This is a genomic window from Lactiplantibacillus paraxiangfangensis, from assembly GCF_036246185.1.
Classification (GTDB): domain Bacteria; phylum Bacillota; class Bacilli; order Lactobacillales; family Lactobacillaceae; genus Lactiplantibacillus; species Lactiplantibacillus paraxiangfangensis.
Genome location: NZ_BTPW01000026.1, coordinates 1 through 41,498, shown reverse-complemented (window position 1 = coordinate 41,498; position 41,498 = coordinate 1). Strand labels below are relative to the sequence as shown.

35 protein-coding genes are annotated in these 41,498 nt (G+C 44.5%); 29 read left to right on the top strand and 6 right to left on the bottom strand.

The genetic code is table 11. The features are described from left to right. Nucleotides 1-181: 181 nt before the first annotated feature. The 4 genes from AAA939_RS12680 (at nucleotide 182) to AAA939_RS12665 (ending at nucleotide 4,645) form a co-directional block, all read left to right on the top strand. Entirely contained in the window at nucleotides 182-568 is a 387-nt protein-coding gene (locus AAA939_RS12680) for a helix-turn-helix domain-containing protein (RefSeq protein WP_338210047.1), read from the top strand. 172 nt (nucleotides 569-740) lie between these two features. Further along, nucleotides 741-935: a type II toxin-antitoxin system Phd/YefM family antitoxin gene (locus AAA939_RS12675; protein ID WP_057705306.1), complete on the top strand. Its 195-nt coding sequence runs from the start codon at nucleotides 741-743 to the stop codon at nucleotides 933-935. Nucleotides 936-1,155: 220 nt separating this feature from the next. Continuing rightward, on the top strand, nucleotides 1,156-2,910 hold the full coding sequence (locus AAA939_RS12670) for a 6-pyruvoyl-tetrahydropterin synthase-related protein (protein ID WP_338210046.1): 1,755 nt from the start codon (nucleotides 1,156-1,158) through the stop codon (nucleotides 2,908-2,910). 130 nt (nucleotides 2,911-3,040) lie between these two features. Then, a complete protein-coding gene (locus AAA939_RS12665) occupies nucleotides 3,041-4,645 on the top strand; it encodes a hypothetical protein (protein ID WP_338210045.1) in 1,605 nt (534 codons plus the stop codon). An 86-nt stretch (nucleotides 4,646-4,731) separates the two neighbouring features. On the opposite strand, the gene AAA939_RS12660 is transcribed toward AAA939_RS12665, so the two are convergent. Further along, the gene (locus AAA939_RS12660) at nucleotides 4,732-5,862 is read right to left on the bottom strand and encodes a serine hydrolase domain-containing protein (protein ID WP_338230909.1); all 1,131 of its coding nucleotides are present in this window, start codon (nucleotides 5,860-5,862) and stop codon (nucleotides 4,732-4,734) included. A 177-nt stretch (nucleotides 5,863-6,039) separates the two neighbouring features. Further along, entirely contained in the window at nucleotides 6,040-6,966 is a 927-nt protein-coding gene (locus AAA939_RS12655) for an L-lactate dehydrogenase (protein ID WP_338210042.1), read from the bottom strand. A 162-nt stretch (nucleotides 6,967-7,128) separates the two neighbouring features. Here AAA939_RS12655 and AAA939_RS12650 point away from each other — a divergent pair, with 162 nt between their 5' ends. Next, a complete protein-coding gene (locus tag AAA939_RS12650; protein ID WP_338210041.1) occupies nucleotides 7,129-8,319 on the top strand; it encodes an AI-2E family transporter in 1,191 nt (396 codons plus the stop codon). A gap of 193 nt (nucleotides 8,320-8,512) precedes the next feature. Here the strand turns inward: AAA939_RS12650 and gnd are convergent, their stop codons facing one another. Next, entirely contained in the window at nucleotides 8,513-9,409 is an 897-nt protein-coding gene (gene gnd, locus AAA939_RS12645; protein ID WP_338210040.1) for a phosphogluconate dehydrogenase (NAD(+)-dependent, decarboxylating), read from the bottom strand. Between the two features lie 237 nt (nucleotides 9,410-9,646). Between gnd and AAA939_RS12640 the strand changes: the two genes are divergently transcribed. The 3 genes from AAA939_RS12640 to AAA939_RS12630 all read left to right on the top strand — a co-directional run bounded on the left by AAA939_RS12640 (nucleotide 9,647) and on the right by AAA939_RS12630 (nucleotide 13,823). After that, entirely contained in the window at nucleotides 9,647-11,224 is a 1,578-nt protein-coding gene (locus AAA939_RS12640) for a peptide chain release factor 3 (protein ID WP_338210039.1), read from the top strand. A gap of 179 nt (nucleotides 11,225-11,403) precedes the next feature. Continuing rightward, a complete protein-coding gene (locus AAA939_RS12635; RefSeq protein WP_338210038.1) occupies nucleotides 11,404-12,261 on the top strand; it encodes a GRP family sugar transporter in 858 nt (285 codons plus the stop codon). Between the two features lie 179 nt (nucleotides 12,262-12,440). Continuing rightward, nucleotides 12,441-13,823 (top strand): hypothetical protein, encoded by a 1,383-nt coding sequence (locus tag AAA939_RS12630; protein WP_338210037.1) that lies wholly within the window; start codon nucleotides 12,441-12,443, stop codon nucleotides 13,821-13,823. A gap of 90 nt (nucleotides 13,824-13,913) precedes the next feature. On the opposite strand, the gene AAA939_RS12625 is transcribed toward AAA939_RS12630, so the two are convergent. Continuing rightward, nucleotides 13,914-14,936: a MucBP domain-containing protein gene (locus AAA939_RS12625; protein ID WP_338210036.1), complete on the bottom strand. Its 1,023-nt coding sequence runs from the start codon at nucleotides 14,934-14,936 to the stop codon at nucleotides 13,914-13,916. A gap of 136 nt (nucleotides 14,937-15,072) precedes the next feature. Between AAA939_RS12625 and AAA939_RS12620 the strand changes: the two genes are divergently transcribed. The 12 genes from AAA939_RS12620 (at nucleotide 15,073) to AAA939_RS12565 (ending at nucleotide 26,115) form a co-directional block, all read left to right on the top strand. Beyond that, on the top strand, nucleotides 15,073-15,954 hold the full coding sequence (locus tag AAA939_RS12620) for a LysR family transcriptional regulator (protein WP_338210034.1): 882 nt from the start codon (nucleotides 15,073-15,075) through the stop codon (nucleotides 15,952-15,954). Between the two features lie 228 nt (nucleotides 15,955-16,182). Continuing rightward, complete coding sequence (locus AAA939_RS12615; protein ID WP_338210032.1) at nucleotides 16,183-17,028, top strand: sulfite exporter TauE/SafE family protein; 846 nt, start codon at nucleotides 16,183-16,185, stop codon at nucleotides 17,026-17,028. Continuing rightward, on the top strand, nucleotides 17,028-17,405 hold the full coding sequence (locus tag AAA939_RS12610; RefSeq protein WP_338210030.1) for a DUF1634 domain-containing protein: 378 nt from the start codon (nucleotides 17,028-17,030) through the stop codon (nucleotides 17,403-17,405). The genes AAA939_RS12615 and AAA939_RS12610 overlap by 1 nt, the downstream gene beginning before the upstream one ends. A 401-nt stretch (nucleotides 17,406-17,806) precedes the next feature. Further along, the gene (locus AAA939_RS12605) at nucleotides 17,807-19,453 is read left to right on the top strand and encodes a peptide ABC transporter substrate-binding protein (protein WP_338210028.1); all 1,647 of its coding nucleotides are present in this window, start codon (nucleotides 17,807-17,809) and stop codon (nucleotides 19,451-19,453) included. 143 nt (nucleotides 19,454-19,596) lie between these two features. Then, entirely contained in the window at nucleotides 19,597-20,526 is a 930-nt protein-coding gene (gene opp3b / locus AAA939_RS12600) for an oligopeptide ABC transporter permease (protein WP_057705291.1), read from the top strand. 3 nt (nucleotides 20,527-20,529) lie between these two features. Then, nucleotides 20,530-21,564 (top strand): ABC transporter permease, encoded by a 1,035-nt coding sequence (locus AAA939_RS12595; protein WP_338210027.1) that lies wholly within the window; start codon nucleotides 20,530-20,532, stop codon nucleotides 21,562-21,564. Nucleotides 21,565-21,578: 14 nt separating this feature from the next. Beyond that, entirely contained in the window at nucleotides 21,579-22,658 is a 1,080-nt protein-coding gene (locus AAA939_RS12590) for an ABC transporter ATP-binding protein (protein WP_338210025.1), read from the top strand. Nucleotides 22,659-22,664: 6 nt separating this feature from the next. After that, nucleotides 22,665-23,630 carry an ABC transporter ATP-binding protein gene (locus AAA939_RS12585; RefSeq protein ID WP_057705288.1) on the top strand — a complete coding sequence of 322 codons (966 nt, stop codon included), beginning with the start codon at nucleotides 22,665-22,667 and terminating at the stop codon, nucleotides 23,628-23,630. Nucleotides 23,631-23,976: 346 nt separating this feature from the next. After that, on the top strand, nucleotides 23,977-24,366 hold the full coding sequence (locus tag AAA939_RS12580; RefSeq protein WP_338210024.1) for a MarR family winged helix-turn-helix transcriptional regulator: 390 nt from the start codon (nucleotides 23,977-23,979) through the stop codon (nucleotides 24,364-24,366). Nucleotides 24,367-24,692: 326 nt separating this feature from the next. Next, nucleotides 24,693-25,109 (top strand): hypothetical protein, encoded by a 417-nt coding sequence (locus AAA939_RS12575; RefSeq protein WP_338210023.1) that lies wholly within the window; start codon nucleotides 24,693-24,695, stop codon nucleotides 25,107-25,109. A gap of 23 nt (nucleotides 25,110-25,132) precedes the next feature. Beyond that, nucleotides 25,133-25,708: a hypothetical protein gene (locus AAA939_RS12570; RefSeq protein WP_338210021.1), complete on the top strand. Its 576-nt coding sequence runs from the start codon at nucleotides 25,133-25,135 to the stop codon at nucleotides 25,706-25,708. Then, nucleotides 25,708-26,115, top strand: coding sequence for a protein-export chaperone SecB (locus AAA939_RS12565; protein ID WP_338210019.1), 408 nt, complete (start codon nucleotides 25,708-25,710; stop codon nucleotides 26,113-26,115). The genes AAA939_RS12570 and AAA939_RS12565 overlap by 1 nt, the downstream gene beginning before the upstream one ends. Nucleotides 26,116-26,345: 230 nt before the next feature. Here AAA939_RS12565 and AAA939_RS12560 read toward each other — a convergent pair whose 3' ends face one another. After that, on the bottom strand, nucleotides 26,346-28,574 hold the full coding sequence (locus tag AAA939_RS12560) for an ATP-dependent Clp protease ATP-binding subunit (protein ID WP_338230908.1): 2,229 nt from the start codon (nucleotides 28,572-28,574) through the stop codon (nucleotides 26,346-26,348). 459 nt (nucleotides 28,575-29,033) lie between these two features. Between AAA939_RS12560 and AAA939_RS12555 the strand changes: the two genes are divergently transcribed. From AAA939_RS12555 to AAA939_RS12525, 7 genes are all read left to right on the top strand, one after another. Then, the gene (locus AAA939_RS12555) at nucleotides 29,034-29,231 is read left to right on the top strand and encodes a hypothetical protein (protein WP_057705284.1); all 198 of its coding nucleotides are present in this window, start codon (nucleotides 29,034-29,036) and stop codon (nucleotides 29,229-29,231) included. 148 nt (nucleotides 29,232-29,379) lie between these two features. After that, complete coding sequence (locus tag AAA939_RS12550) at nucleotides 29,380-29,646, top strand: phosphocarrier protein HPr (protein WP_057705283.1); 267 nt, start codon at nucleotides 29,380-29,382, stop codon at nucleotides 29,644-29,646. Next, the gene (gene ptsP, locus AAA939_RS12545) at nucleotides 29,646-31,376 is read left to right on the top strand and encodes a phosphoenolpyruvate--protein phosphotransferase (RefSeq protein WP_338210013.1); all 1,731 of its coding nucleotides are present in this window, start codon (nucleotides 29,646-29,648) and stop codon (nucleotides 31,374-31,376) included. Before AAA939_RS12550 ends, ptsP begins: the two co-directional genes overlap by 1 nt. Nucleotides 31,377-32,250: 874 nt before the next feature. Beyond that, a complete protein-coding gene (locus AAA939_RS12540; protein WP_338210011.1) occupies nucleotides 32,251-33,429 on the top strand; it encodes a glycosyltransferase family 4 protein in 1,179 nt (392 codons plus the stop codon). Nucleotides 33,430-33,440: 11 nt separating this feature from the next. Beyond that, a complete protein-coding gene (locus tag AAA939_RS12535; protein ID WP_338210010.1) occupies nucleotides 33,441-34,463 on the top strand; it encodes a glycosyltransferase family 4 protein in 1,023 nt (340 codons plus the stop codon). 2 nt (nucleotides 34,464-34,465) lie between these two features. Continuing rightward, on the top strand, nucleotides 34,466-35,512 hold the full coding sequence (locus AAA939_RS12530) for a lysylphosphatidylglycerol synthase transmembrane domain-containing protein (RefSeq protein ID WP_338210008.1): 1,047 nt from the start codon (nucleotides 34,466-34,468) through the stop codon (nucleotides 35,510-35,512). A gap of 156 nt (nucleotides 35,513-35,668) precedes the next feature. Beyond that, a complete protein-coding gene (locus tag AAA939_RS12525; RefSeq protein ID WP_338210007.1) occupies nucleotides 35,669-36,847 on the top strand; it encodes a D-alanyl-D-alanine carboxypeptidase family protein in 1,179 nt (392 codons plus the stop codon). 114 nt (nucleotides 36,848-36,961) lie between these two features. Here AAA939_RS12525 and AAA939_RS12520 read toward each other — a convergent pair whose 3' ends face one another. Further along, nucleotides 36,962-38,149, bottom strand: a complete 1,188-nt coding sequence (locus AAA939_RS12520) for a pyridoxal phosphate-dependent aminotransferase (protein WP_338210006.1) — start codon at nucleotides 38,147-38,149, stop codon at nucleotides 36,962-36,964. 190 nt (nucleotides 38,150-38,339) lie between these two features. Here AAA939_RS12520 and AAA939_RS12515 point away from each other — a divergent pair, with 190 nt between their 5' ends. After that, on the top strand, nucleotides 38,340-38,576 hold the full coding sequence (locus tag AAA939_RS12515; protein WP_057705276.1) for a YkuJ family protein: 237 nt from the start codon (nucleotides 38,340-38,342) through the stop codon (nucleotides 38,574-38,576). A 153-nt stretch (nucleotides 38,577-38,729) separates the two neighbouring features. Continuing rightward, a complete protein-coding gene (locus AAA939_RS12510) occupies nucleotides 38,730-40,838 on the top strand; it encodes an LTA synthase family protein (RefSeq protein WP_338210005.1) in 2,109 nt (702 codons plus the stop codon). Nucleotides 40,839-41,498: the final 660 nt, after the last annotated feature.

Genomic DNA, 41,498 nt, shown 5'->3' with positions numbered 1-41,498 from the left:
GGTTGATGATGTTTTGTTTGAATTCTTTGTCGTAACGAGTTGGCATGTAAAAATTCCTTCCTTTTGAGAGACGATTTATTCATTATACCCTCTCTTAAAAGTTGTCTCAGGAATCAGCTTACATCCAGTGTTATATTCTAGTATAAATTATGGTATTAAAAGAGATTAGGAGGTGGGCATGATGGCTTTTATGAAGCTAGACAACGGTGAGTTGTTGAAAAACATTCGCCAGTTTGCTAAAAAAAATGGGTTAACGCTAGCGGAAGTGGCAACCTTAGCGGGGTTGAGCGCTAGTGCGATTTATAGTTGGAAGAAACACACGCCCTCAGTGGGAACGCTCAAGGAAGTGGCGCAGGTCTTAGGGACCAGTTATACCAAACTGGTTGGTAAAGATAATAAAGATAAGGTCAAGACGGAACGAGTGTCCGCCTCGTCTGCGGTTGATTTGAAAAAAATTGTTGAGAATAATAAGAACCAGTTTGAATATGACGGGCAGCCAATCACGCCCGAACAGTTAAAAATCATTCGTAATGTGCTGAAATCGATGTTCAAAACGCCCCGGCTTTAGTTTTACTTAAGGCGTGGTCATAATAAGTGCAACTCGTTGTGAGCTAGTGTAAAATACTGGTCAGTAATTCAAGTGAGCTTATGTAAAAAAAGACTAACAGAAACGCTTGACGGGTCGGCTCGCTTGGCGGACAATAACTTCAATGTTGAACGAATTGGGAGATGGGTATTATATGAAGAAAGTTACTACTGCATTGGCAAAGAAAAATATTAACCAGTTGCTAACAATCGTTAATCAAGGCCACGATACAATTGAGGTGGAAAATCCCAATACCCAGGATTCGGCTGTCATGGTCAGCATGAAAGACTGGTTGCAGATCGTTGCCCAGTTAGCCAAGACGAACCATCACGATATGGAATTTAGTTAATAATTGAAATTAGGCTTGGAGTATAAAATTACTTCAAGTCTTTTTATTTTGCCTTTTATATTGCCCCGATAACTAAAGAAGTTTGGCATCTTTTTGTTGAAAAATTGCTGTTAGTACTAAATAGTCTTTGGTATGATTAGTGCTTATGGAGTGGTGAAGTGAGGTTTAGCTTGACCAAATAATGACAATTAATAGTCAAATGCTGTTGGGGGAACTTATTTTGGATGTTTATTTTAGTAAGGTGGCCAAGTCACGGTTAATTAGAGTCCTGGGGGTAACGGGGATATTTGCCATTCTAGCGTTGATGACGATAACACAACTGCGGCATCATCAGATGCTTGTGGATACTGATTTTATTTACCATATGAGTCGGATAGAGGCATTTTCGGAATCTGTTCAGGCACATCAATGGTTCGATTTTAGAAATTTTGTAACCTTCAATCAGATTGGTGTTGCAAATAATTATTTTTATCCGTACGTGTATTTTTGGCTATGGAGCTTGATTTATGTTTTTGTTGGTAATCCAATCTGGTCGTACTATATTGGGCTGTTTTTGATCATGTTAGTGGGTCTGATTATCACATACGTCAGTGTCTATTACTTTTCTAAGTCACGGTTTACTGGGTACCTTGTAGCAATCTTTTATATGACGACGCCGTATCATGTCTTTTTATTGAACGGGCAGTCGGTGTTAGGGGAAGTGTTAGCAGCTACTTTTATTCCGTTGTATGTTTTGGGAGTGCGGGAATTACTGCGTGGATCGTTTAAACACTGGTGGGTAATCTCAGTGGTATTGGCGCTGACTGCTTATGCCCATTTGCTAACTTTGGCGATTGAGGTAGGGTTGCTTCTAATTTTGTACCCACTATCTATATACGGAGAAAAGCAGCGCTTACGCCGTTTTATAAATTGTTTAAAGGCGGCCAGTCTATTTCTGGCGTTGACGATCTTTTTCTGGGTGCCATTTGTGCAGATGCTTTTGCGGACGCCAATTCAAGCGACCATTAAGCTTACTAGTGTTGCATGGTTAAATGATTTTGGAACAATGATCAATATGATGCTGACAAACGGTTCGATTAATGGGATTACGGCGAATCCAGGGATTGCTGCACTAATTGCGGTAGGGCTAATTATTGGATTCTGGCGACGCTTATCAGAAGATTATCGGATTGTGGCCATCGCTGGGATTGTTTTCTTAGTTGGGTCAACGTCACTTTTTCCATGGGGGATTGTTCCAGGTCAGATTCAAAATATCATACAGTTTCCTTATCGGCTATATAGTTTAACGAGCTTTTGCTTGCTTCTAACGGGGGCTCGGATTGTTGAGCAGTTGATCACTAAAAGTGAAAACGTAGGTCAAGTTAATTATTTCAAAAAATGTACAACACTGATATTGACTGGCTTGTGCATACTTTTATATATGAGTTTGTTAAATATGAATTACCGAGTAAAAGCCAATAATACGCCGTATACGTCAGCAGTTGCACCTAAGTTGAAGGATGCATTCAACGTCCGCTTTAGACTAGATCAGCATAATTATACGACTTTATTTAAGTCGCCCCGTATCTTTTTTGGGACAATCGACTATGCGCCCAAAGCCACATGGCAAGAGGGTTATCAGGAGTCACTGATTGCTCACAGAGTCTTGATGGGGCATAAAACCATTCGTAGTACCCATCAGCAAAATGTTCAACAAATCACCTACCGATTTAAACTCAAACGTGCTAGTCAAGTGGACGTGCCTGTTTTGCATTATGGCAGTGAAGTCGTCGTCGTTAATGGCCAACGTGCCAGTGCGAAATCCAGCAAACGTGGTAGTACACTAATTTCTGCCAGAGCGGGGAATAACACAGTAACGGTTAGTGAGCCGCGACCAATGTCATTTGTCATATTATTAGGATTAAGTATTGTAACTTGGATTGGACTACTGGGGATAATCTTCAAAAAGTGGTGGTTAAGGGACTTCAAACACTGAATGGTTAATTGCAAATAACAGTCAAGTTTGATCAAAAAATTAAAAATACTAGGAGTGTTTGTTATTGGATCAACGAGTTAATGGGCAACGACTATCATTGTGGAGGAGATTGCCGATACAAGATAGCTTAATGTTAGTTTTTATTGTAATCATTGCCGGATTAATGACTATTCCTATTTTTGCGGGTGGCTACTTTTCGATTTCTTGGGATGGTCGGATTCACTTAGCCCGTTTTCAGCAAATCGTGTGGGCGCTAAAAGCCCATCACTTACCATCACTAGTTTCATTTGTGGGTTTTGGCCAACAATTGTCTACGCTTAACGGAATGTATCCGTGGTTAACGTCAGGGGCTTTCTTTTGGCCAAGTCTGTTCACGGATAATCCACTGCGTGCCATAAAGTTGGGTTTCCTTGTGGTCAACATTCTAACGGGGGTAGCGGCATTCGTATTAATGCGAACAGTGACAAAGAATCGTTACTACCAGTCCTTAGGGGTTTCGTTGTACATGTTAAATACATACCACTTAACCTTACTGTATGCGAGGGTCGATCTGGGTGAGATTCTCGCCTACGTCTTCTTACCGTTCGTCATGTTAGGGTGTTTACGAATCTGGCAATCACCAGGCTTACGCTCAAGGGGATGGTGTTGGTTAGCAACGGGGATGATTGGTGTCGCTAATAGTCACGTTTTGTCGTTGCTAATTGTGACTAGTTTACTAGTAGTAATGGAAATAAGTCGGCTAGTTTTACGGCGCCCGACTCGTCAGGAAATTGTGTCATTAGTAGTGGCGGGAGGCGTTTCAATCTTGGGTTCCTGCTACTCTTTGGGAAATATCATTTATATTGCTAGTCATAATCACTTGCTGGCCCCCCAGTTGAAAATACTCCCAATTACGCCGAATACAGCAGTGGGTGCGCTGCTGTCTGGCGGGCTCAATGAGCGGTTTGATACTTGGAACGTTGGGATTGTAATGAGTATCTTACTGATTATTCAGTTGATAACCATGGCCTTTTTAATGGTACACCAGAGGTCGGCTGATACCTGGCAAAAATGGGCCTGGGCATCGCTAGTGTTGGTTGTTCTACCTGCATCATGGTGGCCTTATCAGTTATTAGTACAAACACCAGTAGCACTAATTCAGTTTCCCGGGCGACTGTTGTCGATTGCAGGATTAGTTCTGGCGATTACCACGGTTTTGTACTTTAAGGAATTCAAACTTCATCCTAGGATCGCCGTTGGGGTACAAGTTGTGTTAATGTTAATGGCCTTGCGAGCAGTTTATGATTACGCGGTGTTACCACAGGATGTGACTAATAATCCGGGACGTGTCCAACTGACGGGAGAGAACTATCAACAAGAACTTATAAACAATACCGTTCTAGGTGAGGACTATCTTCCAGCTAAGGCGAATTTGACTGTACCACGGGAATTAGCAATCAAAACTGTAGACGTTAAAGATAACCAGATTACGTATAAGGTCAAGGCAAGTCGTGCGGGTAATTATCGGTTGCCGATTGCGCATTACCAAGGTATTTCGTATCAGATTCGGTTGAATCAAAAGATTGTTAAAAGTTTAGATACTCACCAGATGAAATTTGCGTTAAACCGGGGAGGAAATGTTTTAACGGTCCAGTCAAATGCACCGATGTTTGACTACGCTTTACTGGGAATTAGTTTAGTCACAGTAATGGGATGCTTGCTATACCTAGGAGTTAGAATGAAACTGATTTTATAGTAATTCAAATGGAATAGGATAGAAACACCCTGCCATTGTTGGATTTGTCTGACAATAGTAGGGTGTTTTTTTACCAAACGATTCTGTTAAAGTGAACTTGCATGATTTAAAATATACTCAATTTTCTTATCAATGGTGTTACCGATACTCCAATCACCTTGATTGGCAAATAAGACAACTGCGACTTTACCATTGTTGGAACCAACGTAGTAGCTTCGGAACTCATTATCCGTACCGCCGATTCGAATACTATGGTCGCTACGGTAGTAGATGCCACCAGAGTAAGTTGATTGTAAATTATTAGTCAGGTCCATAAAGCCAGCGGTCGTATCGAGTTTACCGGTGACTAAGCTATTGATAAAGGTGTAGTAATCCCCAACGCTGGCGTAGACGTTACCGCAACCTAGTTCACTAGAAAGTAGTTTTGCTGAGAAACCATCAGCGTCAGACGTCCCATCACTATAAGTGTAAGCGAGGGGCTTAAGCATGTTACTTGGGACCTGATTATAGACAAAAGTGTGTTTCATCCCTAATGGGTCTAAAACATCTGATTGCAAATTTGACATAAAGCTCTTACCCGTAACTTTGCTGACAATTCCAGCTAGTAGCGTAAAGTTTGCGTTGGTGTAGCTCCAAACGTGTCGATTAGTTGACTTTAAATGACTAATTGTGAAGTTAACCTCGGCAGTTTCATTGGGTAATACTTTGTTAGGGATTTGTTCATCCATGCGAATACCAGAAGTATGATCCAAAAGTTCACGGATCGTAATGTCATGAGCATAGCGGACTTGTGGATAAAAGCGACTTAACGGCGTGTTCATTGTCAATTTATGCTGATTAATGAGACGTTGAATAACTGCGCCTGTCATGGCCTTCTCAAGGGAAGCTAAGGGATAAACTTCATCATTCGTATTCGCAATCTTCTTGGAAACGTTTGCGTCACCATAGGAGAGCGTTTTAACTCCAGCTGGTCCGTTATTGGTCACAAGAAGCGTTCCCATGAAGTGATTTTGTTTAATGATTGCATTGATTTTGGAAAGGGCTTGTTGAGCAGATAGCTTCTTGGCTCTTGTTCTATGTTTAGTAGCTGAGGAGGTGACTGGCCGTACAACTGGATTCGATTTTGATGCGGCGTTACCGATTTGTGGCACTGCTAAAACAGTGCTCAGACTGAGTAGACCAACGACTAGATGTTGGGTCAATGATTTTTGGGTCATAAAAAGATCCCCCCTTCTTTTATGACCCTATTTATAGTGCCAATGTGCTTTAAAGTCACTCATCTAAGTATTTGTTGTTAATCTGACTAACATTAAATTTATATTGGACCGATGGGGTAAAAGAAAGGTACGACCTAGAAATCTCAGAATTTCTGGGTCGTACCTTTTAATAAATATTTATTTAGCTAAACTTTCTGCAAACTTAGTCTTAATGTAGTCTGCTGAAATCTGGAGCTTTTTAAGTTCATCTTCGGTTAAATCAAGTTGAATCTGTTCAACGATTCCGTCGCGGCCAACAATGGCTGGGTAGGAGAGGTAAACGCCGTATTCTTCACGGAAGTTTGAAACTGGCAATTCAGTCAGCGCGTTGTTTAAAACGGTGTTGGCCAAGCGAACCGCTGCGGTTGCAACCCCAAAGCTTGTGTATTTCTTACCTTGGAAGACTTTGAAACCACCTTCACGCGCCTGTTTGTCTAATTTTTCAAGATTCAGGTTCTTTTCTTTGGCAACTTCACTAATTGGATGACCCAACACCCGCACCGTTGACCATGCCGTGAATTGGGAATTACCATGTTCGCCCAAGTTGTAACCGGCGACCGACCGCGAATCAATATGTAATTCATCTGCGACCGCGTGTTTCATCCGGGCTGAGTCTAGCAAAGTTCCGGTCCCAATGACGTGTTTCTTTGGTAAACCAGTCACGGATTGGTAAATGGAAGTGATGACGTCCACGGGGTTCGTGATGGCAACGATGATGCCGTTGAAGCCGCTGTCCTTAATTTTAGCAGCAACGTCTTTCACTTGTGCACTAGTAAAGGGGAGCTCTGCGAAGCGGTCGTTGTTAGGGTTATCCTGTAACTTAATGTCACCTAAAGCGGAGATAATAACGTCGGCGTCTTTTAAAGCGCTGTAGTCATTAACGGTGATGTTGGTATGGAAAGGCAGGTTAGGCATGGCGTCTTGTAAATCAATGGCGTCAGCAACGACCTTTCCTTCGTTAGGATCGATTAAGACTAAGTCGTCGGCGAAGCCGTTAGCGACGATGTAGTGGGCTGCGGCGTCACCAACGTGGCCTAGCCCGATAACTGCAAGTTTACGTGACATATAAAAGCACTCCTTTGATTTTTAAGTTCTTACTAATTAAATTACCATTTTTCTAATCGTTTTGAAATAGTTTTTTGAACAAACTTCAAAATCATATTCGTTGAAAGTTAAATAGGGTATAATTAGTGCATTGAGAATTTGTCAATTAGAGGGGGCGTGGCGGTGTTTAAACGCTTAAGAGAGTCTGCGTTAATGTTTTGGTCGCTAGAAATTTTAATTGTGGCGACTTTGATCTGGGTTTGCACGAACATTGGGTTCCTATTCCATCCAATTGGCGTGTTTTTGAGCGTCGTGTTCATGCCAATCGTTATTTCAGGATTTTTATTTTACATGTTGAACCCGTTAGTTAAAACGCTAACGCGGGTCCATTATAAAAAATTCCGCATCTCAAGAACCGGTGCGGTTGCCATCGTATTTGTGCTATTATTTGGCTTACTTGCTTGGGGCGCCGTTTCCTTGATTCCGCGGTTAGTGACCCAGGTGACGCAATTAATTTATAATTTGCCAAGCATTGCGACCGAAATGCAAAAAGCGGCGACTGAACTGATCAGTAATAGTTCAGTTTTGAAAAAGGTGGACGTTTCTTCCTATATGAAGCAGTTCAACGTGGAAATCAGTAAGTACGCGCAAAACTTCTTGTCTTCCTTATCCAGCAGTATCGTCACGGTCATTTCAACCATTACCAGTGTGACGATTATGGCCATCACGATTCCAGTTGTGTTGTTCTACATGTTGAAGGACAGTGAAAAGTTTATTCCGGCCATTAGTCGGTTCTTGCCGCGCAAGCAGCGCCCAGAAGTGGTCGGTTTGATCCAAAAGATGGGCGATACGATTTCTAGTTACATCAGTGGCCAAGTCATCGAATGTATCTTCGTTGGGACGTTTACGGCGATTGGTTACATGTTAATTGGTCAACCATACGGATTATTGCTCGGAGTGATTGCCGGGTTGGCGAATATTATTCCGTACTTAGGCCCCTACATCGGGATTGCGCCGTCACTGATTGTGGCGTTTACCCGGTCACCAATGCAGGTCGTGTACGTGGTCATCGTCGTTGTGATCGTTCAACAAGTTGACGGTAACTTGATCTACCCAAACATCATTGGTCGGACATTAAAAATTCATCCGTTGACCATCATTATCCTATTGTTAGCCGCCGGTAATATTGCGGGAATTTTAGGGATGGTCTTAGCGATTCCGTTTTACGCGGTCGTTCGGACGGTGGTTGTTTACCTATATAATATCGTTGAGTTGCGCAACGCAGAACGTATGCGCATGCAAACGACGGTTTACCAGCCCCAACCAGCAAAAGCCACTAAGCTGGATTTACCAACGGGGAAAAAGAAAAAATAAAAATGTTGACTCAAAAGATCCATTCAGAAATGTTTGCTATTTCTGAATGGATCTTTTTCTATTACTTGGGGTCGAAACGTGCGGAAAAAGGCAATTTGTTCCGCTTAACCCGAAAACAGTGACTATTCCAAGCCCAGGAATAATCACTGTTTTCACGTTAATGCTCACAAATTAATCGCCTTTTTCCGCATGCTTATTTGGGGTCCACCGCGTGTCCGCCGAATTCATTCCGTAAGGCTGCGACGACTTTCCCGGTAAACGTGTCGTCACTGAGCGAACGGTAGCGCATCATGAGGGCCATCGCAATGACCGGTGTCGCAACTTGCTGGTCCAGGGCCGTATCCAAGGTCCACCGACCTTCACCAGAGGAGTGCATGACGCCCTTGATTGCATCTAGGTTTGCGTCATCGTTGAAGGCGTCTTCAGCTAAGCCCATCAGCCAGCTACGAATTACGGAGCCGTTATTCCAAACCTTTGCAACGGCGGCGTTGTCGTAGTCGTAGGGACTGTGCTGTAAAACGTCGAACCCTTCACCGATGGATGCCATCATGCCGTATTCAATCCCGTTATGCACCATTTTTAAATAGTGCCCACTACCGACGGGACCGGTGTATAAGTAGCCGTCTGGTGCGGAAATTGCTTTAAATAGGGGTTCAACGGTCTTAAACACGGCGGGATCGCCGCCAATCATGAAGTTTCCTTGGTGTCGCGCACCGGCTTGTCCACCGGAAGTACCCACGTCCAAAAAGTGAATCCCCTGATCCGCTAATGTTTTAGCGTGGGCAATGCTATCTTGATAAAACGAGTTGCCACCATCGAGGACGACGTCACCAGCCTGCAGCGTGGTTGCGAGCTGATCAATCACGTGGTCTGTGGGTGCGCCAGCGGGAATCATGAGCCAAATCGTTCGAGGCGTTGGTAGTTGGGTCAATAAGTTATTTAAGTCCGTTGCGGTTGCTAAGCCGTGGGTTTTAGCGGTAACTAAGTTATTTGAATTAAGGTCCGTGCCGACCGGAGTATGTCCGTTATCCTGCATATTTAACGCAAGGTTCATGCCCATTTTTCCTAAGCCGATTAATCCGATTTTCATATTAATAACCTTCTTTTCTTTTTATCTTCGCCACTATTATCGTAAAATTATTTTCAAAAGTCAAGTGATAAAATGTAAAAGATTTTCATATTAGAACGAATTAGAGTCGAGTCAACGGGTGAGACTGGATTTTTTGCGCAAAAATCAGTAGAATATGTAAGGCTATGTTTTTTACAAACGGGGGTTTCCCGTTTTGCACGTTGAATATAAATGGATGTTTATTGAAAGGATTTATTAATGAATAAAACAGAACTTGAAGCCGCGGTCGATACCCGGCGAACTTTTGCAATTATTTCTCACCCGGATGCCGGGAAGACGACCATTACTGAACAAATGTTATTGTTCGGTGGGGTGGTCCGCCAAGCAGGGACGGTTAAAGCCCGTAAGAGTGGCAGTTTTGCCAAGTCTGATTGGATGGAAATTGAAAAGAAGCGTGGGATTTCCGTAACGAGTTCCGTCATGCAATTTGATTATGACGGCAAGCGGATCAACATTTTGGATACCCCTGGGCATGAGGATTTCTCAGAAGATACGTACCGGACGCTGATGGCGGTCGATTCAGCTATCATGGTCATCGACTCCGCTAAGGGGATCGAACCACAAACGAAGAAGTTATTCCAAATTTGTAAGATGCGTGGGATTCCGATTTTCACGTTTATGAACAAGTTGGACCGTGATGGTCGCGAACCACTTGATTTGTTGAACGAACTTGAAGAAGTCTTAGGCATCGAAACTTACCCAATGAACTGGCCCATGGGAATGGGTAAGGGTTTGAAGGGTTTATATGACCGGTACAACCACCGCGTGGAACTTTATCATAACGAAGCACACGGCGAAACCTTCTTACCATTGGATAAAGACGGTAAATTGGATTCAAGTAACGAGTTGACTAAGGACAGTATTTATCGTGATACTCTCGAAGAGATGGAACTGATTGAAGAGGCTGGGAACGAATTCGACGAAGCCAAAGTGGCCTCTGGTGATATGACCCCCGTTTTCTTTGGTTCAGCGTTGACCAATTTCGGGGTTGAAACGTTCTTAAAGACGTACTTACAATACGCCCCAAAGCCGTCTGCTCATAAGACGCGTGAAGATGAAATCGTGCAACCAACTGACGACCAGTTCTCTGGTTTTGTGTTTAAGATTCAAGCAAACATGAATCCCAATCACCGGGACCGGATCGCGTTTGTTCGGATCTGTTCAGGTGAATTTGACCGTGGGATGGACGTCTTCTTACAGCGAACCGGCAAGAAAATGCGCCTTAACAACTCGACGCAGTTCATGGCGGATACGCGTGAAACGGTTGAAACTGCCGTTGCGGGTGATATCGTTGGGCTTTACGACACGGGTAATTTCCAAATTGGAGATACGATCTACGCGGGCAAACACGCTGTTCAGTTCGAAAAGCTTCCACAATTTACACCAGAACTTTTCATGCGGGTCACGGCGAAAAACGTGATGAAACAAAAGTCGTTCCATAAAGGAATCGAACAATTGGTTCAAGAAGGGGCCGTTCAGCTCTACACGTCTTATTCAACTGGGGACTATATTCTTGGTGCCGTTGGGCAACTTCAATTCGAAGTGTTCAAATTCCGGATGTTGAACGAATATAACTCCGAAGTTGTGATGGAACCATTGGGTAATAAGACGGCTCGTTGGATTGATCCGGAACAATTGGATGAAAAGATGTCCAGTTCACGGAACTTACTAGTGAAGGACCGTGCGGGGGCACCGTTGTTCTTGTTCGAAAACGCGTTTGCGGAACGCTGGTTTGCGGATAAGTATCCCGATGTTAAATTGACGTCGAAACTCTAAAAAAAGTGAACCGTTGAGGAACCGCTTTCATTACGATGATAATAAGGGTCAGCCACTTAAACAAAGTTGGCTGGCTTTTTTTACGGTTTCATCCGTTCGTTTCCATGGTAAACTAGGACTATTGTTTTGGTTACAGTTAGGCTGTAACCTTGTTTTTTTAGATTAGGAGGCTTTTTTACTTGAACCTTGTGATTGCGTTACTCCCCGCACTTGGGTGGGGTTTGAATCCATTATTGATTTCAAAAATTGGCGGGAAACCCGTCAATCAAACTTTAGGTACCGGGATTGGTGCTTTGATCGTCGGGATTATTGTGCAAATGATGTATACGCCCCACGTGGCGACGTCAACCTTTCTTTTGAGTGCCCTTTCAGGTGCTTTCTGGGTACTCGGCCAAATCGGGCAGTACACGGCGTATAGCCGGATGGGCGTTAGTTCCACCATGCCGATTTCGACCGGGGTCCAACTGGTCGGAACGTCGGTCATTGGCGTCTTGATGTTCGGCGAATGGAGCGGTGTTGGCGCCAAAATCGTGGGCTTTGCGGCCATTATCTTGATGATTATTGGGGTCGCCATGACCGCTGTGACGGATAATTCCGAGAGTCGCGCCGGTTTAGCCAGTGGCTTAGCCGTCTTATTACCAACGACGGTTGGTTACTGGATTTACAGCGCGCTACCAAAAGCGGTTTCCGCTTCGGGCGTTGCCATCTTCTTCCCACAAATGCTCGGCATGTGTTTAGCCGCACTACTTTACGCATTAATTGGTGGCAAGGGCTTCACGGCATTCAAGGAACGGACGAGTTGGCTGAATGCGTTTGCCGGGATGATTTTTGGGGTCTCCGCGTTAGCTTATATCTTTTCTGCAAAAGCCAACGGGGTGGCCACGGCTTACGTGATTACCCAGTTGAGTGTCGTTATTTCGACCTTGGGTGGCATGCTAGTTTTGCACGAACATAAAACGAAACGCGAACTATCATTGACGTTAATCGGATTAGGGTTAATTGTCGTGGGTAGTGTGATGACGGCCTTCTTGGGTTAGAGATAGGATACAAAACAAACAACGGTTAGGGATGGATATCCTTAACCGTATTTTTGTGTAGTCAAACCATTTTTAAACTGATGCGATTAAGCAACTATCTGAACTAAACGTCAATGGTGGGGATTGATATTAATTTGGTTTTACAATGGCACTAGTTTTTTAATGATGGGGGGATCAGTATGATGAGGTGGAAACAATGGATGATGGGCGTCATGGTTAGCGGTGGTGTGTTACTTGGGGGCCGTACGACGGTAATGGCGGCACAGTTAACCACAGCGAGTTCCGGAAATGTCACCCAAGTCGCGCCCCAAGCAGCACGACTTAAGGCGGGTAAGCCAAAGAAGACGGCAGTGCGTGCCAAAGCGCGTAAAAAGGGGACTAAAGCCACCACAAAAACCGCTACTTTGACACGGAAAGCGACTAGTTCAACAAAACAACCGGTAAAGTCTAAAAAGGTTGCTGCTAAGTCAACTAAACCGAAAAAACGAGCCACGGTCACGGTTAAAAAGAAGCGGACGCCGACTGCAAAGGCTAAGGCGGGAACGGTCAAATATGTCCCGTTAGTTGGACGTGGGCGTTACACGAAGCCCCACATTCACTTTAAGCCGACGACCGAGTATTTGAAAACACAGGGGATTCAAAACAAACCTAGCACCATCAAAAGTGCAGGTGGCTATTTAGACCACTACGGGTTTAAAACGAGTCTCTACTTGCCACAATCACTGAACGGACGGGATTTAAGCGTGCCACAAAGTGCGGCCTTTTCCGCGGATAATCGCTACCTGTACGTGATGTACGTTAACGGCAAGCAGCCGACGAACCACTACCAAGACGGTTGGGCTGTTCGCTACGACTGGACCAAGCTAATGGCGTTAGGAGCCAACCAGTCTGGGAAAATGGGGATGTTGCGGACGGCATCGGCTGATCAGGCGCAAGGGAAGTTGACCAAGCTCGACCGAAAAGTCTTAGCTTGCATCAAAGTGGGCCCAGTGTTTAACTCGGGTCATGCCCAATCCTTAGCCCTTAACCCGAAAACGAACCAGTTCTGGTTTGTGAAGTCTTATGATCAGGAAACGCCTAACGAAATGGTGGAGTTGAACCCGAAGACGCTCTTGCCGGCCGCAATGGTGACCTACCATTCGGATGGCGCTAACTTAGGGGCCGTATTAACGTTTGACAATCAGGGCAACGCCTATTACTGGACGCACGCTAAAGTTGCCAGCAAAAAAGCACCGTTGGGGGCCGTTCGGATTTACCGTGGAAAGGTTTCCACGAAGGGCATTAAATACAGTTTAATTTCACAAGGCCTAGCGACTGATCCGGGGTTCTACGTTCAGTCGATGGGGTACGACGGTGCTAACGGCCGGTTATACTTAGTTTCTGACGAAAGTATCACGTCGTTACCATTAGCCGACTTGGGGCACTTGAAAACCAGTGAGGTTGGCGAAAATAATTTTAACGCGCACCGTGAGTTTGAAGGCTTATTCTTCATGCATCATTCATCTAACGGCTTTCTACTGACGAACAAGGGCAGCGAAGTCATGCAATTAGTTCAATCATAAATTTCCCATAGCAAACCGGTTTTGCCCAACGAAACGGCTAACAAAAAACGCGCTGAATCTTAAATTCAGTGCGTTTTTGATTACTTGATTTTAATAGGGTGGGTTCAGCTGGGTCAAGTAGCGACCAGGCAAGTAACCCCGGCCCTTTAAACGGTACCAAACGACGCCATTATCATCGGCTAAACGCTCGATGAGGGTGACGGTTTCACCGTGTTCAACGGTCGTTAAGTAACGGCCGTACGGTTCGAGGTACGTGTGGACCTGTTTACCGGGAACGAAACTAACGACACCGGTTTGTTTAACCTGCTGTTTAGTTTGCGCGCGGTAGCCAGATGGTAATTGGGGGAGCAACGCGACCCCGGTCGTCAACTGTACGTGTTGTTCGGCAATCCACTGGTCATCCCCGATGGCGTACCATGTGGTGTGGTCCGTTAAGCGGACCCGCATGTACGTTTTATAAGTACTACCAGGTTGCAACTTGGTCAGGTAATCCGTGGCGGTTGCGCCGGGATAAGGATAAACGGCGGTTAACGTTTTGATCTGAACAAACCCAGTACTGAGATCGGTTTGCTGCCAGTTTTGATTCCGGTAAAAAAAGAGCACAGTTTTAGAAGTAGTGGTGTATTCGCCAGTCAAATCACCGACGGAACGCAGTAGCTTGAACCCCGCGACGGTTGGTGCCTTTACTTGGTAAGGCGTTCCCAGTGGCCCCCGGTACATCGTGGGCCGACCGATTAGTTGGCGCTGGTCAATGTCATAGGCGTAGCCCCAAATCGGCTGACCCGCCTGACGTTCATATGTCAGGACGATTCGAGCTTGCGGCTTGGTAAACCAACGGGTCAAACCGTCGATGTGGACTAAGTGGTAACCCGCAATGCTGACATCCGGCAAATGGATCTCTTCACCGACGGTACCGGCAATCATGTCGGGCGTTTGAATCTCGTTACCATCTGCGTCGAGGTGGTGCACTAAAATTAGTGCTTCGGTATGGTTTACGCTGAGTGGGTTGGCACTGTCAGGTTCTGTAGCGGTAATGCTGGTTGCGGATCGGTCATCGTCAGCAGTCCGATTGAGTGCCCGCAACATGGTTTTTAAGCGGTCGAGAATCGACACGGGACCACTCCTTTCACTAATAAATTAATTATACCTAGTATAACGCATTCCCCGTCTAAGCAACACGACTTAAGTAAAATGTAAAATACGATATCCGCCAAACGTGTATACTGATATTTAATAGGGGGAACGTACGATGAATTTAAAACAATTACGCTATTTTTTAGCAGTGGCCGAAGAGGGCCAGATGACCGCTGCGGCTAAACGGTTGCACGTGGCCCAGCCGCCACTGAGTTATCAAATCAAACAGTTGGAGTTGGAACTCGGAGTCCCGTTATTCAAACGGTTGCCCCAGGGGGTCGTCGTGACCGCTGCGGGGGAATTGCTAGTTGGTTACGCGCAGCAGTTAACCCAGCTATCAGCTACCGCTGAAAACAAGGTCCGCGCGCTAGCTCACGGTATTACGGGGACCCTTAACTTAGGGACCGTTTCATCATCGGCCGGGGTGATTCCTAACCCAGCACTGGCCAAATGGTTAAAAGCGCACCCGGATGTTCAGTTGTCCGTCACGGAAGGCAATACGTACGAATTATTAGATGATTTACATAAACGGTTACTGGACGTCGCCGTGTTACGAACGCCATTTAACCAACAACACTTAGTCTGCCGTTTTTTTGCCAGCGAACGGATGGTGGCGGTGTTACCGCAACACTATACGCAGTTTAGCAACCGGCGCCAATTACGACTAAGTGACTTAGCGACGTTACCATTGATTAAGTATCGCCGTTTCAACGAGTTATTTCACGTGGCCTTTTTAGAACAGTCCTTTGAGCCGCAGTTTGTGATGACTTGCGATGATGCGCGGACCGCAATGCACTGGGCGAACCACCAAATGGGGGTGGCGTTAGTTCCCCGCAGTTTGGCCGAAACGTATCGCGGTGACCACGTCCTGATTCGGTCGTTAGCGGATCGTCGTTTTGAAACGCGGTTGGCACTGACTACGACGCCTGAATCACTGGCAACGCCATTAGTGTCGGGCTTTATGGCGCAATTCGATCAGGCGGAGAAGTTAGACTAATTTCAAAAGGAACCTATCTAATTTTTTAATGCCAAATAAAACTGATTTGTTGACCTGACAAGGATGGCAACGCTACCAGTCGTCTTAGAAATTTATTGGGAGTTATTAGGAAAAATCGCGCAAACACTTGTCGCCGTAAGACTAATGGTTACCATCCGTAACGATTAGTGACTGGAGTAATTAAATGGTACACTAACAATTGAAATTTAAAAGATGAAGGTGAAACACGTGATTTATTCATTATTATTGATGCTAGGTGTCGGGGTGCTTGCCGGTGTTTTTGGGGCGATTTTAGGCATTGGTGGCGGGATGATTATTACCCCCATTTTAACCCTTGCCATGGGCTTGGATATTAAGTACGCTATCGGGGCCAGTATTATTGCCGTGATTGCGACGAGTTCGGGATCCACGATTGCTTACTTGAAGGATGAAATGTTGAACTTGCGGGTGGCGATGTTTTTAGAAATCGCTACGACCGTGGGGGCCGTGTTGGGTGCGGTGTTAACCGGGATGTTCAACGCGACGTTCCTGTTCTTCTTGTTTGGCGCGTTGTTAATTTTTACAACGTATAATATGATTCGCAAGTTAATGAACAAAAATAGTGACGCTGAAAACGTTAAGGCGGACCGCATTGCGACGGAACTTAACTTGAACGGGACGTATTATGATAAGGCCCTTGATAAACAAATCGATTATCAAGTACAAAACGTTCCCGGTGGGTTTGCAATGATGTTTGGTGCCGGCTTAGCCAGTGGCCTACTTGGAATTGGGAGTGGGGCGTTTAAAGTGCTGGCGATGGATACCATCATGCACATGCCACTCAAGCCATCGTCCGCAACTTCCAACTTAATGATGGGGGTAACGGCGGCCGCCAGTGCGATGGTTTACTTCTTTAATGGGTCCATTAAAGCAGGCATCGCCGCACCGTTAGCCATTGGTATCCTAGTCGGTGCGCTGATTGGGACACGGATTATGCAACACTTAAAACCCCGCTTGATTCGGATGATCTTTGTGCCCGTCATGCTGTACCTCGGGGTTCAAATGATTCTTAAAGGATTTGGGGTGACGATCTAATGGAAAAGAAACCGACTAAAGCACAAGAAATGCATCAAGTTGAACTAATCATTGGGCAAATCTTACGCATTGGGGTCGTGCTATCCGCTACGGTTATCAGTCTTGGCATTATCATGATGCTCATTCAGGGCACTGGGGGATATCCGAACGGGGTGCAACCGAATAGTTTCGGGGCCATCTTCAGTGGCATCGTTCAATTAAAACCGTTTGCCGTCATTATGTTAGGACTATTTTTACTTATCTTGACGCCAACGTTACGGGTCGCCGTTTCCATCTACGCCTTTGCCGTTGAAAAGGACCACCTGTACGTTTGGATTACCACGGTCGTTTTAATCATTTTGATCGTGGCTTCCGTGATTGGTTACATGGGACGTTGATCAACAAAGATATTTAAGTGAATTTATTAATAAGAGAATGCTGAAAATAAATCGGCATTCTTTTTTATTTGCCCATTTTTGGCTGTTTTAACTAACACTGAAACCGCATTTTTAGGTCGATTTTTGGGTAATGTGATTATTTATTAAGAAAAAAGAACGGACTGCTTAGAATTCAGCCTCAGAAAATTTTATAGCCTGAAAATACTGATGTTTAGCTGTTTGCGAGCAATTCTATTGACTGTAATAATTACAAATAAATTGAATCAGTAAATTAATTATGACGAAATAATGATAAAAATTAGAATTTAGCATTGATTTTAATTTATTTATAATATACAATAACTTTAACTTTTCAAGGGAAAAGCACACACACTAAATTAGGTTAGAAGGGTTGGGGTTTTATGAATTTAAAGACAGTTGCAAAAGTCTCCGCCGTTGCTGGCGCATCACTCCTATTCTTGGCAGCTTGTGGATCGAAGTCATCATCATCGACCAGCGCTAAGAATACGGCTAATTGGACAGAATCAGCCGAATTACCAACGATGGACATTTCGAAGTCAACCGACGTTGTTAGTTCAGATATGCTGAACAACACTAACGAAGGGTTATACCGGATTGGGAAGAACGGTTCGATTACACCCGGAATTGCTAAAGCCACTAAGATTACTAATGGTGGTAAGACATATACGTTCACTTTACGGAAGAACGCAAAGTGGAGTAACGGCGACAAGGTTACCGCCAAAGATTTCGTTTATGGCTGGCAACGGACCGTTAATCCAAAGACTGCGTCACAATACGCATACTTATATTCAGGGATTAAGAACGCTGATCAAATCGTCAATGGTAAGAAGCCAATTTCCTCATTGGGGATTAAAGCTGACGGCGATTACAAGGTAGTTGTAACGCTGGATAAACCAATTGCTTACTTCAAGAAATTGATGGGCTTCATCAACTTCTACCCACAAAATGAAAGTGCGGTTAAGAAGTACGGTTCTAAGTACGGGACGAACAGTTCATCAATGGTCTACAACGGCCCTTACAAGATGACTGACTGGACCGGGACCAACTTATCTTGGAAGTTAAAGAAGAACAACGATTACTGGGATAAGAAAGCCGTTAAGATGGATACCATCAACTATCAAGTGGTCAAGGATCAATCAACGGGGCTGAACTTGTTTAACTCTAATAAAGTGGATTTCACCACGTTATCTAGCGAACAAGTTAAGAACTACAAGACGAACAAGAACTACTTAGTTCGGAAGACGGCCGGCACGTTCTACCTCGAATTGAACCGTGCTGACAGTGATGCCAAGGTTGCTAAAGCATTCAAGAACCAAAAGATTCGCGAAGCTTTATCATTAGCCATCAACCGGAAACAATACGTCAACACGACCTTAGGGGATGGCTCAACGGTTGCTAAGGGTTACGTTTCACAAGACTTAGCAAAGAATCCTAAGACGGGTAAGGACTTCGTCGATGACGCTTACGTTGCCAGCGCAGTTAGCTACAACCAAGCCAAGGCTAAGACCTTATTCAAAGAAGGGATGAAAGAAATCGGCGAATCTAAGCTGAACATCAAACTCCTTTCTGATGATACGGATAAGGCCAAGAAGTCAACTGAATTTATTCAGGGTGCATGGCAGAAATTACCAGGATTGACTGTTTCGAACCAAAACGTGCCATTCAAGACGCGTTTGTCACGGTCACAAAATGGGAACTTCGACACCGTACTCTCTGCTTGGAACGCTGACTTTACTGACCCAATTTCCTTCTTATCACTCTTCACGTCTGATAACTCTTACAACAACGGGAAATACAAGAGTGCCGCTTACGATGCAGCTATCAAGAAGGCTGAAGGTAGCGATTCAACGAATCCATCCGCACGTTGGGCTGACATGGTTGCCGCTGAGAAACAGTTGATGAACGATCAAGCAATCATTCCAGTTTATCAACAAGCGAACGCTACTTTAACTCGGACGAACGTCAAGGGGATCATCTACAACACGGCGGGTACGAACTACAATATGAAGTACATGTCCGTCAAATAACGAATCATAATGTGTGTGCTTTAACTGCACGAATGTGAAACAAAGGGGTAAGGATTGACACATTGTTAATCCTTACCATTTTGTTTTATAATCAAAGCTGTTATAAATTTTAAGGCTAATTTAATAGAATGCGAGGAATTCTAATGAGAAAATATCTCTTAAAGCGGATATTTTACTTGTTCCTGACATTATTCATTGTGGCAACTGTCACGTTCTTCTTGATGAAATTAATGCCCGGGACGCCGCTCCAAAATGAAGCCAAGCTGACCGCTACTGAAAAAGCAGCTATTTTAGCCCAATACGGGTTAGATAAGCCGGTCTGGTTACAATACTTCATCTACATTGGGGGAATCTTTAAAGGTAGTTTAGGGCTATCCTTCCAATTCTCTGATCAAGCCGTTAGCTACTTGATTGGTAGCCGGATGGGACCATCTATGCAATTAGGGGGTCAAGCTCTGGTTGTTGGGATCATCCTCGGAATTATTTTGGGGGCAATTGGTGCGATTCGGAAAGATACTTGGGCCGACCGCTTAGCAACCATCCTATCGATTTTAGGAATTGCGGTACCAAGTTTCGTTTTGGCAATCCTATTGCAATATTACTTAGGTCTTAAGACCGGCTGGTTCCCAGTTGCTGGTTGGGAAGGGTTCGCTTACACGATCCTACCAACTTTAGCGTTGGCGGCGAGTCCGTTAGCCGAAACGGCCCGGTTTATTCGGACCGACATGGTCGACGTGCTTAGCTCGGACTACATTGAGTTAGCCAAGGCCAAGGGACTTTCTAAATTTGGCATCGTTTATCACCATGCGTTGCGGAACAGTTTAATTCCAATGGTTACGTTGATTGGACCACTGGCTGCGGCCCTTATGACCGGGTCAATGGTTGTTGAAAACATCTTCTCCGTTCCTGGTATCGGGGAACAATTTGTTAAATCAATTCTTGTGAATGACTACCCAACGATCATGGGTGTGACGATCTTCTATTCAGCACTACTTTGCTTACTACTATTATTAACCGACATCGTCTACGGAATTATCGATCCGCGGATTCGTCTAAGTGGAAATGGGGACTAGTTAATGGCAGATAATCTAAAAGATATCGAAATCAAACCCGGCGACTTCGAGCCGTTGGATAAAACAGCCGGTCCCGACAATGAACGCATTGCGGCACCGTCCCTGACTTTCGGTCAAGACGTTTGGCGTCGTTTGAAATCTAATAAAACCGCGTTTACCAGTTTTATCGTCTTAGTATTGATGTTCTTGATTGCCTTTGGGGGTCAAGCCGTCTATCACCATGACCCGAACGCGCAGGAACCAAAGTATGCTAACTTACCACCTAAGATTCCGGGTGTTGGGCTTCACGGCCTAAACGGGCATTTGAATCAATCCGGTAAAGACGTGGATGCGTACGCCGCTGCTGGTGCCGGTAAGGACGTTCATTACATTTTAGGAACGGACTACCTTGGTCGGGATTTATTGGCCCGGATCATGTACGGGACGAGAATCTCACTAGAAATTGCGTTGATTGCCACCTTGATTGACTTGACCATTGGGGTCGGGTTCGGGATACTCTCCGGTTGGAAAGGTGGGCGAGTCGATTTGTTCATGCAACGTGTGATCGAAATCCTCTCGTCCATCCCACAATTGGTTGTCATGGTCTTAATGGCGACAGCCTTTACTAAGACGGGGATGGCTTCTATCATTGCAGCCATTGCCATCACGGGTTGGACCACCATGGCCCGTTTGACGCGTGCCCAAACGTTACAATTGAAAAACCAAGACTTTATTTTAGCTGCCCGGACACTGGGCGAATCAGCACCAAAAATTGCGTGGAAACACTTGTTACCAAACTTATCGAGTGTCATCATCATTCAAACGATGTTCACGATTCCAAGTGCGATCTTCTTCGAAGCGTTCTTGAGTTATATTGGGATTGGGATCAGTTCACCACAAGCTTCATTAGGGACGTTGATCTCTGATGGGCAAAAGAACTTCCAATTCTTACCTTATCAAATGTGGTATCCAGCCATCGTCTTGATTATCTTGATGTTAGCATTCAACTTACTCGGTGATGGGATGCGTGATGCGTTTGATCCGAAGTCAAAACGATAGGAGGGTGGAAAATAATGGAAAATCCAGAAAATGTGATTGAAGTACGGAACTTGGAAATTGATTTCCACACTTACGCGGGGGAAGTTAAAGCCATCCGTGATGTCAGTTTTGATTTACGTAAAGGTGAAACCTTAGCCATCGTTGGTGAATCGGGTTCCGGTAAATCCGTAACGACCCGGTCATTAATGGGACTGTTAGCGCCTAACGCGGTCATTAAAAAAGGCTCCATTATGTTTCACGGTGAAGACATTATTAAAAAGTCTGAAAAGGACATGCAGCATATTCGGGGGAAAGATATCGCAATGATCTTCCAAGACCCGATGACGTCCTTGGACCCGACGATGCGGATTGGGATGCAAATTGCCGAACCGTTGATGAAGCATAAGGGATTAAAGAAAAAAGAAGCCATTGCTCAAGCTTTGGAAATGTTAAAACTGGTTGGGATTACTGATCCGGAAGCCCGGATCAACGATTATCCTTATCAATTTTCAGGTGGGATGCGCCAACGGATCGTGATTGCGATTGCGCTGGTCTGCTACCCAGAAGTCTTGATTGCTGACGAACCAACCACTGCGTTGGACGTGACGATTCAAGCTCAAATTTTGGACCTGATGAAGGACTTACAAAACCGAATCGATACCTCGATTATCTTTATCACCCATGACTTGGGCGTGGTTGCCGGAATGGCTGACCGGGTCGCAGTAATGTATGCTGGGAAGATCGTGGAATACGGGACGGTTGATGAAATCTTTTTCAACCCACAACATCCATATACTTGGGGTCTACTAAACTCAATGCCGACCTTGGACACGGCTAGTGGCTCATTGCGGGCCATTCCAGGGACACCACCTGATTTACTTGATCCACCGACAGGGGACGCGTTCGCTGCCCGGAGTGATTATGCGATGAAGATTGACACTGAACAGCAGCCACCGTTCTTTAAGGTGTCTGATACCCACTACGCGGCGACCTGGTTATTGCATCCAGACGCACCGAAAGTGACACCGCCTGCTGAAATCGTGCGGCGACAAAAGAAGTTCGCGGAGATGCAGAAACCAGAAGCACCGTTTGCGCACACCGCATCAAAGGAGTAAGAGCATATGCCTGATGAACGTAAAAAAATTCTAGAGGTCCAACATTTAAAGCAATACTTTAATGTTGGTAAAAAAGATGAAGTCCGGGCCGTTGACGATGTCTCCTTTGATATTTATGAAGGTGAAACGTTTGGGCTAGTTGGTGAATCTGGTTCCGGTAAGACGACGACGGGCCGTTCGATTATCCATTTGTATGAACCAACTGACGGCACAATTATCTTCAACGGTAAGGATGTTTCTAAGTTGCATACCAAAAAGGAAATGCATGAATTTCGGCGTGAAATTCAAATGATTTTCCAAGATCCCTATGCATCGCTAAATCCCCGGATGAAGGTCAAAGATATTGTGGCCGAAGGAATCGATATTCACGGTTTGGCCAAGGATGATGCTGACCGGACCAAGCAGGTCGAAGACTTACTTGAAACGGTTGGGTTGAACAAGGACCATTCCAGTCGGTACCCGCATGAATTCTCCGGTGGGCAACGGCAACGGATTGGGATTGCTCGGGCATTGGCCGTGGAACCACGGTTTATCATTGCCGACGAACCCATCTCCGCCTTGGACGTTTCCATTCAAGCCCAAGTGGTTAACTTGATGAAGGAATTACAAGTTAAGCAGAACTTGACTTACCTATTCATCGCGCATGATTTGTCGATGGTTAAGTACATCAGTGACCGTATTGGTGTTATGCACTACGGGAAGATTTTGGAAATCGGCCCAGCGGATGAAGTTTACAATCACCCGTTGCACGCTTACACTAAGAGCTTGATTTCTGCGGTTCCCGTTCCAGATCCAGAATTTGAACGGAACCGGAAACAGGTTGCTTACGATGAATCACGGGAAAAGGACGATAAGAAGCGTCGCATGGTTGAAATTGCACCAGGCCACTTTGTTCGTGCCAGTGAAGATGAAGTTGCAATGTACACCCAGCGTGCGATTGATGCTGGATTAGTGACGGAATTCTCAGAATAACTTTATCAAATACGCTGTTCAGTAATTTAGCTGAACGGCGTATTTTTTTGATTTCTCAGCCTTAGGTAAAATTATTTAAACTAAATGCCGACCAGTGGTAAAAGTTAATTGTATAAACATTGTTATTGTGTGATAATAAATTTATTAGCTGAATTTATTAATTGTGCTGATAAACCGGCAAAATGTTTTGTTTAAATAATTGATTTAGTTAGTCGTTAAATGGCCAACGGTAACACCATTTTTAACTATGGACCGTATCTGTACTGTTTGCTGAAGACGACAAACGGACCGAAACGAATCATTTGCTAAAAACTCTCAACAATATTGATAGAAAGGATGTATTCGTATGCAACAACCAATTAGCTACGTGTTAGACATTATGCATTTAGAACGGGATTTAAAGCGCTTGACCAGTAGGTGGGCAACGACGACCGGGCTAAAGCTCAATGAACTACGAATCCTAGTTTACGTTCAGGAGCACCCGGGTGTCCAAATCGGAGAAGTCGCGACTGCCTTGACGGTTGCCAAAGCTTCTTTGGCCCAAAACATCGGTACCCTGATTGACAATGGCTGGTTAAGTAGTGAGCCACTTCAACATGATCGCCGACTACGGGTCTTGACGTTAACGTCGAAGGGTGACGAGTGGATGAAAAAGGTTGATAACCAATTAGAAGCATCGCTTTCAACCAAGCCCGCGCAAAATTTAGCGGATCGACTGAACACCCTGCAAGTTTAATTAGCGGTAGGGTAGGAATTCAAAAAGGACTTTACGTAACGACGATGGCCGTTACGTAAAGTCCTTTTTACATTAGTTATTAACTTTGAAATGATAATAATTATCTAAGCCAACACCGGCGACGAAGCTCACGGATGACTAGAATAGTAAGGTCGATGTAATTAAAGTAGTATACGTCTTTTAAGATTGGTGTTAAGGAATATGGCACATTTTGTGTCGAATAAGTGCGGTTTCTTGATGTAATGCTAAATTGCCACTATTTTTAATATGTTACAGAATTTCGGTTTTTTAACTTGTTTGCTTGAATTGAGCCAGAAGTGTTTTCTGTGGAAAACAAGCATGCTATAATTACAATTGAAAATCATATTAAGGTGGTTTTTGGTGTCATGATTAGTGAGGATGACGCACGTGATATTGTAAATACTATCAAAGCTAGACGACGGACATGGCGTGTCAGTCATCGAGAGAAAAACGAAGAATTTGCGTCAACTATAGGTATCGCTGGCGAAGAAATCTATGAGAAAATTTTCGACGAGATTTTCAATAATTTGTCATGGATAGACTACAGTTCAGGGCCATTCCCAGATGCAAGTCGCCGTCATATTCCTGGGGATGTATGGATTTTTGGCCTAAAGATTTTTGAAATCGAATGTTATTTAAAGTTTCAAGATAGACCCAGTGGCAGGGTGATGTGGATTTCGATTCATGAAGCCGAAAGACCATTGCGTTTTCCGTTTCAGTGATTTGATCTAGTGGGGGTGTTTTTTTGATTAAAGTGAATGCAAGAAAGAAATTCTATAATGAAGAGTACGAAAGTGAAGAATGGTATACCGGTGTGGGCAAACTGAAAAAAGTTCGAGTAAAAGACCGCAATGACTTGTACGTGATGCATTATTATTGGAAGGATGAGGAAGGCGAATTATGGTCGGACTTTGATGATCCTACTGCTAATAACAGGCGAGATTTTATTGCATACAGACAAGTTAAAGGCTACCTATCTCCAGAGCAAATAAAAGAATTGATAGATTTATCGGGCCATACTTTACGTAGTTTTTCAGATTATACAAATCTCGGTCTTTCGACCTTATCACAGCTGACAAATAATCTACGGGTACAAACTCCCCAACAAGAAAATATTTTGAGAATGTTAAGCGATTATTTTGATGTTCATAAAAGGCTACCTGAGTTGCATAAACCTGATGAAATGAAGGAAATAGCGAGCGAAATCTCCTTAGAAACTGAATTGGCTTGGGATACGGGATTGAATTACAGCAATGAGACAGATGATGGTTACAGTTTGTCTTTGAAGTCAAAAAAATTGTCAATAAGTGAGGCGGCCTAATGAGTGCTTTAAAATTTAAAAATTATATTGTCAAAGAAATCAACTACCAGAAAAATTTAAAATTTAACAAAGCCAATAAACAAATCACGTTGAAACCGAGTTTTTATGAAAGCGATGAAATACAGGATGGCTTTATTTTAGTTGATTTGAAAGTATCTGTAGGGTCATTAGAAAATACAAAGCTACCTTTTGAAGCTGTTGTCGCATTACAGGGGAAATTTGAATATGTTCCAGATGATGATAAAGATGATTTTGGACTTACGACCTTTATTAAGCAAAATGCAGTGGCTATTTTATACCCGTACGTGCGGACGATCATTTCAAATTTGACTATGGCTTCTAACGAGTATCCAGGGTTCTTATTGCCTACAATTAATGTGAGTGAAGAATTGAAAAAACAGAAATAAATTGACTTTAGTCATACGTTTCAATCATAACAATAGGAAAACCCGTTCAGAAATGTTTGATCCTTCTGAACGGGTTTTGAATTTTGTCTCAGACTTCTTTTCAGAGTTTGAGACAAAACGACGACCACTAATCCTTCAATGATAGCTTATCATCAAAAGGTTAGTGGTCGTTGTTTTCATTTTTCGGGGTGTGCGACAGCACATGACTGCCTGGCACACGCTTATAAAATTTAGTCTTCTTTAGTTTCCGCTGCGAGGACGATCTTACCGTCTTCAACTTTTGCAACCATGTTTTTAGCATCACTGTGGTCGAGATAGAAGTCCGCAATGCGGTCTTCTATCTGTTCCTGGATGACCCGCCGTAACGGCCGAGCACCCATTTGTGGATTGTAACCTAAGTCAACAAGCTTTTCTTCGACCGGTTCGGTAACGTGAACGTGAAGGCCTTGGTTAGCCAACATCTTGTTGACGTCATCGATCATCAATGCCACGATCTTCATCAAGTTTTCCTTAGAAAGGGCGTTGAATTGGATAATGTCATCGAAACGGTTTAGAAATTCTGGCTTGAAGTAATCGGTCAAGCGACTAGTGATGTCGTGGGTCTTACCCTCGGCAGCCGCGCCAAAGCCGACGTTAGCTTCACCAGTATCGCCAGTACCCGCGTTAGAAGTCATGATGATGATGGTATCTTTGAAACTGACGGTCCGACCTTGTGAATCAGTCAAACGACCATCGTCCAAGATTTGCAAGAACATGTGCATGACGTCCGGGTGGGCTTTTTCGATTTCATCCAACAGGATTAAGCTGTATGGGTGACGCCGAACTTGTTCAGTCAACTGACCGGCTTCTTCATAACCGACATAGCCAGGCGGTGAACCAATCAATTTAGCCACTGAATGTGGTTCCATGTATTCACTCATGTCAAAGCGAATCATCGCATCTTCCGAGCCAAAGAGTTCTTCAGCTAATTGCTTAGCCAATTCCGTCTTACCAACCCCGGTTGGACCGACAAACATGAATGAGCCGATTGGACGACCAGTCCCGTTCAAACCAATCCGGTTACGCCGAATGGCACGAGCAACGGCTTCAACGGCCTTGTCCTGTCCAATGACGTGACTTTCAAGGTCAGGCGCTAAGGTCTTCATTTGAGCTTGTTCCTTGGCCTGTAAGTCGCCAACGGGGATGTTGGTCTTTTCTTCGACGATTTGTTCCATATCTTTGACCGTTACCGTTGCGGTGTCAGCTGATTGCTTATCGCCATCTTCATCTGGCTTAGCTTTTTCCAACTTAGCAACTTGGTCACGGTAGTAAGCGGCTTTTTCGTAGTCTTCCTTCTTCAAGGCGTCCTGCTTTTGCTGCTCAGCTGCATCGATTTTTTCTTGAATCGTCTTAGGATCGACCGTCTTCAAGGTCAAGTTTTTACGTGAACCAGCTTCATCGAGTAAGTCGATGGCTTTGTCAGGTAAGAACCGGTCTTGAATGTAGCGGTTCGATAATTTAACGGCCGCTACGATCGCATCGACTGTGTAGCTAACGTGATGGTAGTCTTCGTATTTCTTTTGAATCCCTTGTAAAATTTTAACGGATTCTTCGACGCTAGGTTCATTGACCGTAACCGGTTGGAACCGGCGGGCAAGGGCAGCGTCTTTTTCGATGTCGCGATATTCATTTAAGGTAGTTGCACCAACTAATTGGAAATCGCCACGAGCTAACGCTGGCTTTAAGACGTTACCAGCGTCCATCCCGCCTTCAGCATTGCCGGCACCCATGATTTCATGGATTTCGTCAATGAAGAGGACGATGTTCGGGTTCGATTGAACTTCCTTCATTAATTGTTGCATCCGCTGTTCGAATTGACCACGGATCCCAGTTCCTTGAACTAGGGAAGCGACGTCTAAACGAATAATTTCTTTATTTAACAGTTTTTGCGGAACTTGACCAGAAACAATCTTCTGTGCTAAGCCTTCCACGACCGCCGTTTTACCAACCCCAGCTTCACCAATTAAAACCGGGTTATTCTTAGTCCGCCGGTTTAAAATTTCGATGACGCGGTTGATTTCGTTATCCCGACCAATGACCGGGTCAATCTTGCCTTGCTTGGCTTGAGCCGTCAAGTTATAGCCGTATTGACCGAGGAGGCCGCCGCCGTTGTTATTACCACGGCGATTGCCGCCATTAGGACCAGCTGGTTGGGTCGGTGGGGTCTGTTGCTGTTGCCGGTAGGCTTCGTCAGGATTGACGCCGCCACCTTGCATTGCACGGAAGATATCGTCAAGTCCACCAAAACCAAATGGATCTTGTGCCATATCAGTACCTCCAACTCCGTTATTTGGTTGCTGTTCCTGATTCTTTAGCAGTTGATAGCAATTTTGACAAAGGTTGATTTGTCGCCGCTGACCGTTGACGTTCGTATAAAGATGAATCGTCGCTTCGTTCTTATGGCAATTGTCACAAAGCATTATGCTGTCACACACCTTTCGCATCAGAAATATAACTAAATCGATTAGGATTATAGTTAAAGGTTCAAAGACTGTTTGACCTTTGTTGACCTTTGACTATTAGTATAGCGATTTTACTGACCGTTGCAAGTTAAAAGTCTCAGCTTCAAAACAGGACGCTGACGTTGCAACGCGAGTAGAATAATGCCACCTTAATCTGATTCAATTATTTCCGAAATCTTGATGACTGCAACGGATATCTTGTCTCACTAGGGGATTCGTTGTATATTAAAAACCTAGTCAGAAAAGACGTTCTTGCGTTATCTGACTATATTATAGTACAAAGTGTTATTTTTGCATGTCAAAGGACTGACCAGTCTTGATGTTAGGCTAGGGGACACGGGTCACGACGCGGCATGGGTTAGCTCCGCTAGGCGGTTAATTTAGGAAAATAGCTGATAACTGAGGGAGGCGAATTTTTTGGCAACGGATTATACGCAGTTGATGGAAGATTTACGAACTGGGCAGCGCGAGTCGTTTAGTGTTGAGCCCGAAAACTTCATGGTATTTCATGATGCCTATATGAATTATGAATACCGTAAACGGATTATCGGCATGGCAGGCCTAGACGGACAAGTTATTTACCATTTTGAGAGTGATGACAAGCCATCTAAATAATAGGATTAGCTTGAATGAAAGGGCTTGTATTTTATTTAGATAATTGCTATCATCATTAGTAAGGGCTCTTGAGTACACGTGTTGGCGGCAACTCGAATTGACTCGGGCCAATTTTAAACTCTACATCTTTGAAGGAGATCGAATAGTTATGGAAAAGAAAGAATTTCACGTAATCGCAGACACAGGTATCCACGCACGTCCCGCAACCTTATTGGTACAATCAGCAAGTAAGTTCAATTCAGAAATTACGTTGCAGTACCAAGACAAGTCAGTTAACTTAAAGTCCATCATGGGCGTTATGTCACTTGGTGTTGGTAAAGACGCCGACGTGACTATTTCTGCTGAAGGTGCCGACGAAGCCGACGCCATCGCAGCATTAGCTGAAACTATGAAGAAAGAAGGCTTATCTGAATAATGGCTGAAAAGGTACTAAAAGGAATTGCTGCCAGTGATGGTATTGCAATTGCTAAGGCCTATATGCTAGTTGATCCAGATTTGTCATTCGAAAAGACAACGGTTGCTAATACTGAAGCCGAAGTCAAACGGTTACATGACGCTTTTGATGCTTCCAAGGCCGAATTAAAAGTCATCAAAGACAAAGCGGTAGAAAACTTGGGCGAAGAAGAAGCGGAAGTTTTTGAAGCTCATATCACGATTTTATCTGACCCTGAAATGTTGGGACAAATTGAAGGTAAGATCAAGGATGATAAAGTCAATGCCGAAGAAGCGTTGAAGGAAGTTACTGATACTTTCATTTCAATGTTCGAAGCAATGACGGATAATGCATATATGCAGGAACGTGCTGGCGACATTCGCGACGTGACTAAGCGGGTCTTGAGTCACTTGTTAGGGGTAACCTTACCAAGTCCAGCTTTGATCAACTCAGAAGTGATCGTGGTTGCTCACGACTTGACCCCTAGTGATACGGCTCAACTTGACCGTAAGTACGTCAAAGGGTTCATTACTGACATTGGTGGTCGGACAAGTCATTCCGCTATCATGTCACGAACCCTTGAAATTCCAGCGGTAGTTGGTTCTGAAACGGCCACCACTGATATCAAGGCTGGCGATACGCTGGTCTTAGATGGTATCAATGGTTCTGCTTTATTAAAGCCAACCGATGCTGAAATCAAAGACTACCAACAACAAGCTAAAGATTTCGTTGCCCAAAAAGCTGAATGGGCGAAGTTAAAGAACGAAGCAACCGTTTCTAAAGACGGCAAACACTTCGAATTAGCTTCAAACATTGGGACCCCTGACGATATGGACGGTGTCTTAGACGCGGGCTCTGAAGCAATTGGTTTGTTCCGGTCAGAATTCTTGTACATGAATAGTCCAGAATTACCTGACGAAGATACCCAATTCGAAGCCTACAAGAAGGTTGTCGAAGGGATGAAGGGCAAACCAGTGATTGTTCGGACCATGGATATCGGTGGGGACAAGCATTTACCATACTTGCCACTTCCTGATGAAATGAACCCATTCTTGGGTTACCGTGCTATCCGGATTTCACTTGATCGTGACGACATTTTCCGGACCCAATTACGGGCCTTGTTACGTGCGTCACATTACGGTCAATTGCGGATTATGTTCCCAATGATCGCAACCTTGGACGAATTCCGTCAAGCTAAGAGTATTTTTGAAGAAGAAAAGGCGAAGTTGGTTAAGGCCGGGACACCGGTCGCTGATGATATCAAACTTGGTATCATGATTGAAATTCCAGCCGCTGCCATCTTGGCTGACCAATTTGCTAAGGAAGTTGACTTCTTTAGTATTGGGACCAACGACTTGATTCAATACTCATTCGCTGCGGACCGTGGTAACGAACACGTTTCGTACTTGTATCAACCATACAACCCATCGTTGTTACGTTTGATCAAGCACGTTATTGACGCTGCCCACGCTAACGGCCGCTTCACTGGTATGTGTGGTGAAGTTGCTGGGGACCAAATCGCGGTACCATTATTAATGGGCTTAGGTTTGGATGAATTCTCAATGAGTTCAACCTCCGTTCTTAAGACGCGTTCCTTGATGAAGAAGATTGATACTAAGGAAATGGCTAAGTTAGCTGACAAAGCCATTAACGAATGTGTCACTAACGAAGAAGTTAAGGAATTAGTTGAAAAGAACGTCTTCAACAAATAATTAACATTAATTAAAGGGCTCAATGGTGTTCTATCACCGTTGAGCCCTTTTTAGTATTCTCACTAAAGATTGAAAGTGCTAGGACTAGTCCAATCACTATCATGGCACTGCTTATTGCTAAAAATCCAGTAATTTTCGGCGCTTCGCCGGCAGAATCAGTGGGCCATGGGGTCGGCTACAGACAGAGAACGGTCTTCCGCCTCGCTTGAAAGCCTCAAAGGACGAGTCTTTCAAGTCGACCCGCACTGTAACCTGGCAAAAAAGCGCCAGCTAACAGTGCCGACACGGCCCGCTGGTTCTGCCGGCTACGCTGAAATTGTTTTAAAACAATCTAGTCAAGTTTGACAGCAACCTTCAGTATAACTGGAGGTTGTCCATGATGAATCTGCCATGAGTGGCAACCTTCGATTATCAGACAATGGCAACAATCGTAAGGCAACTTTGAGTGGAGTCGGACAGCCTTGGGTGCTGTGTCGGCAAGATTGGCAGATGTTTCTTATCTGCCAATCTTGCGGAGCGATTCAAAGACGTGGGTTATCGGCTTTGAATCGAGGTTCCAGACCGAAGTATGGCTGGAGCCGTCTCCCGTAGCACCCAAGGCTGTCCGACGGAGCGGATAACGCTCATTACTGTTTTGATGCTGGTGGCAGTTTTAGACTGTTTAACCTTCAATTATTCTAAGAAATATCATAGGACTGTTACGAACCCTTAATTTATATTAAGATTATTTGCAACTCTGATATCGAACCAATATAATTGTTATAATTAAGCATTGAAGCGCAATCGTCATGGCTCAAGCAGATTGACTTGCTTGAAGCAACGTTGGTTTGATGGATGAATTCCAAAATCAACGGTAATTAAGGGGAGAATCTACGTGAACATCGGGATATTTACAGATACATACTATCCACAGGTGAGTGGGGTCGCAACGTCGATCAAGGTATTACGTAATCAACTCGAGCGGGCTGGTCATCAAGTTTACATCTTTACGACTACGGACCCCCATGTTGATAAGAATATTTATGAACGTAATATTTTTCGATTTACTAGCATTCCATTCGTTTCGTTTACGGACCGCCGAATCGCCGTACGCGGACTTTTCAAAGCTTATCAGGTCGCCAAAGACCTTGGCTTAGACATCGTCCATACCCAGACTGAGTTTTCGATGGGCATGATTGGAAAATTTGTCGCTAAACAACTTAAAATCCCATGTGTGCATACGTACCACACCATGTATGAAGACTATCTACACTACATTGCGAATGGCAAATTACTGAAACCGTACCACGTTAAAGAAGCGACCCGGGCCTATTGTTACCATTTGAATGGCATTGTGGCACCGAGCCACCGGGTTTCCAAGACCTTGAAAGGTTACGGCGTGAAGGCCCCAATTCGAATCATTCCAACTGGGATCGACATTAATCAGTATGAGCAGGCCCCGACAGCGGATTACCGCAAAAAGTTAGGGTATGCGCCTGATACACCAGTTTTACTCTCGTTGAGTCGTTTGGCGTATGAGAAGAACATTCATGAGGTTATCGCGGCGTTACCAGCCATTATTGAGCAGGTCCCAACGGCGCAATTATTAATCGTTGGGGATGGCCCAGCCAGAGAAACGCTGGAAAATCAAGTGAAGGATGCCAACTTAAGTGAGCACGTTCAGTTTACTGGGGAAATTGATAACGATGAAGTTTACAATTTATACCAGATGGCTGACCTGTTCGTTTCCGCATCACACTCAGAGTCACAAGGCTTGACGTACATTGAAGCTGTGGCGGCGGGACTCAAAACCGTCGTTGCGTCCGGACCATATACGGATCAGTTACTAGACGATCCGTCATTGGGGACGACGTTTACCGATGAGGCGCACTTGATTAAGGACGTCGTGCGGTATTTACAGCATCCACACACTTTTGATGACCCGAAACCGCGGCAAAAGAAATTGTATCAGATTTCTGCCGAGTATTTTGGCAAGCAGGTCATCAATTACTATCAGGATGTTCAGTTGGCTTATTCTGAAAGTTCTGATAAGTCGGCCAACATCAGCAATTAAGGGGACAAATTATGCTAAACATTACCATGTTTTCGAAAGCTGACTCAGTCAAGGGTCAGGGGGTCGGCAGCGCGTATCAGGAGTTGATGCGGTTGCTACAGACACACTGGCAGGACGAATTTAACATTAAAGTTAACCGGTACGGTCGTTCTGTGATTTCACACTACCACACGGTCAATCCAATGTTTTACCTCTCTACGTTCATGCCGAACCGCGGTCGAAAGATTGGTTATGTGCATTTTCTGCCAGAGACGCTGGAAGGTAGCTTGAAGTTACCACGACCGTTTCAAGCGATTTTTAATCGTTACCTGATTTCCTTTTACAAGCGGATGGACCACATCGTTGTCGTTAATCCGACCTTTATTCCAAAACTCGAAGCTTACCATATCAAACGGGCGGACGTGACTTATATCCCGAACTTTGTTAGTAAGCGTGAGTTTTACGAAATGACTAAATCCAAGCAGTTAAAGTTACGCCAGCAATACGGTTATGACCAAGATAAGTTCATGATTCTTGGCACGGGCCAGATTCAAGACCGTAAAGGGGTACCGGATTTTATTAAGTTGGCTAAACGGAACCCGGACATTCAATTCGTATGGGCCGGGGGCTTTTCATTCGGCCGGATCACGGACGGGTACCAGGACTTAAAGCAGGTCGTGGATAACCCACCGGCGAACTTGTCATTTCCGGGAATCGTTGACCGTGAAAAATTGGTTGACTACTATAATATGGCGGATTTGTTTTTATTGCCGTCGTATAACGAGTTGTTCCCAATGTCAGTCTTAGAAGCTTTCAGTTGCGGGACCCCCGTGTTGTTGCGGGATTTAGATCTTTACCGGGCCATTATTGACGGCTATTATCAGTCAGCGACCGATGTCGACGATATGCAAAAGCAGATTGACCAGTTACGAAACAATCCGGCCGGCATGAAATTTTTACACGACAAAGCCGTTTTAGCGTCTCAAGATTATTCGGAGGAACGCCTAGCCAAAATTTGGCATGACTTTTATCTACAACAAGCAAAAGAGGGGTAGCCATGACAAGAAAAAACATCTGGTCCCTACTGGCGATGGTTGCGCTGGGTGTCGGGATCTCCTGGTACTCGCTACGGAACGTAAAGTTAAGCCATTTGATGAATGATATTGTCACGTTAAATTGGTGGTGGCTGTTAGTCGCTTTAGGCTGTATCGGCCTGTACTTTGGCTTAGAAGCCGTTGTATTGCAAAAGTTTGTTCGACACCGTTACCGGAACTATTCATTTCGAAGTGCGTTGCGGGTGCCCTTAGCGGAGCAATTATTTAACGGGATCACGCCATTTTCATCCGGTGGGCAGCCTGCGCAAATCTTTGTGATGGCGCAATCGGGTATCGACGCTGGGCGGGCGAGTTCGGTCGCTTTGATGAAGTTCGTCGTCTTTCAGGCGATGGTCGTGCTTAATTTCCTATTTGCGATGCTCATTGGGTTTCACTATTTGGCTGAAAAATTAAGTTACTTATCACTGTACGTGTTACTAGGTTTCTTAATTCACTTTGCCGTAATTGTCGGGCTACTACTGGTGATGTACTGGTATAACTTTACGAAGCGGGCGGTCAAAATCGTGCTGATCCCCGTGGGGTGGTTCATGAAGGCGGACCGGTTTGCAAAGTTTCAGGACAACATTAATGAAAAAATCGATTCGTTCTACGAAGAAAGTTTACGCATGACCAAGGATTGGCGCATGTTACTAGAAGTTAGTGTGCTCACTTTCTTCCAGCTGTTGTTCTATTACTTGATCCCATACTTTATCATGCGCGCAATGGGGTACCATGGGATTAACGTTATCATGGTCACGAGTTTGAACGTCTTGATTTTCTTAGTCACGTCGCTGTTTCCAATTCCAGGTGGTGCTGGGGGTGCGGAATTTGGCTTTACCGAGTTATTTGCGAAGTTTATTCCGAGCCACAGTAAGTTGATTTTAGCCATGTTGATTTGGCGGATCTTGACGTACTACCTAGGGCTGTTTTTAGGGATGTTCGCCATGGCGATGCGTCCGGAGAAGGCCGAGGAAATACCGATTGATCAAGAAGTTACTAATAAAAATTAAAAATAGTGGGACAGTAGTGCTCAGCGGTTAGCGCTGCCTACTGTCCCACGTGTATTTTGGGGAAATTTAGGATGGGAAGGTTTTATGTTGAAGATAAGCAAACGACATCTAGTTTGGGGCTTGATGGTTCTGTGTGCGATGGTAGGCGGCTGGAAAATGTCCAGTCAAACAGCCCAAGCAGCTAGTAATAAAGCGGATAAGGTCAAGGCGGCCTACATTATTGATGCAAAGTCCGGTCAGGCCGTGTACGCACAAAATGCGGATGAAAAGTTGCCAATTGCGTCATTGAGTAAGCTAATGACCCTTTATTTGGTCGAGCAGGCTTTGAAAAAGGGTCAAATCAAATGGGATGACCAGGTGCCAATTCAAAAAGAAGTTCGCAAAATGGCTACTAGTGCGACGTTATCGGTTATGCCGATGCCAGCTAAGGAACACTTTACGGTAAAGGAATTGTTCGAAGCAACCCTAGTTGGTTCATCGAACAGTGGGGCGATTGCGCTGGGCGAGTACGTTGCCGGGAGCAACGCTAAGTTCATTGCAATGATGAATGCGCAGGCTAAACGCTGGCACATCGCGGCCAATTTTGTGAGTGCGTCGGGACTAGATAATACTGATTTAACGACTTACCACCTGAACTTAAAGGGAACGGATGAACAGGCACAAAACATGGTTTCAGCACGCGCGATTACAACGATTGCCCGGCACCTGATCAACGAGTTCCCGGATGTCATTACCACGGCGGATCAAAGTAAGGTCAAGATTCATAAGTATACTGTCCCAACTTCTGTCCAAATTATTAAAGGCCAGAAATTTTATGACCCGCGGGTGCCCGCTGATGGGTTGAAAACGGGGTATACGAACCAGGCGGGGGCTTGCTTAGTGGCAACCTTTAAACAGAATGGACGCCGGATGGTTGCCACGACGCTAGGAGCTGCTTGGAAGTTTACGGCTAATAATAATTTGCGGATGATGTTAAAGGACAGCGAGCGGTACCAAAACGTGGCGCCAAAGTCGATTAAGTACCGAATTCCCGGGACAGAAACGTATGTTCGCCTCGTGGCTAAGGGGGCTAATCAGCTATGGGAGAATACCAAACACCCGTATACGGTCCGTCGCGAAGCCACGTGGCCGTTACACCGTACGCAACCGAACTACTTAGGCGCAAAGACGACGGTGCTGAAGCTTCATTTAACCGACCCACAGTCCGGGGAGACTCATACCGTGGCCTATCAGACGCCAGCGGCGAAAACGTTGCTAGGGCCATTACAGTGGGCGACAAGTGAACAGCCAACAAACCAGTTACGTTTGAATATGGCATTTGCCATCGCGGAATAGAAAAGCTTTTTGGCACACGTTTCGACCATAGAACTAGAAAAAGCCGTTCAGAAATAGAAAAATTTCTGAACGGCTTTTTGAGTTTGAACATAAACTTGTTTAGTTAGTGATTATTTAAGCTTCTTTATTAGCTGGATTTTGGATATAAGCAGTTAAGCGGTCCATCGCTTTTTGCAATTTTTCCATGCTAGCCGCGTAGCTTAAGCGAACGTAGCCTTCGCCTTGTTCACCGAAACCAGTCCCAGGAATAATTGCGAGCTGATTTTTACGGGCAAGGTCTTTACAAAAGGCCATGGAGTTTTGTTCGTAGCCAGCGGGAATCTTAGCGAAGATGTAAAAGGCACCGGTTGGGCGGGCAATCTTAAAGCCCAAGCCTTCCATTGTCTTGTAGACGAAGTCACGCCGTTGTTGGTACTGTTCGCGCATTGGAATCGCGTCGTCCATACCGTTGGTGAGGGCTTCAATCCCAGCCTTTTGCGCAATGGTCGTCGCGGCCGTCACGTAGTACTGGTGAACCTTCTTCATTTGAGCTGTCATTTCCTTTGAGGCAAACAGGAAGCCAATCCGCCAGCCGGTCATGGCGTGGGACTTGGATAGGCCGTTGATCAAAATAACTTGATCAGGAATGAAGCGGGCAATGGAAACGTGAGTGCTACCGTAAGTTAGTTCACTGTACACTTCGTCAGAAACGACCCATAAGTTATGACGTTTGAAACAGTCCGCCAAGGCTTTGATTTCATCTTCTACATAAGTGACCCCAGTTGGGTTATTCGGGTAGTTCATAATGATTCCCTTGAAGTTCGCTTCGGGATGGGCGGCAATGAAGTCGTCAACCATCTTAGGCGTAATCACGAAGTCATTAACGCCGGTATCCATGAAGAGTGGGGTAGCCCGGGCTTCTTGGATAATTGGAATGTAAGCTGGGAAGATTGGTGACGGTACGATAATGGCGTCACCAGGGTTACAGATAGTCGTTAACGCGGTTGCAATGGCTTCCGTTGCACCAACCGTTACAAGAACCTGGTCTTCAGCGTCGTAGTGCAAGCCGTATTTCTTAGCTTGGAAGTTAGCAGCTGCCTTCCGCAAGTCTAGTAGACCGGCCATACCAGTGTAATGGGACCAGTTGTCATCGATTGCCTTTTTAGCGGCTTCCTTGACGTGTTCTGGGGTATTAAAATCGGGTTCACCCAGGGTTAATTTAACCATGTCAGGGATGGCACTGACTTCTTCGTCGAACTGACGAATCGTTGAAACTTGGATCTGACTAATCGTATCATTTAAATCATTACGGAATAGAGACATAGCAGACGCTCCTTTTAATTTATAAGTTGTTCTAATTTTAGCACAACTTCTCACCGGCTCGGGAGTTAGTTGGGGTATAATTGTAATTGTAAAAATTTGCTATGAAAAAAGGCTTTCTGCTTAAAAAGCGTGTTATTACTCGGTTTTTTTGCTAGAATAAAAACAAAACGTAAGGAGCGAGATTAGTATAATGGAAAAATCTGAACTATCAGCAATTCTCAAACGATTAGAAGCCATGCGTGCGGCTGAAACCACCGAAGTACAGTCACGGCGGTTTGAAAAGGAAGGCGTAGAACGCGGGCAAGTAGCTTATGATCCCGCAACTTCGACCTATACGTTACAAGAATTCAAGCCAGACCAAACTTTTGAATTTGATAACATCGACCTAGTTGCCATTGAATTATATGATTTATTAACAGACAACTAGGCTTTCCCCCAATTTAGATAGCGTTTCGATAATCCATATTATGTCCGTGTTGAATGTTGAAGAATTTTTGAAGAAACCTTCAAGATATTGCTAACCACTAGCCAACCGGTATAATATGGATTTGTTAATAGTAATGACGGAGGAAGAATTACCATGCCCAAATTTTTGAAAAACACGGTTGGGAAGGTCAATACAACGCTTGGCTTTTATACTCTGACCGTGGTCTTATTTTGGCTAAAGACGTATATCGCGTATAAGACCGAATTTACCTTGGGGGTCAAAGGTCCCGTTCAAGAGTTCATCTTGCTCTTGAATCCATTTCCAACGGCCATTGTGCTCCTAGGAATCGCGTTATACTTCCGTGGTCGCTTGAAGTATTGGTTGATTATGATCATCGACGCTTTACAAACGACCTGGTTATTTGCCAATATTTTGTATTATCGTGAGTTTTCAGACTTTATGTCCGCCGGGGTCATTAAGAGTTCCGGTGCGGCAAGTAATAACTTAGGAACTAGTTTGGGTCAGATTATCCACGCCAGTGACTTTCTGGTCTACGCGGATGTCGTCTTACTGATTTTACTGTTGGTCTTTAAGGTAATTCGAATCGATCCGCGGCCGTTTAAACTACGGTACGCGGCAACGTTGACCATGATTGGGGTCGCGTTGTTCGCAGTGGATTTAGGGATGTCCGAACACGACCGCTCAGATTTATTGACGCGGACGTTTGATAACAACTATATCGTTAAGTATTTGGGTTTAAACACTTATGCTGGCTATAGTTTTTACCAGACGGAAAAGGAAAGTGCGACCCGGGCACAGGCAAGTAGCAGCGACATGAAGAGTGTGCTCGCCTACCTGAAGAAGAACCAGGCCGGAGATAACGTGAAGTACTTTGGTAAGGCCAAGGGAAAGAACGTCTTCGTGATTCACTTGGAAAGCTTCCAGCAATTCTTAATTGATTATAAGGTTGACGGTAAGGAAGTTACGCCAACGTTAAACAAGTTCTACCATGATAAGAGCACACTTAGTTTTGATAACTTCTATCACCAAGTTGCCCAAGGGAAGACGTCGGATGCCGAAATGATGATGGAAAACTCATTGTTTGGGTTACCAACTGGATCAGCGATGACCCAGTACGGGACTTCTAACACCTTCCAGGCAGCGCCCGCAATCTTGTCACAAAAGGGCTATACGACGGCAGCGTTCCACGGGGATGTTGCAAGTTTCTGGAATCGGGATAATGCTTATAAGTCTTGGGGCTATAATTACTTCTTCTATTCTGCCTACTATAAAGAGAAGGCTAACTATACGGTTGGCTATGGCTTGAAGGATAAGATTTTCTTCAAAGACTCGGTTAAGTATCTCGAACAGTTACCACAACCGTTTTACGCAAAGCTGATCACGTTGACCAACCATTATCCATATACGTTGGATAAGCAGAACCAGACGATCGATAAAACGACGACTGGTGATTCGACGGTGGATGGTTACGTGCAAACAGCGCACTATCTGGATCAGTCCTTTGCAGAATTTATCAGTTACCTGAAGAAGGCCGGTCTATATAAGAACAGTATGATTGTCTTATATGGGGACCACTACGGGATTTCAAATAACCACCGGGCTGCGATTGCGCAGTTACTCGGAAAGAAGTCGGTCACGAGTTTTGACTTGGCCCAATTCCAGAAGGTACCGTTCATGATTCATTCAGAAGGGATCGAAGGTGGCGTTAACCACACGTATGGTGGTGAAATCGATGCCTTGCCAACAATTTTTGACCTACTAGGGATCAAGAATAAGGGGTACATCCAATTTGGGACGGACCTGTTGTCTAAGCAGCATAATCAAACGGTCGCCTTTAGAAATGGTGACTTTGTCTCGCCAACCTACACGAAGGTCGGTGGCACGGTTTATGATACGAAGACGGGCAAGAAACTGGATGATATGACGACCAAGCAAAAGGATGCCGTTAAACAGATGCAAAATCATGTGACGACGGAACTCTCCTTGTCTGATCGGGTTATTCAGGGTGACTTACTGCGGTTCTATACACCGAAGGGCTTTAAGAAGGTCAATAAGGCCGACTACAGCTATAAGGTTAATAAGACGCTTGAGTCATTAAAGGATGTTCAAAAGCAGAAGAAGACCAGTCTTCTCGAAAAACGGAAGGGTAAGTCCTCTGAGAGCCTCTACAAGACCGATGCGCCAGAACTATCGGATTCTAGTTCGAGTGATAGTTCCAGCGACAGTTCTAGTTCTAAATAGGTATTAGATGGAAAAGGACGATTGTGACGTTGGTCACGGTCGTCCTTTTTTGCGCTCGGGTATGGGTGGAGTGATAACTAGGTGGTTCTGTACGACGTAGTAGTCGAAACCACGAGTAAGGGTATTCGTCGTGCGACGGAATCTGAAGGAAGCTTCAAGCAAGGTACTGAACTGAATAAGCTAGGGGATGATTGCATCTAATTAGTGGTTAAAATGGGTAGGAAGCGGGAGGTACGGAAAAAATCAGTGCTTCTTGAAATTTTTGCTTGTAATTAAAGTTGAAACCCCGTAAAATATAGTCTGTTGCGGTAATCCCGAGCGAAGATATCTTTTTGAAATTAATTGATAAAAAATGCTTGACCCGGGTCGTGATTATTGATATTATATTTCTTGTCGTTAAGAACGGCATGCAACAATACTCATTATTATGAATATACTGAGCGATGTGAACCATTACATTGAATGTTTATTCAAAATAATTTATAAAAAGTTGTTGACATGTTCTTCTGATGATGATAAACTTTAATAGTTGTGTTGAGGTAATCAACTTAACGATTTAGACCTTTGAAAACTGAACAAAGTTTCGACAAATCAAATGTGTAGGGTCTCTTGATCTTGTATCAAGAGCAAAAACATTTGCGAAGTCAATTCGTGAAAACA

Excerpts from the sequence above, each read along its gene's own strand:
- AAA939_RS12680 (WP_338210047.1), top strand. The coding sequence starts at position 182 with ATGGCTTTTATGAAGCTAGACAACGGTGAGTTGTTGAAAAACATTCGC.
- AAA939_RS12675 (WP_057705306.1), top strand. The coding sequence starts at position 741 with ATGAAGAAAGTTACTACTGCATTGGCAAAGAAAAATATTAACCAGTTG.
- AAA939_RS12665 (WP_338210045.1), top strand. The coding sequence starts at position 3,041 with ATGTTAGTTTTTATTGTAATCATTGCCGGATTAATGACTATTCCTATT.
- AAA939_RS12660 (WP_338230909.1), bottom strand. The coding sequence starts at position 5,862 with ATGACCCAAAAATCATTGACCCAACATCTAGTCGTTGGTCTACTCAGT.
- AAA939_RS12655 (WP_338210042.1), bottom strand. The coding sequence starts at position 6,966 with ATGTCACGTAAACTTGCAGTTATCGGGCTAGGCCACGTTGGTGACGCC.
- gnd (WP_338210040.1), bottom strand. The coding sequence starts at position 9,409 with ATGAAAATCGGATTAATCGGCTTAGGAAAAATGGGCATGAACCTTGCG.
- AAA939_RS12640 (WP_338210039.1), top strand. The coding sequence starts at position 9,647 with ATGAATAAAACAGAACTTGAAGCCGCGGTCGATACCCGGCGAACTTTT.
- AAA939_RS12630 (WP_338210037.1), top strand. The coding sequence starts at position 12,441 with ATGATGAGGTGGAAACAATGGATGATGGGCGTCATGGTTAGCGGTGGT.
- AAA939_RS12620 (WP_338210034.1), top strand. The coding sequence starts at position 15,073 with ATGAATTTAAAACAATTACGCTATTTTTTAGCAGTGGCCGAAGAGGGC.
- AAA939_RS12610 (WP_338210030.1), top strand. The coding sequence starts at position 17,028 with ATGGAAAAGAAACCGACTAAAGCACAAGAAATGCATCAAGTTGAACTA.
- AAA939_RS12605 (WP_338210028.1), top strand. The coding sequence starts at position 17,807 with ATGAATTTAAAGACAGTTGCAAAAGTCTCCGCCGTTGCTGGCGCATCA.
- opp3b (WP_057705291.1), top strand. The coding sequence starts at position 19,597 with ATGAGAAAATATCTCTTAAAGCGGATATTTTACTTGTTCCTGACATTA.
- AAA939_RS12595 (WP_338210027.1), top strand. The coding sequence starts at position 20,530 with ATGGCAGATAATCTAAAAGATATCGAAATCAAACCCGGCGACTTCGAG.
- AAA939_RS12590 (WP_338210025.1), top strand. The coding sequence starts at position 21,579 with ATGGAAAATCCAGAAAATGTGATTGAAGTACGGAACTTGGAAATTGAT.
- AAA939_RS12585 (WP_057705288.1), top strand. The coding sequence starts at position 22,665 with ATGCCTGATGAACGTAAAAAAATTCTAGAGGTCCAACATTTAAAGCAA.
- AAA939_RS12580 (WP_338210024.1), top strand. The coding sequence starts at position 23,977 with ATGCAACAACCAATTAGCTACGTGTTAGACATTATGCATTTAGAACGG.
- AAA939_RS12565 (WP_338210019.1), top strand. The coding sequence starts at position 25,708 with ATGAGTGCTTTAAAATTTAAAAATTATATTGTCAAAGAAATCAACTAC.
- AAA939_RS12560 (WP_338230908.1), bottom strand. The coding sequence starts at position 28,574 with ATGCTTTGTGACAATTGCCATAAGAACGAAGCGACGATTCATCTTTAT.
- AAA939_RS12550 (WP_057705283.1), top strand. The coding sequence starts at position 29,380 with ATGGAAAAGAAAGAATTTCACGTAATCGCAGACACAGGTATCCACGCA.
- ptsP (WP_338210013.1), top strand. The coding sequence starts at position 29,646 with ATGGCTGAAAAGGTACTAAAAGGAATTGCTGCCAGTGATGGTATTGCA.
- AAA939_RS12535 (WP_338210010.1), top strand. The coding sequence starts at position 33,441 with ATGCTAAACATTACCATGTTTTCGAAAGCTGACTCAGTCAAGGGTCAG.
- AAA939_RS12530 (WP_338210008.1), top strand. The coding sequence starts at position 34,466 with ATGACAAGAAAAAACATCTGGTCCCTACTGGCGATGGTTGCGCTGGGT.
- AAA939_RS12525 (WP_338210007.1), top strand. The coding sequence starts at position 35,669 with ATGTCCAGTCAAACAGCCCAAGCAGCTAGTAATAAAGCGGATAAGGTC.
- AAA939_RS12520 (WP_338210006.1), bottom strand. The coding sequence starts at position 38,149 with ATGTCTCTATTCCGTAATGATTTAAATGATACGATTAGTCAGATCCAA.
- AAA939_RS12515 (WP_057705276.1), top strand. The coding sequence starts at position 38,340 with ATGGAAAAATCTGAACTATCAGCAATTCTCAAACGATTAGAAGCCATG.
- AAA939_RS12510 (WP_338210005.1), top strand. The coding sequence starts at position 38,730 with ATGCCCAAATTTTTGAAAAACACGGTTGGGAAGGTCAATACAACGCTT.